This is a genomic window from Bradyrhizobium monzae (assembly GCF_021458635.1).
GTDB lineage: Bacteria > Pseudomonadota > Alphaproteobacteria > Rhizobiales > Xanthobacteraceae > Bradyrhizobium.
This window is the reverse complement of sequence record NZ_JAIRDQ010000003.1, coordinates 113,771-171,441: the sequence shown is the minus strand read 5'-3', so window position 1 is coordinate 171,441 and position 57,671 is coordinate 113,771. Positions and strand designations below refer to the sequence as shown.

Here is a 57,671-nt window from a genome sequence, read left to right as displayed (position 1 = left end):
TCATCATCATCGGCGGGCTGGTGAGCCTGCGCGGCGCGGTGTTCGGCGCGATCTTCATGATCATGGCCGATCCGCTGCTGATCATCCTCAAGGACAAGGTGCCGTTGTGGAGCGATGCGCTGACGCACGCGCTCTATCTGCCCGACTCCGTGACCGCGGCGATCCAGGCCGGCGTGCTGCGTGTGGTCAACGCGCCCGGTCTGAAATCGCTGATCTTCGGTATCATCATCATCGTCTTCATCATCCATGAGCCGATGGGCCTCGACGGCCGCTGGCTGCGGGTGAAGGCCTATTTCAAGCAATTTCCGCTGGCGCGCCAACGAGCCGCGCGTCCTCCTCGCATGTTCCTGAAGTCCGAGCGACGATGACCTTCTTCGACGTCAAGAACCTGACGGTGAAGTTTGGCGGCCTCACGGCCGTCGACAATGTCTCGTTCGGGATCAACGAGGGCGAGGTCTTCACCATCATCGGGCCGAACGGCGCCGGCAAGACCACGCTGTTCAACCTCATCAGCCGGCTCTACACACCGAGCGCAGGCCAGATCATTTTTCGCGGCGAGGACGTCACGCGGCTCTCGGCGCAACAGATCGCCGGGCGCGGCATCGCCCGCACGTTCCAGAATATCGAGCTGTTCGAAAGCGCCTCCACCTTGCAGAACCTCCTGGTCGGCCGTCACCGGCATTCGACCACGCGCGCCTGGCAGGACATCCTGCGCACAAGGAAGGTCCGCGACGAGGAGGTCGCGCACCGGCGCGCCGCGGAGGAGGTGATGGACGTGTTGCGGCTGCAAAGATACCGCGACACCACGATCGGCGCGCTGCCCTATGGCGTTCGCAAGGTGATCGAGGTTGCCCGCGCGCTCTGCGTCGGGCCGACGCTGCTGCTGCTCGACGAGCCTTCGTCGGGCCTCAACGTCGAGGAAACCAACGCGATGGCGGAATGGATTCTGGAGATCAACCGACGTCTCCGAATCACCGTCCTGATGGTCGAGCACGACATGTCGCTGGTCAGCCGCGTCTCCAACCGCGTGCTGGCGCTGAACTACGGGAAGATGATGGCGCTCGGCACGGCGGCGGAAGTGCAGGGCCACCCCGACGTCATCGCGGCCTATCTCGGGGCATGACGATGAACACGCAGCCCATCCTCCGTCTCGCCAATGTCGAGAGCACTTACGGGCCGATCACGGCGATCCGCGGCATCAGCCTCGATCTGATGCAGGGGCAGATCGTCACCGTGCTCGGCGCCAACGGCGCCGGCAAGACCAGCATTTTGAAGACCATCTCCGGCGTGCTCGATCCCGTGAAGGGCACTGTCGAATTCGAGGGCCGAAAGATCCGGGCGATGGAGCCGGACAAGGTGGTCCGGCTCGGCATCAGCCACGTGCCCGAGGGGCGCGAGGTGTTTCCGTTCCTCTCCGTGCGCGACAATCTGCGGATGGGCGCCTACATCCGCAACGACAGCAAGAATGTCGCGAGCGACCTGGAAAAGGTGTTCGACTATTTTCCGGTGCTGCGCGAGCGGCAGAATCAGATCGCAGGCCAGCTCTCCGGCGGACAGCAGCAGATGCTGGCGATCAGCCGTGCCCTGATGAGCCGCCCGAAAGTGCTGCTGCTGGACGAGCCGTCGCTCGGGCTCTCGCCGCTGCTGGTGAAGGAGATTTTTGCGATCATCCGCCGCCTCAACGCGGAGGAGGGCGTCTCGATCCTGCTGGTCGAGCAGAACGCCAAGATGGCGCTGGAGACCGCGCATTACGGCTATGTGCTCGAAGTCGGCCGCGTCGTGATGCACGACACCTGCGCCAATCTGCTTCAGTCCGACCAGGTGCGCGAATTCTATCTGGGCATGCACGGTGAAGGTGGTCATGGCGGGCGCTGAAACCGAAGCCCTTTCGGCACGTCTCGCGGCTGCGCTTACAGCGCATGGTGGCGCGACGGTGATGCGATCGAAGCGTTACGGCCTCTGGCAGCCGCTCACCGGGACGGAGACTGCGACGCGTATCAAGGCAATCGCAAATGGCCTGCGCGCGGTCGGTTTGCACGACAAGGACGTCGCAGCCATCTGCGGCGACACCTGCGCCGATTGGGTGCTCGCCGATCTCGGCATCATGGCCGCGGGCGGCATCTCGGCCGGTCTGGACGCCGATGCCGACGGCAATGAGCTGGCGCGGCTTGTCAATCTCTTCGGCGTCACCATTCTGTTCGTCGCTGGAGATGCGCATCTGCACCGGGCGCTCGGCATCAGGGATCGTTGTCCGAAGCTGCGGCTGATCGTCGTCATGCACGAGCAGTGGGACGACGGCGCGCGGGTGGATCACGTGATGACGCTGGCGGAACTGCAGGCGCGCGGCGGGGGCGCCGATCCGCTTCCAGCACCAGCCGACGCCGCCATCGCCGCGATCATGATGACATCCGGTGTCACGGCGCCGGCGCGCGGCGCCTTGCTCACGCAGGCCGCGCTTGGCCGGCAGGCCACGCGCGCTGCAAGCGGGCTGCAATTGAGCCCGCGCGACGAGCGCCTGTCCCTGACGCCGCTGCATCATGTGATGGAGCGCGTGGTCGGCGTCTACGCCTCGCTGCTGGCAGGCTGCATCATCAACTTCCCGGAAAGCCGCGAGACCGCGCTCAGCGATCTCCGCGAATTGCAGCCGACGATCGTGCAGGCGCCGCCGCGCCTGTGGGCGAAGCTGAAGTCCGGCGTTGCGCTCGCCGCGGCCGAGGCGACGAACTTTCAGCGTCGGATGATCGCGATGGCCGTGAAGCCCGGCAGCAATGGGCCGCCCCCGATTCTCGATGCTCTGGTCGTCGCTCCCGTGCGCCGGCGTCTCGGCCTGTCGCGGGCGCGGCTTTGTCTCACGACCGGTGCACCGGCGCGTGCCGATGTCGGGGCCTGGTTCGCGGCGCTCCGGCGGCCGCTCACCGATGCCTATGGTCACGCCGAGTCCGGCGGGGCCGTGACGCTCGCCGCGCATCGCAGCGTGGCCAGGACGCTCGACGGCGTGATGCTGGAGACGCTTGGCTCAGGCGAAATCCGGCTGCGGTCCGATACGCTGTTCGTCGGCTATGCAGGCGAGGGCCCAAGCGCGATCCGTGATGGCTGGTGGCACAGCGGCGATGTCGCCCATGCCGGCCAAGCGCATCCTGCCGGCCGCGTCGCGGATCTGCTGGATCATGACAATGGCGCCGCGTGCCTTGCGAGCGAAGCCGATCTCTCGACATCGCCCTATGTCGCCGACGCCTTCCTGCATCGCGACGATCAGGGGAAGGTGATTGCCTTGGTGCTGATGGATCCTGATCCCGTGATCAAGTTCGCGCAGGACAACAGCATTCCGTTCACGCACTTCCTCAGCCTGTGCCGCTCGCAGGACATTCGGACGCTGATCGCCGGGGTGATCGCTGACACGAATACGCGCGCACCGGTGAAGATCGACGATTTCACCCTGATTGAGCGCGCGCTTGGTCCCGGCGACCCCGAGATCAGCGCCATGCTCGTGCTGCGCCGCCGGTTGCTGCGCCCGCAAACCCGTTCCGAAAGAGAAAGCGCCGTTTCACAAAGCGCATAACCAGAGCACAGGGAGGAATAGCATGACCTCACGTTTTCTTTTGTCAGCCGCGATCGTCGTACTCACGGGAGTGGCGGCGCAGCCCGCGCTCGCACAGTTCAAGACCCAGGGCGTCAGCGACACGGAGATCGTGATCGGTACGCATATGGATCTCTCCGGGCCGATCAAGTCATGGGGTGTGCCGGCCTCGTCGGGCATGAAACTCGCGGTCGAGCAGATCAATGCGGCAGGCGGCATCAACGGCCGCAAGATCAAGCTCATTCTGGAGGATGACAGCTACGATCCGAAGAAGGCCGTGCTGCAGACGCAGAAGCTCATCGAGCTCGACAAGGCGTTCTCGATCGTCTCCGCGATGGGTTCGGCGACGACGCTGGCGCCGATGCCGCTCGTTCAGGGCGCCGGGCTGACGCATCTGTTCCCGATCACGGCCGCGGAATTCACCTTCAAGATGGATCCGGCCAAGCCCGAGGATCGGCTGAAGTTCAACATGTTCAGCCCCTATTACGACACGATGCGCCTCGGCATCAAATACGTGATGGAGCACAACAAGCTGAGCAAGCCCTGCATCGTCTACCAGGACGACGAGATGGGGAAGAATTTTACCGATGCCTACTCCGATCAGCTCAAGGATATGAAGCTGCCGGAGGCCACGCGCGTGTCGTTCAAGCGCGGCGCGACCGACTTCAACTCGCAGGTCGCGCGCATGAAGGCGGACGGCTGCGATCTGGTCGCGCTCGGCTCGGTGGTGCGCGAATCCGTCGGTATTGTTACCGCCGCCAAGAAGCTGGGCTGGACGCCGACCTATGTGGTGTCGTCACCGAGCTACGTGCCGGACCTGCACGAGCTCGGCAAAGACGCCACTGAAGGTATCTTTGGTGTCGGCCAGACCGAGATCTTCTATCCGGACACGGCGACGGGCAAGGTGAAGGAATTCATCGAGGCCTATCACAAGATGTTCGGCGTCGATCCTAATCTGCAGTCGACTTCGGGCTATGACGGCGCCATGGCGTTCGCGTTCTACGCCGGTCTCGCCGGCAAGAACCTGACTACGGATTCGCTGATTGCGGCGATGGAATCCGGCAAGGTGTTCGAAGACATCTTCGGCGGCGCGCCGGTGTCCTTCTCCAAGGACAACCATCTCGGCGTGTCCGCCGCGACCATCGGCCAGATCAAGAACGGCCGCTGGACGACGATTGCGAAGAATCAGTCGTACAAGGCTGAGAAGTAAGGCGGTCGATGACGGCGGCGATGCCTGATGAGAGCATCAGGCATCGCCGGTCGGATCCTGCCGTAGGATGGGTAGAGCGCTTGCGAAACCCATCATTTTGCACGGCACGCTATTGATGGGCTTCGCTGCGCTCTTCCCATCCTGCGGGCTGTCTCTATTTAAAACTGATACCGTCTCAAGCCCCCATCCACCGGGATCACCGTTCCCGTGATGTAGCGCGCTACCGGTGACGCCAGAAACACCGCGAGGGCGGCCAGATCCTCCGGCTCACCCCAATAGCCGACCGGAATTTCTTCCTCGGCAAAGCGCTCGCGATAATCCGGCGCATAGTTGCGGCGGATCTGCTCGCTCATGATGCGGCCGGGCGGGATGCAGTTGATGGTGATGCCGTGCTCGCCGATCTCGCGCGACAGGCCCTTGGCCCAGGCGTGCACCGCGGCTTTCGCGGCGAAGGCGGCATTCAACCCTTCCGGCTCGGACTTGCCGGTGATGTTGACGATGCGACCCCATTTGCGTTCGATCATCTGCGGCAGCAGCGCATGCGCGATGCGGCGGTAGCTGGTGAAATTCAGCGCGATCGCCTCGTCCCATTTGCTGTCGGGCGCATCGACAGGCAGGGGGCGGCTGCCACCGGCATTGTTGATGAGGATGTCGACATGGCCGAGCGCCTTCACCGCGAAGGCTGAGATCTTCTCCGCGGCATCCGTGGCCATCACGTCCTGCTCGAACGGCGTGATCAGCCCGCCGCCGACCTCCTTCACCAACTCTGCCAGCAGGTCGGTGCGTCGCGCCACGCCGACGACGCGCACGCCTTCGGCCGCCAGGCCCTTGGCGATGGCACGGCCGATGCCGATGCTTGCTCCGGTCACGACAGCGGTTTTCGATTTCAGCCCGAGGTCCATGGTCACACGCTCTCTTGATTGCGTCTTTGGTTTTTGGTGTTCGTTTGCCGTTCGTTTCCAGCCCTGTCCCGGGTGCGGCGATTTGCCCGACCGGGACGAGCAGTGGTAACCAAGGGCGACCACGAAGGAAATACGAAAAAGAAAAGGCTTGAACGATGGTATGGGATCCGCAGCAATATCTGAAATTCTCCGGCCACCGGCTCCGGCCCGCGGTGGACCTGCTGATGCGGATTCCCGATGTCGGCCCGCGCTCGGTCGCCGACCTCGGCGCCGGCGCCGGTAATGTCACGAAGCTGATCAAGGAACGCTGGCCGTCCGCTGCGGTGACGGGCGTCGAGGGCTCGGCCGAGATGGTTGCTGCGGGACGCAAAGCCGCGCCCGACGTGCAATGGTCGCATGAGGACCTCGGCCATTGGCGCCCTGCCAGGCAATATGACGTCGTCTATTCCAATGCCGCACTGCACTGGTTGCCCAATCATGCGGCACTCTTCCCCTCGGTGATGGAGAAGGTCGCGCCCGGCGGCATGCTTGCCGTGCAGATGCCGCGCAACTTCCTGGCGCCATCCCATGTGCTGATCGGCGAGACCGCCCTGAACGGGCCCTGGCGGTCCAAGGTCGAGCATCTCGTGACGCCGCCGCCGGTCGAGGCGCCGGCCTTCTATCATGATGCGCTCGCGCCGCTGTCGCAAAACATCGACATCTGGGAGACCGAATATCTCCAGGTCCTCGAAGGCGAAAATCCCGTGAAGGAATGGACCAAGGGCACTTGGCTGACGCGCTATCTCGACGTGCTCGAGGGCGACGAGAAGGCCGCGTTCGAGGCAGCCTATGGCCAGCGCGTGGCGAAGGCTTATCCGAAGAACGAGGCGGGGCAGACGCTATTCCCGTTCCGGCGGCTGTTCATGGTTGCCCAGCGCAAGGGTTAATGCCCTTCGGCGATGCGACATAAGCGCTCGCTCCGAGGGGACGGAGCGGGCGCCGGGTTGCGCATGCGACCGCCATCAAGATAGCTTCCCTGCGGCATAGCTTCGCTGCGGCAAATTGGGCTTAGGTCTAGTTGTTCGGGATACCGATTGCTGCCACTACTGAAACCGTAAAATAAAAAAGAACCCGGTTTCCGAGGTTGTTGGGGAGGTCTTTCATGCGCAAACTGCTTCTCGCGGTCGCCGCGGCCGCGCTCGCGTTGGCTCCTGCTGTGGCCCAGGCCCAGAGCCCGATCGTTATCAAGTTCAGCCACGTCGTCGCCAACGACACTCCGAAGGGCAAGGGCGCGCTGAAGTTCAAGGAACTTGCCGAGAAGTACACCGACGGCAAGGTCAAGATCGAAGTCTATCCGAACTCCTCGCTCTACAAGGACAAGGAGGAGATCGAGGCGCTCCAGCTCGGCTCGGTGCAGATGCTCGCGCCCTCGACGGCAAAATTCGCGCCGCTCGGCGTTAAGGAATTCGAGGCGCTCGATTTGCCCTGGCTGTTCAAGGACGACGCAACCTATTCCAATGCGATGAAGGGCACGGTCGGCAAATGGCTGTTCCAGAAGCTGGAGGCCAAGGGCATCACCGGTCTCGCCTATTGGGACAACGGCTTCCACATGGTGTCGTCGAACCGCCCGCTGACGAAGCCGGAAGATTTCAAGGGCCTGAAATTCCGCATCTCCGGATCGAAGATCGCGGACCAGTATTTCCGCATCCTCGGCGCGATCCCGCAGATCATGGCGTTCTCGGAAGTCTACCAGGCGCTGCAGACCGGCGTGGTCGACGGCTGCGAGAACACGGCGTCCAACTATCTGACGCAGAAGTTCTACGAGGTGCAGAAGGACATCACCGTATCCTATCATGCGCATCTGCAATACGCCGTCATCGTCAACTCGAAATTCTGGTCCGGCCTGCCGCCTGACATTCGCGCCCAGCTCGAGAAGGCGATGGCGGATGCGACCGACTACACCAACCAGATCGCGCACCAGGAGAACGAGGACGCGCTGGCCGAGATCAAGAAGACGGGCAAGACCCAGCTGCATTATCTGACCGACGCCGATCGCAAGGCCTGGCAGGAGGCGATGCAGCCGACTTATAAATGGGCCAAGGGCCGGGTCGGGCAGGAAGTGCTCGATCTCGTCGCCAAGGAACTCGACGTCAAGATGAACTGACGCGCTTCCGGGAGAATAATACCAACGGTCGGGAGTGCGTGCACTCCCGACCGTTTCGTATCGATAGGGGGACTTTGATTTGCTTCGCGTGCTCAACCAGCTGCTCAATCATCTCGAAGAATGGTTGATCGCGACGCTCATTGCGGCTGCAACCGGGCTGATCTTCATTGCCGTCTTGCACCGTTACGGTGCGGGCGAATCGATCGTGTTCTCGCGCTGGGCGGCCGCGCATGGCATGACCTGGCTGGCGTCGCTGTCGATGGCGGTGTTCACCTTCCTGTCCGAGCTGGATCTGTCCTGGGCGCAGGAACTCTGCATCTACATGTTCATCTGGATGGCGAAGTTCGGCGCGGCCTATGGCGTGCGCACCGGCATCCATGTCGGCGTCGATCTCCTCGTCAACCGTCTGCCCGAACATTCGCGCAAGCATGTCATCCTGTTCTCGCTGCTGTGCGGCGCGCTGTTCACCGGCATGATCGCCGCGTTCGGCGCCTCCTTTGTCTCCGAGATGTTCAAGACCGGGCAGCAGTCCAACGACCTGGAAGCGCCGATGTGGTTCGTCTATCTGGCGATCCCGCTCGGTTCCGGGTTGATGTGCTTCCGCTTCCTCCAGGTCTCCTGGTTCTATTACTGGACCGGCGATCTGCCGCATCATGACGAGACCCATGTCGAGGGCGTCGAGGCCGACGTCTCGCCGGCGCTGCATCCGCAGCCCGCCGGTGCGGCAACGAAGGCTGCCTCGCGAAAAGTCTCGCCGCTCGGCGTGATCCTGATCATGGCGCCGATCCTGATCTTCGCGATGTGTCTCGCCGAGAAGTTCGGCGTGATCGTGCTGCCGCATTGGCTGCGCGCCTTCACCGTGTTCGCGCTGCTGATCGCGCTCATGTTGACTGGCATTCCGGTCTCGATCGCGCTCGGCCTCACCGTGATGACGTTCCTGTTCACGCTGACGACGGTGCCGATCGAAGCGGTCTCGATGAAGCTCTTCACGGGCATCGAGGGCTTCGAGATCATGGCGATCCCGTTCTTCATCCTCGCCGGCAATTTCCTCACCCATGGCGGCGTCGCACGGCGCATGATCAATTTCGCGACCTCGCTGATCGGGCACTGGCACGGCGGTCTCGGGCTCGCCGGTATCGTCGCCTGCGCGATGTTCGCGCTGGTGTGCGGCTCGAGCGTGGCCACGGTTGCCGCGATCGGCGCCATCGTGCTGCCGGAGATGGTCCGCCACGGCTATCCCATGCGCTTCGGCGCCGGCATCATCACGGTCGCGGGCTCGCTCGGCATCCTGATGCTGCCGTCGATCCCGAAGATCGTCTACGCGGTCTCGACCAACACCTCGATCGGCGCGCTGTTCGTCGCGGGCCTGTTGCCCGGCATTCTCTTGACGACGATGCTCTGCATCGTCACCTGGTGGCTGGCACGCAACCGCGACTATCCGCGGCTGCCGAAGGCGACCTGGGGCGAGACATTTCACGCCTTCCGCGAGAGCATCTGGGGCCTGATGCTCGTCGTCATCATCATCGGCGGCATCTATAGCGGCCTGTTCACCGCCACCGAAGCGGCGGCGATGGCTGCGGTGTACTCGTTCTTCATCTCGGTCTTCGTCTACAAGGCCATCGGCATGAGGGACGTGCCGAGGGTGCTGCTGCGCGCCGCCAACACCAGCGCGATGCTGCTCTACATCGTCACCAACGCGGTGCTGTTCTCGTTCGTGCTGGCCAACGAGAACCTGCCGACGGTCCTGGCCGACTGGATCGCGGCGCAAAACCTCGGCTGGGTCGGCTTCCTGCTGGTCGTCAACGTGCTGCTGCTGCTCGCCGGCAACTTCATGGAGCCGAACTCGATCATCCTGATCATGGCGCCGATCCTGGCGCCGGCCGCGAAGAAGCTCGGCATCGACCTCGTCCATTTCGGCATCGTCATGGACGTCAACATGGAGGTCGGCCTCTGCCATCCGCCTGTCGGCTTGAACCTCTACGTCGCATCGATGATAGCCCGAATGCGCATCACCGATCTCGCGGGCGCGGTGATGCCGTGGCTCCTGACCATGCTCGGCTTCCTCGTCATCGTGACCTACTGGCCCGATCTGACGCTGTGGCTGCCGCGTGTGCTGGGGATGCACTGAGCCTATGCGCGGCAGGGCCATGGCTAACGCGCGGTAAACCCGCGCGCTCAAATGCCATTGCTGCACTGGGAACCCATTTTTACGGGTCTACGCTAAGACCATGCCAGTGGATGGGTGCTGGCATGTTTTTCGACCGAATGGAATCCGGACGGGCGTCGATTTCGGATGCCGTCTATGTGGAAGTCATAACGGGCCTTCACGGCACGACGATGCCCACCATTCTTGCGGCCGCCTGCCAGGCGATGGTTGGCGCCATCACCACCTACGAGACCGGCGACATGGTGACGGCGGCGCTGACGGTCGCTGGCATCGTGGTGGCTATTGTCCGCTTGTTCGAGATTTTCGCATTCCGTCGCCGCCTCGCGCGCCCGCCGCAGCTCGGTCGGGCCGAGGGCGCGCGCTGGGAGCGGCGCTATGTGGCCGGCACCATCGTGACGGCCCTCATCCTCGGCCTGTTTGCCGCGCGCAGCATCGTGCTGGGTGATGCGATCTGCTGCGTGATGGCGATCGGCATCGGCTTCGGCTTTGGCGCCGGCGTGGTGGCGCGGCTGGCGCTGCGCCCCGTCGCGGCGCTGCTTGATCTGACCGCGATCGCCGCACCCGCAGCGATGGTGACCTTCATGCAGCCCGATCTGCGCCATGTCGGGCTCGGGCTCCTGATCCTGATGTATGTGGCCGCAAGTTTCGAGATGGTGCGGCTGAGCTTCAACGCCTCGATCAACCAGATCACGCTGAAGCGGCAGTTCGAGCAGCTGTCGCGCATCGATCCGATGACCGGGGTGGCCAATCGTTCGGTGCTGGCGACGGATTTGCCCGCCATGCTCGAGGCCGGGACGATTGCCGTCCATACGCTCGATCTCGACCGCTTCAAGGAAGCGAATGACCGCTTCGGTCATCCCGTCGGCGACGCGCTGTTGAAGCAGGTCGCCGGGCGGCTTAAGGCGATCGCCGCCACCGACGACCTCGTAGTGCGCATGGGCGGCGACGAATTCGTCCTGGTGCAGCGCGTAGCGCGTGATGCGGAAGCGATGGCCCGGCGCATCGTGCAGTCGATCAGTTCGCCCTACGACGTTGATGGACAGGCCATCGAGCTCGGCGTGAGCGTCGGCGTCGCCGTCGCGCCGAATGACGGCCGAACCGCGGAGGCGCTGTTGTCGCGCTCCGACAGGGCGCTCTACCGGGCCAAGGAAAGCCGCGGCGGTTATGTGCTGGCGCCGGAATTGCGGATGGCCGATGCGATCCCTGCTTGCCAGTCGGCCGCCGAAGGGCTGGCTGCGTAAGCGGCGGTTGGAACCGCAATCAAGATGCGGTTAGATGCTCCTCCAGACAAGACGAGCCGGGAGGACGCCAATGACCGAGATTTCCAGCAGCGAGCCGAAGGACGCAACGCCGTCCGTCATTGCGCAGCAAACGGCGATGCTGAATGCGCTGCCATTTTCCGACACGCGGGATTTCGACGACGCCGCGCGCGGCTTCCTCGGCACGATCGAGCACGCGAAGGTCACGAATCCGCAAGGCAGGACGGTCTGGAGCCTCGAGCCCTACGGCTTTCTATCCACCGAGCAGGCGCCGCCGACGGTCAACCCGAGCCTGTGGCGGCAGTCGCGGCTCAACATGGAGCACGGCCTGTTCGAGGTCGTGCCCGGCGTCTACCAGGTGCGCGGGCTCGACATCGCCAACATGACGCTGATCGAGGGCGACAGCGGCGTCATCGTCGTGGACACGCTGACCTCGATCGAGGGCGCCCGCGCCGCCCTCGATCTCTATTACAAGCACCGCGGCCAGAAGCCGGTCGCGGCCGTGATCTTCACTCACACCCATACCGACCACTGGGGTGGCGCGCGCGGCGTGCTGGAGGAGGATGCGCTGGCTACCGGGCGGGTGCCGATCATCGCGCCGAACCTGTTCATGGAGCACGCCGTCTCCGAGAACATCATCGCAGGCCCGGCGATGCTGCGCCGGGCGCAGTACCAGTTCGGACCGTTCCTGGCCAAGGGCGCACGAGGGCAGGTCGATTGCGGCCTCGGCAAGACCATGGCGGCGGGCGCGGTCGCGCTGTTGCGTCCGACCGACCTGATCATGGCGACCGGAGACAAGCGCGTCATCGACGGCGTCGCGTTCGAATTCCAGATGGCGCCGAACAGCGAAGCGCCGGCGGAGATGCACTTCTTCCTGCCGCGCTACAAGCTCCTGAACCTCGCCGAGAACTGCACGCATAATTTCCACAATCTGCTGCCGTTCCGCGGCGCCGACGTGCGCGATGCGCTGGCGTGGTCGAAATACCTCAACGAGGCGCTGCAGCTGTGGGGCGGCAAGGCCGAGGCGATGTGCGGCCAGCATCACTGGCCGGTGTGGGGCCGCGAGCGCATCGACACCATGATCCGCGAGCAGCGCGACCTCTATAAATTCGCGCATGACCAGACCATCCGCCTGATGAACCACGGGCTGAATGCGGCGGAGATCGCCGAGACGATCCAACTGCCGAAGAGCCTGGAGGGCGCCTGGCACGGCCGGGGTTACTACGGCCATATCCGCCATAACGTGAAGGCGATCTATCAAAAATATCTCGGCTGGTACGACGCCAACCCGGTCAATCTCGATCCGCTGCCGCCGGTCGAATCCGGGAAAAAGTACGTCGAGTATATGGGCGGTGCCGAGGCGATCCTCGCGCGTGCTGCCGCGGATTTTGACAAGGGTGAATTCCGCTTCGTGGCGCAGGCGCTCGGCCATCTCGTCTTCGCTGAGCCGGACAACCAAGCCGCTCGCGCGTTGCTGGCGGATACACTGGAGCAGCTCGGCTATGCCGCCGAGAGCTCGACCTGGCGCAACGCCTATCTGTTCGGTGCCCAGGAATTGCGCCAGGGCATGCCGAAGATGCCGCCGCGCCCGCTGATGCCGCGCGAGACGCTGGCAGCGCTGCGCACCGAGCAGCTCTGGGACGTGCTCGGCATCCGCCTCAACGGCCCGAAAGCGGAGGGAAAGCACATCGTGCTGAACTGGAATTTTTCGGATACCGGCGAGAGCTTCGTGCTCAATCTTGAAAACTGCGCGCTGACTTATGCGGAAGGCGTGCAGGCCGACAATGCGGATGCCAGCTTCACGCTGGCGCGCGCGACGCTGGATGAGGTGATCGCGAAGCTGACGAGCTTTCCGGAAGCCGTCGCTGCCGGCAAGGTCAAGCTGTCAGGCAACCCGATGCGGCTTGCCGAGCTGATGGGCCTGATGGACGAATTCCCGCGGATGTTCGAGATCGTGGAGCCGAAGCGGACGGTGGTGGTGTAGGCACGGCAGCTGCCGCACATTCCGTCATTGCGAGCGCAGCGAAGCAATCCAGAATCCCTCCGCGGGCAGACTCTGGATTGCTTCGCTGCGCTCGCAATGACGCGTTGATGGAGCGGGGCGTTATACATTCAACCGTCGTCCCGGCGAACGTCGGGACGACGGTTGTGCGTGTGGCTACTACTCCGCGCTGCTCACCAGTTTGATCCGCGGCGCCTGCGCTTCCGTCATGCTGCGATACGCCGCGAGATAGTCCAGTGCCATTCGCCGCGCCGTAAAGCGCTTCTCGAACTGCTTGCGGATGGCGGTGCGGTCGAGTTGCGCGAGGCGGTTGACGACGCCGGCGGCGCTGAGGATATCCTCGACCACGAAGCCGGTGAGGCCCTCGTCGATGATCTCGGGCACCGAGCCGCGGTTGAAGGCAACCACCGGCGTGCCGCAGGCCATGGCTTCGATCATCACGAGACCAAACGGCTCCGGCCAGTCGATCGGCAACAGCAGGCCGAGCGCGCCGCTCAAAAAGTCCGACTTCTCGTGATCGCTGATCTCGCCGATGAAATCCACCAGCGGATTGTTCACAATCATCGGCTTGATCAACTCGTCGTAATAGTCCTGGTCGGCACGGTCGACCTTGGCTGCGATCTTCAGCGGAATGCCGCAATGCATCGCGATCTTGATGGCGCGGTCGACGCCCTTCTCCGGCGCGATGCGGCCGAGCACGGCGAGATATTCCTGCTTGGCCGGCTTCGGCGTCAGCAGATTCTCCGGCAGGCCGTGATGGATCGTCGTCACCCAGTTCGCCTGCGGTACCGGCCGTCGCTGTGCGTTCGAGATCGAGATGACCGGCATCCTGGAGAAGGTATTGAAGACAGGCTGATGCTCCGGCAGATCGAGCCGGCCATGCAGCGTGGTCAGCATCGGTGTCGGCTGCCGGTAGAACAGCGACCACGGATAATAATCGAGATGGAAGTGGAGGAAGTCGAACTCCTCGTCGTCACATTTTTGCCGCACGCGCTCCAGGAGCACCATGTGGAGCGCGTTGGGATCGCGCACGGAACCGTCGAGGCGAAGCGCCCGGGGCCATAAAGCATCCAGTTTCGCCGACGTCTGCGAGTCGCCACTGGCGAAAAGTGTGACGTCGTGACCAAGGGCAACCAACTCTTCCGTCAGCCAGTGCACCACCCGCTCGGTGCCGCCATACAGCTTGGGTGGAACAGCCTCCGTCAACGGAGCTACCTGCGCGATGCGCATCTCAGCTTCTCCTCTGTGTGATCATGGAAATTAAAGCCCCTACCGAGTTCGGCACCGGCATGCCGCGGAGGGAACGTTCTCGCATTTGCGAAGTTCCTTTCCCCGAACGTTACTTCTTCGACACACTGCAGCGTGGCCGCGATGATGCCATCTCCTCTTCTCACATCGTCCGCATCCGCATGTCGTGATGGGCTCGCCCGGGAACTGAGGCGAAGCAGTCGATGTTCAATCGGCTAAGAGAAAAATTGAAATCATCACGACGGGGTCGCAACGAATGGATCATCTTTCTGGATATGCGCGCAGGCCATTTGCCTTTGTCTTGCGCTATCTACGGCGGCGTTTGGCGTCGCATCTGGTGATCCTGGGCACCGTCGTTGCAGCGGTTGCCTGCTCGGTAGGCACGCAATACGGCGTCAAATCCCTTGTCGACGCCTTGTCCGCGGGAACCTCCCATGGTGGTAGCGTATGGCTGGCATTCATTCTGCTCATGTCACTGATTGCCGCCGACAATTTTCTGTGGCGGATCGCGAGCTGGACGGCCAGCTTCACCTTTGTGCGCGTCACGGGCGATTTACGCCGCGACATATTTCGTCATCTGACCGGACACGCGCCGAGCTACTTCTCGGACCGAATGCCAGGCATGCTGACCAGCCGCATCACCGCCACATCCAATGCAGTGTTCACGGTCGAGAACATGTTTGTCTGGAATGTGTTGCCGCCATGCATCGCCACAATTGCGGCGATCCTGCTGATTGGAACCGTGAGCCCGTATATGGCTGCGGGTCTGATCGTGATTGCCGGCGGCATGGTGGTCGCGATGTTCCGTCTGGCCGCAGCCGGAAAGCCGCTGCATGACGATTTTGCCGACAAGGCGGCCGCCGTCGACGGCGAGATGATCGACGTCATCAGCAACATGCCGCTGGTGCGTGCCTTCTGCGGCATTGGCCACGAGCATGAGCGGTTCGACGCCACGGTGAATCGGGAAGTCAACGCGCGCGGGCGCAGCCTGCGTTATCTGGAGAAGCTGCGGTTGCTGCATGCGGCGGTGACCGTGCTCCTGACCGTCGCGCTGATGGCCTGGGCGGTCACGCTCTGGCAAAAGGGCGAGGCGACCACCGGCGACGTCGTGCTGGTCTGTACTCTCGGCATTTCCATCCTGAGCGCGACCCGCGATCTCGCGGTGGCGCTGGTCGATGTCACCCAGCATGTCGCACGCCTGACCGAGGCCATCGCCACGCTGCTGGTGCCGCACGAACTGCGCGATCACCCCGAGGCCGAGCCGCTGGTCAAGACCGGCGCCGCGATCGCGTATAACAACGTCACCTTCGGCTATCCCGGGGCCGAGAAGATCTTTGAGCGATTCAGCCTGCGGCTGCAGCCCGGCCAGCGCGTCGGCCTGGTAGGCCAGTCCGGCGGCGGCAAGTCGACCCTGTTCACGCTGCTGCAGCGCTTCTACGATGTCGACGAGGGCAGTGTGACCGTCGACGGGCAGGATATTGCCATGGTGACTCAGCAGAGCTTGCGCGAGGCAATCTCGGTCGTGCCGCAGGACATTTCGCTGTTCCATCGCTCGATCCGCGAGAACATCCGCTATGGCCGGCCGAATGCGACCGACGACGAGGTGCTGCGTGCGGCAATCGCGGCGCGCTGCGATTTCATCGACAGCCTGCCGGACGGCCTCGACACCATGGTGGGCGACCGCGGCGTGAAGATGTCAGGTGGCCAGCGCCAGCGCATTGCCATTGCGCGCGCCTTCGTCAAGGACGCGCCGATCCTGTTGCTGGACGAGGCGACCGCGGCGCTCGACAGCGAATCCGAGGAGGCGATCCGCGAGGCGCTGGCGCGGCTGATGCGCGGCCGCACAGTGATCGCGATCGCGCATCGTCTCGCGACATTGCGCAATTTCGACCGCGTGATCGTGCTCAAGCACGGCAAGATCATCGAGGACGGCGCGCCCGACCGGTTGATGCAGGGCCACGGTCCGTACCGTGAGCTGGTGACGCAGGAAATGAGCCGGCTCGCGAAGTTCGCCGCGTAAACCCAACAGTTGCGTTTGCGTTGGTCGCGTTCGAAAAACAAGCCGCAGGGGAGCAGCTCATGGCAATCGAAGCCGCAACCAGGGTCATCCTGGCATCGCAGACGGTAGAGGCCGTCGTGGAGCAAGCGTTCTACATTCCGATGACGGGGCCCGCCGCCCGACCGCGGCGGTCGCTCAAGCACGACGATACTTTCATCGTGCTGGACAGCCACGGCGACATCGGCGCGTCGGCGGGCGGGCCGGATGGCCTGTTCAACCATGACACGCGCTATCTGGCCCGGCTGGAACTCGTGCTCGACGATCTCCAGCCGCTCTTGCTTGGCTCGAACCTGCGCGACGACAATTCGGGATTGACGGTCGATCTGACCAATCCCGACATCTATCGCCAGGGCCGCATTGTCCTGCAAAAGGACCTGCTGCACATCGTGCGCACGATCTTCCTGTGGCGCGGCACGGCGTATCAGCGCATCGGACTGCAGAATCACGGCGAACAACCAGCCAGTTTTGAGCTGACACTGCTGTTCGACAGCGATTTTGCCGATCTGTTCGAAGTACGCGGCGAACGGCGGCCGCGCCGGGGCACCGGCACCAGCAAGCTGCTCGGGCCGACCGACGTGTTGTTTGGATATCACGGCCTCGACGATGCCGAACGCACCACCGGGCTTCACTTCGATCCGCGTCCGACGCGGCTCTCGGTCAATGCCGCGACCTGGCAGCTCGAGCTGGATCCGCATGAGTCCAAATCGCTGTTCGTGGCCGTGTCCTGCAACCGGCCGGTCACGGAGAAGCCGGCGCGCTTCTTCAGGGGCCTGCTCGCGCATCGCCGCGAGTTGCGGCAATCGACGATCGGCGCGGCCAGCATCGAGACCTCCAACAACATTTTCAACGAGGTGCTGTGCCAGGCCATGGCCGACCTCAATATGCTGATGACGGAGACGCCGCAGGGACGCTATCCCTATGCCGGCATTCCCTGGTACTCGACGACGTTCGGCCGCGACGGGTTAATCACGGCGCTGCAGATGCTGTGGGTCGATCCGCGGGTGGCCAAGGGCGTGCTGCGGCGGCTCGCGCATTTCCAGGCGAGGGCGGTTGACCCGCTCGCTGACGCCGCGCCTGGAAAAATCCTGCACGAGATGCGCGGCGGCGAGATGGCGGCGCTAGGCGAGGTGCCGTTCTCGCAATATTACGGCAGCGTGGATTCGACCGCATTGTTCGTCCTGCTTGCGGGGCGCTATGTCGAGCGCACCGGCGACGAGAAAACGCTGGTCGAGCTGTGGCCGGCGATCGAGGCCGGGCTCGCCTGGATCGACGGTCCCGGCGACCCCGATCAGGACGGCTTCGTCGAATACCAGCGTGCCACCGAAAAAGGGCTCGCCAACCAGGGCTGGAAGGATTCGTTCGACGCGATCTTCCATGCCGACGGCAAGCTCGCGGAGGGCAACATCGCGCTGGCCGAGGTCCAGGGCTATGTCTACGCCGCAAAACAGCTCGCCGCACGATGCGCGCTGCGGCTCGGCAAGCCGGATGTCGCGAGGAGGCTCGAGGCGGAGGCCAAGACACTCGCCGAGCGTTTTGAGGAAGCGTTCTGGTGCGAGGAGCTCGGAACCTACGCGCTTGCGCTCGACGGCAAGAAGCGGCGGTGCGAGGTGCGCACCTCGAATGCCGGGCAGGTGTTGTTCAGCGGCATGATCCGCGAGGACCGCGCCCGTCTCGTGGCTGCCGATCTGATGCGGCCGCATTTCTTCTCGGGCTGGGGCATCCGCACCGTCGCGCGCGGCGAGGCGCGCTACAATCCGATGTCGTATCACGACGGATCGATCTGGCCGCACGACAATGCGCTGATCGCGCTCGGGCTCGCCCATTACGGGCTCAAGCACTCGGTGGCCCATGTGTTCAGGGGCCTGTTCGATGCCGCGACCTACATGGATCTGAGGCGGTTGCCGGAATTGTTCTGCGGCTTCCGCCGCGAGAAGCGGCGCGGCCCGACGCTCTATCCGGTGGCCTGCGCACCGCAGGCCTGGGCCAGCGCGACGCCGTTCACGCTGCTGGAGGCCGCGCTTGGCATCGAGTTCGACGTCGCGCGCTGCGAGATCCGCTTGCGCAATCCGCATCTGCCGGCGTTTTTGAACGAAATCGTCCTGCGCGATCTGCGGCTGGGCGAGTCCAGCGTCGATCTGCGCGTCAGTCGCCACGGCCACGACGTGGCGCTGGAGGTGCTGCGCACGCGCGGGCAGGTCCAGGTGTCGATCGTGCTGGCGCGCTAGCGAGCTGCGGCAAGGAGGGTTCATGCGTACCGCCGGATGGTTGGTCCTGAGCGTGGCGATCGTCGCGGGGGTGACGGTTGCCGTATCGCGTGCCGCGGAAGAGCCACCCGCGGCCGCAACCGAGGCGAACGCACCGCCGACGGTGCAGCCGCCGGCTTCGGTTGTGCCTGTCACGCCTAAAGATGCGGCGCCGCCGCCGTCGGTGACGATCATTGGCGCCAGCGACGCCCATGGCGTGCTTGGACGCGACGTGCGCAGTGCGGCGGACGAGGACATGGGCCATATCGTCGACGTCATCGTCGATCTTACCGGGCGCGTGCGCGCCGCCGTGATCGATTTCGGCGGATTCCTCGGCGTCGGCAGCCGCAAGATCGTCGTCGACTGGAACGCGCTGCGTTTCGGCAAGATCACGAACAAGAAGGACAGCATCACGCTGGAATTGACCAAGGCGCAGGTCGCAGCCGCGCCGGAATACAAGGAAGACGCGCCGATGGTCGTGCTCGGCGCGTCCGGCAGTCTTCAACCGCTGCAAGCCATCCAATGAGGAGGGGGGAGGGCTGACCGCCTGTGCTGTTGTCGAGGAAGCTGAATCATGCAGATCGTGAAGGTCGCGTTGAACCCGACAACGTCGCCGTACCTCTGCCTGCGGCCATTCCGGCGCCGTCGCGCCGGAGCCTGCGCGGCCTCGACTGGTTCATCTTCTTTCTCGCCGACGTGCAGACCGGCTTCGGGCCCTTCATCGCCGTCTATCTGACGACGCAGAAATGGACCCAGGTCGAGATCGGCTTGGTGCTGTCGATCGCCGGCATCGTCGCGCTGATCGGCCAGATGCCGGGCGGCGCCATCATCGACGCGGCGAAGTCCGAGCGGCTGGTCGCGGCACTTGCGATCGCAACCATCGGCTGCTGCGCGCTCGCCTATGCGGCGATGCCGATTTTCCCCGTCGTGGTGGCTGCCGCCACTTTGCATGCAGCGGCGAGCTGTGTGCTGGGGCCTGCGATCGCGGCGATCAGCCTCGGTCTCGTCGGTCCGCTCAAGATCGGCGAACGGCTTGGCCGCAACGCCCGCTTTGCCTCGCTCGGCAACGGTGTCGCCGCGGCAGTGATGGGTACCGCCGGATATCTTCTCTCGAGCCGCTCGGTGTTCCTGGTCAGCTTCCTGCTGGCAATCCCGACCCTGATCGCATTGTCGCGGATTCGCGAAGAGGAGGTCGACATCGCGCGCTGCCACGGCGAGATGCCGCGTGAGGCGCCGGTTCCCGGCGACTCCAATATCTGGCATCTGATCCGGCAGAAACCGCTGATCGTCTTTGCGCTGAGCGTGCTGCTGTTGCAGCTCGCGAACGCCTCGATGATGCCGCTGATGGCCAGCGCCGTGACGGCGCGATCGAGCCAATGGGCGACGGTGCTGGTCGCCTTCTGCATTGTCGTGCCGCAGGCGATCGTCGCGCTGCTGTCGCCGACCGTCGGACGCAAGGCGCAGCTCTGGGGTCGGCGGCCGCTGCTGCTGATCGGGTTCGGTGCGCTGACGATCCGGGGCCTGCTGTTCGCGACCGTGCGCGATCCCTATCTGCTGGTAGCGGTGCAGGTGTTCGACGGTTTCACGGCGGCGGTGTTCGCGGTGATGATCCCCTTGATCGTGGCCGACGTCGCCTTCGGCAGCGGGCATTTCAACCTGGCGCAGGGCATTGTCGGCACCGCGACCGGCATTGGTGCCTCCTTGAGCACCGCGCTCGGCGGCTATATCAGCGACAAGTTCGGCAATGCCACCGCCTTCTTCGGGCTAGCGAGCATCGCTGCGACCGGGCTTTTGCTGATCCTGTTCGTCATGCCGGAGACCCGGCGCACGGGCATGACCGCGACAAAAGAACTGGCCGGTTGAACGAGATCAGCCGGCTCCAAGTGGGGGAAGACAAAACGATCAGGCGTCGAGATTGTGCAGGCGTTGACGGTTGCGCAGCACGATCTGGCGGGCGCCGGAGAAACCAAGAATGCCCTGGGCGTGAAGCTGCGACAGCGCCCGCGACACGGTCTCGAGCGTCAGGCCGAGATAGTCGCCGATGTCGCGACGGCACATCGGCAGCGCCATCATGCCGGCTACCGCGAGGCGGCGATCCATTTCCAGCAGGAAGGTCGCAACCCGCTCCATCGCGGTCTTGCGGCCGAGCAGCAGCATGTGGTCCTCGGCGTGGCGCAACTCGCCGGCGGTCATGGCCCAGAGCTTGCGAGCGACCTGCACGTCGGTGCCGGCGGCCTTCTCGAGGCTCGCCCGCTTCACCAGGCGTACGTTGGTGTCGATGATGGCTTCGGCGGCGAGGCGGTGGGTGGCGCCGGATTCGAGGCCGAACACGTCGCCGGGAAGGTGGAAAGCGCCGATCTGGCGGCGGCCGTCGGAGAGAAGCTTGTAGGTGCGGACTGCGCCGGAGACGACCTGGTAGACATATTCCGCCGGCTCGTCCTCGCCATAGATCTCCTCGTCCTTGCGATAAGAGAACTCGGTCGCGACCAGCCCGACCTGACCGGTGATCGCGCCGAACTGGTCGGAGACGGGATGGGCCGGGGCAATCTTGCCGCGAACTTGCGTATTGATCGCCTGGGTGTTGAGCGTCTGGGTCAGCATCTGCGCCATCTCCGTTGTGATGGCGCTTTGGTACGCGGGTTCGGGCGCTTCGAAAATTTCGCGCGATATCTTAAGGGGGGCCCCTTACGTAGAATCCCGTAGGTCAATTCCCGTGGCTGCCCTGAATGGCGTGGCGGATGCGCTTGATCAGGTTTTCGTCGAGCAGCGGCTTCAAGATCACGTCTTTCACGCCTGCGGCCGCGGCCCGGGCCGAGATGTTGCGGTCGGGATAGCCGGTGATCAGGATCACCGGGGTGCCGACGTCGGACTGGCGCAAGCGCTCGGCGAGCTCAATGCCGTTGATATCAGGCATCTTGTAGTCGATCACGTAGCAGTCGGCGCCGGGAGGGCTTGTCGCGTTGAGCAGCGCGGTGGCGTTCCGGAAGGTACGCACCGCGAAGCCGTCGGTTTCCAGCAGGAAGCGCAGCGAACCCAGCACGGCATCGTCGTCGTCGACCACGTAGACGACGGGCTGTGCGGGTGACGCCATTGGCAGCCGCTGATGGTGCGAGCCGATCTCGATCATTCCGATCGCGTAGCACAGCCGGAGGGGACCGGTTTGACCTGCCTCAAATGTGCTTGCCTCAAATTTGCTTGCCTCAATCCTTCAGCATGCCGGCCCGCATCGCCAGCCGCACCAGTTCCGACAGGCTACCCGCCTGCATCTTGGTCATGACATTGGCGCGGTACACCTCGATGGTACGCGGGCTGATGTCGTAGTCGCGGGCGATCAGCTTGTTGGAGAGGCCCGCGATCAGCCCTTCCATGACCTGGCGTTCCCTGGGGCTCAGGGAGGCGACGCGGGCGACGATGTCCTGGGCCACGGCCTCGCTCCTGGCCGCCGGCTCCGCCTGGCGGAGGGCGGTCTCGATCATGGCGGTGAGGCGGTCGTCCTCGAACGGCTTTTCGAGGAAGTCGACGGCGCCGAGCTTCATCGCCTCCACCGCGAGCGGCACGTCGCCGTGGCCGGTCATGATCAGGATTGGAAACGGCGAGTGCCGGGCCTTCAGCTGTTTCAACAGCTCGATGCCGTCGAGGCCCGGCATCCTGATGTCGGAGACGACACAGCCGAAGGCGAGCCGGGGCAGGGTGTCGAGAAAGCTTTGCGCGTCGTCGAACAGAGTGACGCCGAAGCCGGTAGAATCCAGCAGGAAGTTGAGCGAGTCCCGCATCGCTTCGTCGTCGTCGATGACGTAAACATGTCCCTTGGTCGTCATTGATCAGCTTTCGTCCGCTGCTGGCAAGGTGAAGCGGAATGTCGCGCCGCCCGAAGCGTTGCTCTCGGCCACCATGCGGCCGCCGTGAGCTTCGATGATCGAGCGGCTGATCGACAATCCCACGCCCATGCCGGTCTCCTTGGTGGTGAAGAAGGTCTGAAACAGGTTTGGAATGATGTCGTCCTGGAAGCCGGATCCGGTGTCCGACACCGCGACCTCTATCATGTCGTCGGTGATGCGCCTGTTCGTGACGACGAGTTCGCGTCGCGGCGATTGCGCCATCGCCTCCAGCGCATTGCGGAACAGATTGACCAGCACCTGCTGGATCTGCACCCGGTCGGCGAGGACGAGGTCGGCGTTGGGATCGAGACTGAAGCGGAGCTGCACGTTCTGTTCGCGCGCGCCGGCAAGACCGAGCGCGCCGGCCTCCTCGATCAGCTTCGACAGGCTCTCGACCCGCTTCTCGGATTCGCCGCGGGAGACGAAGTCGCGCAGCCGCCGGATGATCTGGCCGGCGCGCAGCGCCTGTTCCGAGGCACGATCGAGCGCGCTCTCGATTTTCGTCGTGTTGGGATCGGTGCTGCCGGCGAGCAGCCGCCGCGAGCCCTTCATGTAATTGCTGATCGCCGCCAGCGGCTGGTTGATCTCGTGGGCGAGCGCGGAGGCCATCTCGCCCATCGCGGTCAGCCGCGAGACATGGACGAGTTCGGACTGCAATTCCTGGAGCCTCGCCTGGGTCTTCTGATGCTCGGTGAGGTCGCGGACGAAGCCGGTGAAATAGGGTTCGCCGCCGGACTGCATCTCGCCGATCGACAGATGCATCGGGAAGGTGGTGCCGTCGCGGCGCTTGCCGGTGACGATGCGGCCGATGCCGATGATGTGCGGATCGTTGGTCGAGCGATAGCGCGCGATGTAGCCGTCGTGGCGGGTGCGGTCCGGCTCCGGCATCAGGATGCTGACGTTCTGGCCGATCGCCTCCTGCTCGGACCAGCCGAACAGGCGTTCCGCGGCCGTGCTGAACAGTTGCATGATGCCGCGACCGTCGATGACGATCATGGCGTCGGGGATCGTGTGCAGGATGGAGCGGAGGTGGATCTCGCGTGTGCGCAGGGCTTCCTCGACCTGCTTCTCCTCGTTGATGTCGAGGAAAATTCCACTGAGATGACGCGCGGCGCCGGCATCATCCCTGATCAGGCCTGCGCGGGCCCTGATCCATTTGCCCAGGTCGGAGGTCCCGGCAATCCTGAAAGAGACGTCGAAGCCGCCGCCGCGCTCGGAGACCTCGCGGATCGCGTCCTCGACGCGTGCGCGGTCGTCGGGCTCGAGACGCGACAGGAGAAGGTCGTAGCTCGCAGGCTGGCCGCGCTCGACGCCGAGCAGTATCCGCGCGGTTTCCGACCATTCCAGTTCGCGCGTCGTGAGGTCGAGATCCCAGGTGCCGACGCCGAACCCTTCGATCCGGACCCGGAAATGCTCGCCGCGATGATCGTCTGGCGGATGCGTCACGCGGGTCGGCGACAAGTAAGGGCTCCCATTCTGTTGCGGCGGGCCGAGTGCTGCGAATGTGTCGACAATCTCGCCCAAGGGCGGGCCGGAGGCAAGTTCGGATCTCTGATTCCATTGGTGGATTTCCCGGCCCACGGCCCCGGCGGTTTGATCTACCTCATCCTGCCTTGCCACGGCGAGGCTAGATTTCTCCCAATTCATTGCCGTTCGGAGAATCGCCATGACATATGCGACCGTGATGGTCAGCCTCGCGCTCGATCAACCCAACAATGCGCGCCTTCGGGTCGCCGGCGAACTCGCCGAACGCTTCGAGGCTGCACTCGTCGGAGTCGCCGCGGCAAAGTTCGCGCCGCCGCTTTTTTTCACCGATGGTGCCGAGGCCCAGCGCCTGATCGATCAGGAGGAGGATTCCGTCAAACGGTGCCTGGCCGATCTGGAGGCGGAATTCCGCGGCGCGGGCAGGAACCGCGGTGGGCGCCTTGAATGGCGCAGCGCCACGGATTTTCCCGCACGATATGTCCTGGAGCAGGCGCGTTGCGCCGACATCATCGTCAGCGGGGGGCAGAGTCCGGTCTTCTCCGATGCCTTTTCACTGGTAAGTCCCAGGGATCTGGTGATGCAGGCCGGCCGGCCGCTGCTGTTCGTGCCTGACGGGATCAACTGGCTCGACCTGCGTAGCGTGCTGGTGGCCTGGAAGGACACGCCCGAGGCGCGGCGGGCGGTGGCGGACGCGCTGCCGTTGCTGCGCAAGGCGAAGGACGTCGCCGTCGTCGAGATTCCGGAGGAGGGCGATGACCGCGCGGCGGTGATGGCACATGTCAGCGACATCGCGGCCTGGCTCGCCCGGCACGGCGTTACCGCTACAGCGCGTGTTCCGGAGGCCGCAGGCAGTGAGTCTGCCGCCGTGCAGTTGGAAAGGATCGCTGATGATGTCGGTGCCGGCCTGATCGTCGCCGGTGCCTACGGTCATTCCCGCTTCCGCGAGCTGATTCTCGGCGGCGTCACTCAATCTCTGGTCACGCAAGCCGCCCGCTGCGTGCTGCTGTCGCACTGACGGCCTCGAGCATAGAAACAAGCGATGAGGACGCGCCGTGTACAAATTCCTTGAGCAGACCGTCGACGGCTACATGACCCGGAACGTCAGGACGGTGCAGCGCGACCATGATGTGCTCGCGCTCAGCGAGATGTTCGAGCAGGACGACTTCAACTCCTATCCGGTCGAGGATGACGGGCAAATCGTCGGCATCGTCACGAAATTCGACATCCTGAAATGCTTTGCGTTCTCGCCGAGCCAGATGCTGCCGCGCTATCGCGACCTGATGAGCCGCAAGGTCGGCGACGTCATGACGCCGGAGTTCATCTATGTCAGCCCCGACACGCGGCTGACGCGCGTGCTCCAGATCATGGTCGAGCATCGGATCCGGAGCATCATCGTGCTCGATAGTGCGGAGAAGCTGGTCGGAATCGTCGCGCGCGAGGACGTCATCGCGGCGCTGAAGGCGACCGCGAGCGAGTGAGGCGGTGCCGTAGGGTGGGCAAATCAAAGCGAAGCGTGCCTACCATCTTTGGGATACGTAGAGAGATCGTGGGCACGGCGCGTTGCGCCTTTGCCCACCCTACGAATCTGAGCGGTAGAGTTGCAGCCTCCGTCATTGCGAGCGAATCGAAGCAATCCAGACTGTCGCTATGGAGAGATCCTGGATTGCTTCGTCGCGAGAGCGCCTCGCAATGACGTGCGGAAAGTCTCCCGGCTTGATTTCAATCAATTCCTCGCGAGGGTGAATGTGGTTTCTGGCGGCGTGTTCTTTCAGAGAGAATCCGCGATGCCCCAGCCCTCCATCTCCAAAACCATGACGACAGGCGAAAGCGGTCTGGCGCTCGTCTTCGCGGTCGCGGCCTTCCTGTGCCTGATTGCCTCGGCCAAGGCGCTCGACGCGCCCTTCGCCTTCCACACCGGGCTGAGCGCAGCCGCGAGCCTGGCCGCGGTGTTCTTCATCATCAACCGCTACTACGATCGCCCGGCGAGGCTGCCGCCCGCGGAGATCAACGGTCGTCCCAACTACAATATGGGCCCGATCAAGTTCACGGCCGCCATCGCGATGTTCTGGGGCATCGCAGGCTTCCTGGTCGGGCTCATCATCGCGTCGCAGCTGGCCTGGCCCGCGCTGAACTTCGATCTGCCCTGGATTCAATTCGGGCGCTTGCGGCCCCTGCACACCTCCGCGGTGATCTTCGCCTTCGGCGGCAACGTGCTGATCGGCACCTCCTTCTACGTCGTGCAGAAGTCCTGCCGCGCGCGGCTCGCCGGCGACCTCGCTCCCTGGTTCGTCGTGCTCGGCTACAATTATTTCATCCTCATCGCCGGCACCGGCTATCTGCTCGGCGTCACCCAGTCCAAGGAATATGCCGAGCCGGAATGGTATGCCGATCTCTGGCTGACCATCGTCTGGGTCACTTATCTGCTGGTCTTCCTCGGCACCATCATCAAGCGCAAGGAACCGCACATCTTCGTCGCGAACTGGTTCTATCTCGCCTTCATCGTGACGATCGCGGTTCTGCATCTCGGCAACAATCCCGCGCTGCCAGTGTCGTTCTTCGGCTCGAAATCCTACATCGCCTGGGGCGGCATCCAGGATGCCATGTTCCAATGGTGGTACGGCCACAACGCGGTCGGCTTCTTCCTCACCGCCGGCTTCCTCGCCATCATGTACTACTTCATTCCGAAGCGGGCGGAGCGGCCGATCTATTCCTACCGGCTCTCGATCATCCATTTCTGGGCACTGATCTTCCTCTACATCTGGGCCGGCCCGCACCATCTGCATTACACGGCGCTGCCGGACTGGACGCAGACGCTCGGCATGACCTTCTCGATCATGCTGTGGATGCCGTCCTGGGGCGGCATGATCAACGGCCTGATGACGCTGTCGGGCGCCTGGGACAAGCTGCGCACCGATCCTGTGCTGCGCATGCTCGTCGTCTCGGTCGCCTTCTACGGCATGTCGACCTTCGAAGGTCCGATGATGTCGATCAAGGTGGTCAATTCGCTTAGCCACTACACCGACTGGACCATCGGCCACGTGCATTCCGGCGCGCTCGGCTGGGTCGGCTTCGTCTCCTTCGGCGCGCTGTATTGCCTGGTGCCGTGGATCTGGAATCGCAAGGGCCTCTACAGCCTGAAGCTCGTCAACTGGCACTTCTGGATCGCGACCCTCGGCATCGTCCTCTACATCTCCGCGATGTGGGTGTCCGGAATCCTTCAGGGCTTGATGTGGCGTGCCTACACCTCGCTCGGCTTCCTCGAATATTCCTTCATCGAGTCCGTCGAGGCGATGCATCCCTTCTACGTCATCCGTGCTGCCGGCGGCGCGCTGTTCCTGATCGGCGCGCTGATCATGGCCTATAATCTCTGGATGACCGTTCGCGTCGGCGAGCAGGAAGTCCAGATGCCCGTCGCTCTTCAGCCGGCGGAGTGAGGAGCTTCCCATGTCGTTCTGGACACGCCACCAAATCTTCGAAAAGAACTCGATCATCCTGATCGTCGGCATTCTGCTGGTGATTGCGATCGGCGGCCTCGTCGAGATCACGCCGCTGTTCTACCTCAAGAGCACGATCGAGGTGGTCGACGGCGTGCGGCCCTACACGCCGCTGGAGCTGGCCGGGCGCAACATCTATGTCCGCGAGGGCTGCTATCTCTGCCATTCGCAGATGATCCGTCCCTTGCGCGACGAGGTCGAGCGCTACGGCCACTTCTCGCTCGCCGCCGAGAGCATGTTCGACCACCCATTCCAGTGGGGCTCGAAGCGCACCGGTCCCGATCTCGCCCGCGTCGGCGCAAAGTATTCCGACGACTGGCACGTCACCCATCTGACCAATCCGCGCGCGATCGTGCCGCAATCGGTGATGCCGGGTTATCCCTTCCTTAGCTCAATCGAAGTCGATCCGGACACGATCGCCGACCACATGCGCACGTTGCGGACGGTCGGCGTTCCCTACACCGACGACCAGATCGCCAACGCGGCTGCCGACATGAAGGCCCAGGCCGATCCGGACAATGCCGGTACCGACGCCTTCACCAAGCGCTACGCCAAGGCCGCCGTGCGTAACTTCGACGGCAAGAGCGGCACACCGACCGAGATGGACGCACTGATCGCGTACCTGCAGATGCTCGGAACGCTGGTCGACTTCAAGCTCTACAGCGAGAAAGCCAATCTTCGCTGAGAAGGCATCACCGATGAAAGCCATCCTGACACTCGACAATCTCGCGTCCGGCCTCGTGACCACGATCTGGACGCCAGTCTTCGTCGCGATCTTTCTCGCGATCATCGCCTACGCGTTCTGGCCCCGTAACAAGGCCGCGTTCGACGAGGCGGCCAGTCTGCCTTTGCGGGAGGAGTAAGACATCATGACCGATCATCATGGCGAATTCGATTCCGTCTCGGGCAGGTCCACGACCGGGCACGAGTGGGACGGTATCAAGGAGCTCAACACGCCACTGCCGCGCTGGTGGGTGATCTCCTTCTACCTCACCATCGTCTGGTCGATAGGCTACTGGATCGTCTATCCGGCCTGGCCGCTGATATCGAGCAATACGACCGGGCTGTTCGGCTATTCGACGCGCGCCAGCGTCGCGGTGGAGCTCGCCAATCTCGAGGCTGTCCGCGGTGAGAAGATGGCGGCGTTGGCGGCGGCGCCGCTCGCGGACATCGAGAGGGACCCGGCCTTGCTGGCGCTCGCCCGCGCCAAGGGCAAGACCGTGTTCGGCGACAATTGCGCGCCGTGCCACGGCTCCGGCGGCGCCGGCGCCAAGGGCTTTCCGAACCTGAACGACGACGACTGGCTGTGGGGCGGCACGCTCGACCAGATCATGCAGACCATCCAGTTCGGCGCACGCTCCGGCCACGCCAAGGCTCATGAAGGCCAGATGCTCGCGTTCGGCAAGGACGGCGTGCTGAAGGGCGACGAGATCGTCACGGTCGCCAACTACGTGCGCTCGCTGTCGGGCCTCCCGGCGCGGAAGGGTTTTGATGCTGCCAAGGGCGAGAAGATCTTTGCGGACAATTGCGTCGCCTGCCATGGCGACGGCGGCAAGGGCAACCAGGAACTCGGCGCGCCCAATTTGACCGACAAGATCTGGCTCTACGGTTCGGATGAGGCAACCCTGATCGAGACCATCGGCCAGGGCCGCGCCGGCGTCATGCCGGCCTGGGAAGGACGGCTTGATCCTTCCACCATCAAGGCGATGGCGGTCTACGTCCACTCACTGGGCGGTGGAAAATAATCGAGAAACGGGGGCGAACAAAAGCGCCTCCGTTTGAGCTGGATCAATCGACGCCGCGGCGTCGGGTCTAGGTTTAATCGCGCCACTTCGAGAAGTTCTAACGCGATGAACAAGACCGTGAACCCGAACGAGCTCACATCGGACGACGATGACGGACCGCTCTATGTGGCCCAGAAGAAGGTGTATCCCCAGAGCATCTCCGGCACATTCCGACGGATCAAATGGGGCCTGATGGCGTTCTGCCTCGGCGTCTATTACCTCCTGCCCTTCGTGCGCTGGAACCGCGGCCTCGGCGCCCCCAGCCAGGCGGTGCTGATCGATCTTCCCAACAGCCGCTTCTATTTCTTTTTCATCGAGCTGTGGCCGCAGGAGATCTATTACTTCACGGGTCTGCTGATCGTCGCCGCGGTGGCGCTGTTCCTGATGAACTCGGTCGGCGGCCGCATCTGGTGCGGCTATCTCTGCCCGCAGACGGTCTGGACCGATTTGTTCTACGCCGTCGAACGCTTCGTCGAAGGCGATCGCCGCGAGCGGATGCGCAGGGACAAGTCGGGCAGCGGGCTGACGCTCAAGCGCGTCTCCGAGATCGCCCTCAAGCATGCGATCTGGCTGATGATCGCCTGGTGGACCGGCGGCGCCTGGGTGCTCTATTTCAACGATGCGCCGACGCTAGTGAAGGAGCTTCTGACCTTCGAGGCGCCGATGATCGCCTATATCTGGATCGGCATCCTGACGGCGACGACCTATGTGCTTGCCGGCTTCATGCGCGAGCAGGTCTGCACCTATATGTGCCCGTGGCCACGCATCCAGGCCGCGCTCACCGACGAATGGGCGCTCAATGTCACCTACCGCTACGATCGCGGCGAGAAGCGCACTTCGGTGAAGAAGGCCGCGGAGCTGCGCGCGCTTGGGCAGCCAGTCGGCGACTGCGTCGACTGCTATCAATGCGTCGCGGTCTGCCCGACCGGCATCGACATCCGCAACGGGCCGCAGCTCGAGTGCATCCAGTGCGGGCTCTGCATCGACGCCTGCGACAACGTCATGACCAAGATCGGCCGGCCGAAGCGGTTGATCGGCTATGACAACGACATCAACATCCAGCGCCGCCGGGAAGGCAAGGCGCCGATCTATCGTATCGTCCGCGCCCGTACCGTCGCTTATGGCGCGATCATCGCGGCCGTCGGCGGCATCATGCTCTACGTGCTCGCGACCCGCAGCCTGCTCGACGTCAACGTGCTGCACGATCGCAATCCGGTCGCGGTCAAGCTGAGCGACGGCTCGATCCGCAACGCCTATACGGTGCGACTGCTCAACAAGAGCGGTTATGACCGCGTCGTCGCGATCGACGCGGAGGGTCCGGTCAATCTGACCACGCATGTCGTCGGCGTCGATTCCGTGACGCCTGATAGGCCGATGATCGTGATCCCGCGCGATTCGACCAGCGAGCTTCGCCTGCTCGTCACCGCGCCGGCCGAGAGCAACCCGGAGAAATCGATCCCCGTGCACTTCCACGTCACCGATATCGGGCTCGGCGAGGTCGCCAACACCACCGACAATTTCGTCGCGCCGTAACACCAGGAGATCGCCATGGCCACCAGGCCGCTGACCGGAACCAAAGTGTTCCTGATTCTGGTCGCTTTCTTTGGCGTCGTGATCGGTGTCAACGTCACCATGATGAAGCTCGCGATCGCGACTTTGCCCGGCACTGACGTCGACAGCCCCTATGCCGCGGGCCTCACTTACGACCGCGAGATCTCGGCGGCTCAGGACCAGGCCGCTCGCAAATGGAAGGTGAGTGCGCATATCGAGCGGCGCGCCGATGGCAATGCCGTGCTTCAGGTCGAGGCGCGCGATGCGGCGGGCCAGCCGGTGTCCGGATTGAAATTCGCAGGCCGCCTGGAGCGGCCGACCGACAAGCGCGCTGACCTCGCCGTCGAGCTCGCGGAGGCCGGCCTCGGCATCTATCGCGGCAATGCCGCGTCCGTCGCGCCGGGCCAGTGGGATCTCGTCATCGAAGGCGGTGCCAAGGGCGAGCGAGTGTTCCTGTCGCGCAACCGCGTGATCCTGAACTGAGGTTTCGTCATGCTGGTCACGCGCGATTTCTCGCACTATGTCCGCGCCGCGGGCGCAGGCTTCCAGCACATCGATCTCGCGGTCGAGGGCGTCCACTGCGCCGGCTGCATGGCCAAGATCGAACGCGGCCTGTCCGCTATTCCGGACGTCACGCTGGCGCGGGTGAACCTCACCGACCGCCGCGTCGCGCTGGAATGGAAAGAGGGCACGCTCGATCCTGCCAGCTTCATCGACCGGCTCGGGGAGCTCGGCTACAAGGCCTATCCTTACGAGACCGAGAGCGCGGAGGCGACCGAGGTCGCGGAATCGCGCTTCCTGCTGCGCTGCCTCGGCGTCGCCGCGTTCGCCACCATGAACGTGATGATGCTGTCGATCCCGGTGTGGTCGGGTAACGTCTCGGACATGCTGCCTGAGCAGCGCGATTTCTTCCACTGGCTGTCGGCGCTGATCGCGCTGCCGGCGGCGGCCTATGCCGGCCGGCCGTTCTTCCGCTCGGCCTGGCGCGCGTTGTCGAACAAGACCACCAACATGGACGTGCCGATCTCGATCGGCGTGTGCCTCGCGCTCGGCATGTCCGTGGTCGAGACCGTCAATCACGCCGAACACGCCTATTTCGACGCGGCGATCATGCTGCTGACTTTTTTGCTGGTCGGCCGCTTCCTCGACCAGAACATGCGGCGGCGGACCCGCGCGGTCGCGGGTAATCTCGCGGCGCTGAAAGCGGAGACCGCCGCCAAATTCGTCGGGCCCGATGAGATCTCGCAGGTACCGGTCGCCGCGATCCATCCCGGCGACATCGTGCTGCTGCGGCCCGGCGAGCGCTGCGCGGTCGACGGCACCGTGATCGAGGGGCGTTCCGAGATCGACCAGAGCCTGATCACCGGCGAGACGCTTTATGTCACAGCCGAGCAGGGCGCGCCGGTCTATGCGGGCTCGATGAATATCTCCGGCACGTTGCGGGTGCGGGTCTCGGCGGCGTCGGAGGCGACGCTGCTCGCCGAGATCACGCGGCTCCTGGACAACGCGCTGCAGGCCCGCTCACGCTACATGCGGCTCGCCGACCGCGCTGCGCGGCTCTATGCGCCGGTGGTGCATGCAACCGCGCTGATCACCATTCTGGGCTGGGTCATCGCGGGCGCGGGCTGGCATGATGCTGTTGTCACCGGCGTTGCCGTGCTGATCATCACTTGTCCCTGTGCGCTCGGGCTTGCGATTCCGACCGTGCAGACGGTGGCTTCGGGCGCGATGTTCAGGTCCGGCGTGCTGCTCAATTCCGGCCATGCCATCGAGCGTCTGGCCGAGGCCGACCACGTCATCTTCGACAAGACCGGCACGCTGACGCTGCCCGATCTCGACGTGACCAATGCGGCCGATATCCCCGCCGATATTTTCGAACTCGCCGGCCGCCTCGCGCTGTCGAGCCATCATCCCGTCGCCGCCGCGGTTGCGCAGGCCGCGGGCACGAGGTCGCCGATTGTCGGTGCGGTCGAAGAAGCCGGGCAGGGCGTGCGTGCCGTGGTCGACGGCGTCCAGATCCGGCTCGGCCGGCCGTCCTTCTGCGGCGCCGAGGCATTGGCGGTCGCCGGTCTCGATCCCGAGGCCTCCGTCGTGGCGTTCAGCAAGGGAGCCGAAAAGTTCATCCTCTCGGTGCGGCAGGGCCTGCGTCCGGATGCGCAGGCGGTGATTGCGGCGCTGAAGGATCGCCACATCGGCATCGAGATCCTGTCCGGCGACCGCGAGCCTGCGGTGATCGCTGCAGCCCATGCGCTCGGCATTGCCGAGTGGCGCGCCGGCGTGACCCCGGCCGACAAGATCGCGCGGATCGAGGAGCTGAAGGGGCGCGGTGCAAAGGTGCTGATGGTCGGCGACGGCATGAACGATGCGCCGTCGCTGGCGGCGGCCCACGTCTCGATGTCGCCGATCTCGGCCGCGCATCTCAGCCAGGCCACTGCCGATCTCGTCTTCCTCGGCCGGCCGCTGGCCCCGGTCGTGGCGGCGATCGATTCCGCGCGCAAGGCGCTGCACCTGATGCGGCAAAATCTCTGGCTCGCGATCGGTTACAACGTGCTGGCCGTACCGGTCGCAATCAGCGGCGTGGTGACGCCTCTGATTGCGGCGGCCGCCATGAGCGGATCCTCGATCCTGGTGATGCTGAACTCGCTGCGGGCCCGCAGCCGCGCGCGGGAGGTCGTGTGATGGAGATCCTGGTCTTCCTGGTGCCGCTGGCGCTGATGCTCGGGCTCGCCGGCCTCGCCGCCTTCCTGTGGTCGCTCCGCAGCGGCCAGTACGACGATCTCGACGGCGCGGCATGGCGCGCCATCGCCGACGACGAGCCGCCGCCGCAGGACGCGCCAGCAAAGCGTTAACGCTCCGCCGGTTCCGCCGTCATCCGTACCCCCATCCGGACGATGGTCGCTGGACGGCCGACGGTCGCCGGGCGTAACAATGCCGCAGGATTTTGCGAAGAAGAGTCAGGCTGGCTCTCTGGAGCAGGAGTGCGACGAGCATGCAGGGTAGTACCGGGGCGTGCAGGCCCAACGACCTGCCGGGACAAATCGTGCTGGTGCTGCAAGGCGGCGGTGCGCTCGGCTCCTATCAGGCGGGCGTCTACCAGGCGCTGCACGAGGCTGGCATCGAGCCGGACTGGGTCATCGGCACCTCGATCGGCGCGATCAATGCAAGCCTGATCGCAGGCAACGCGCCGGAGAGCCGGCTCGCGCGCCTGAAGGAATTCTGGAAGCGGATGGAGCAGAAGCCGGTCTGGCCCCTGCCGACCGGCATTCCCGGCTTTGACGACAAGCTTGCCTATTGGTCGACCGTCACGGGCGGCATTCCCGGCTTCTTCCAGCCCAATTCACTGGCGCATGCCGGCGAGTCCTATCCGCTCGGCGCCGATCGCGCCGGCTATTATTCGACCGCGCCGCTGGAGACCACGCTGCGCGACCTCGTCGATTTCGACCTCGCCAACAGCGGCGCACCGCGTCTCACGGTTGGTGCGGCCCATGTCGGCACCAGCCAGATGCGCTATTTCGACAGCCGCGATGGTGAGCTGACGGTGAAGCACGTCATGGCCTCGGGTGCGCTGCCGCCGGCCTTCCCGGCGGTGCGTATCGACGGCGAGCTCTATTGGGACGGGGGCATTCTCTCGAACTCGCCGACGGAGGCCGTGTTCGACGACAATCCGCGCCGGAACTCGCTGATCTTCTCCGTGCATCTGTGGAATCCCGTCGGCGCCGAGCCGACGACGATGGGCGAGGTGCTGACCCGGCACAAGGATGTGCAATATTCCAGCAGGATCGCGAGCCAGATCGAGCGCCAGCAGCAGGCCCATCGGTTGCGCCACGTCATCAACGAGCTTGCGGCACGGTTGCCCGAAAGCGCGCGCGATGATCCCGCGGTGAGGGATCTGATCGGCTATGGCTGCTCGACGCGCATGCACGTGGTGCGGTTGCTGGCACCGCAGCTCGATCGCGAGACCCATACCAAGGACATCGATTTCAGCCCGTCCGGCATCGTGCAGCGCTGGGACGCCGGTTACGCGCATACAAGGTCGGTGCTGGCGCGCGCGCCGTGGATCGGCGAATTCGATCCGCTGTCGGGCGTGGTGCTGCACGAGCATATCGACGAGATGCCGCTGGCTGCGGAATAGCCCCACAGGGCGCCGCTCGCTTCATGGAATTGCCACAGGCCTTGTGGATCGTCGGCTGTCGTCCGCAAGCGAAAGGCGCTGCAAGTGGTGACCGGGAACCATCTGGAGTTGGCTCTCGATCAGGTCCGTGCCCATGCGGCGGGACCGGTGCCCGGCGTGTTCGGCCCTGACACGGTGACCTGGCGGATCGACCGGGAGGCCGTCATCTTTCTTGGTGCCGGCCGTGCGCTGCTGCTTCAACTCGCGCATCCCTGGGTCGCGGCAGCCATCGCCGAGCATTCCAAAACCCTGGCCGATCCGATCGGGCGTTTTCATCGCACCTTCGACATCGTCTTCGCCATGGTGTTCGGCTCGCTCGACCGGGCCTTGCTGTCGTCGCGGCAACTGCACCGGCGCCATTCCATGATCGTCGGCGAGATGCCGGAGACCGTCGGTCCCTTCGCGGCCGGCTCGCGCTACTGCGCCAACGACATCCCGTCGCTGCGCTGGGTTCACGCCACGCTGGCCGAGACCGCGTTGATGGCGCACGATCTGGTCCTGCCACCGCTCGCGGCGGACGAGCGCGAGCGTTACTGGACCGAGAGCCGGACGTTTGGCGCGCTGTTCGGACTGACGGGCGATGATCTGCCGGCGGACTGGGCGGGCTTTGTAGCCTACACCGATGCGATGGCGCAGTCGGACACGCTGACCGTCAGCCCGGCCGCCCGCGAGATCGCCGCGCAGATCTTTGGCGGCGCGCGTCCGTGGCTGCGGCCGCCGCGATGGTATCGCGCGCTGACGGCGAGCCTGCTGCCGGAACGCCTGCGCGCGGGCTTTGGGTTTGAGCTTGATGAGCGCGACAAGAGAGCCGCCGACAATGCGCTGAGATGGATCAGGCGCGTCTATCCGAGATTGCCGGATCGCCTGCGCTACGTCGGCCCCTATCAGGAAGCGCAGGCGCGGCTCCGTGGCGAGCTGCAGCCCGACTGGATGACCCGCTGCCTCAACCGCGCCTGGATCGGCCGGCCGCAGATGGATGCGCGTGGGAAGGGGTGAGAGTCAGGTGGTTGCCACAAACGCCGTCATTGCGAGGAGCACTTGCGACGAAGCAATCCAGACTGCCACCGCGGAGATAGTCTGGATTGCTTTGCTCCGCTCGCAATGACGGAGTACGCGGGAGCGCCTCGGCCCTCACACCGCCGCCAGCTTCCGATACAGCGCGCTGTAGATTCCAGCCGAGATGCTCCAGGAGAACGACCGCCCCATCGCGCTGCGGCGCATGGTGTCGAGCTGGTCCTGGGCCATGAACGCGGAGAAGGCACGGCGGACGCCGCCCAATAAAGACTCGTGCGAGGGCCTCGAGAACAGGAAGCCGGTCTCGCCGTCGGTGATGGTTTCGGCAAGGCCGCCGGTCTGGTGGCCGATCGGCAGTGAGCCGAAGCGCTGGGCGTACATCTGGCTCAAGCCGCACGGCTCGAACCGCGACGGCATCAATGTGAAATCGCTGCCGGCAAAAATGCGCCTGGCCTGGGCTTCGTTGAAGCCGATGGTGACGCCGATGGCGTCGGGCCGGCGGCGATGCGCGTCGATCAGCGCCTGCTCGAGCGCGGGCTCGCCGGAGCCGGTGACAACGATCTGCCCGCCGGCGTCGACGATCTCGTCGGCGGCCGACAGCACGAGGTCGATGCCCTTTTGGTGCACGAGGCGGGCGACGATCGCGAACATCGGCCCGCGCGAGACTGCGAGGCCAAACTGCTTGCGCACGTAATCCGCATTGGCCTTCTTGCCGACCCAGTCGCCGGCGCCGAATTGTTGCGCGAGCTGGGCGCAGGAGCGCGGGTCCCAGCTCTCGTCGATGCCGTTGAGGATGCCGGTGAGCTCGGACGCTTCGGAGCGGACGCGCAGCAGGCCCTCCATGCCGCAGCCGAATTCCTCCGTCGTGATCTCGCGCGCATAGGTGCCGCTGACGGTGGTGAGGTGCGAGGCATAGACGAGGCCGGCCTTGAGGAAGGAGAGCTGGTCGTAGAACTCGACGCCGTCGATGTGGAAGGAGCTTTCGGGGACGCCGATCCGCCGTAGCGAGTCCTTCGGGAAGAGACCCTGATAGGCGAGGTTGTGGATGGTCAGGATCGACGGCAGCTTGGCGCCGCGCCAGGCGAGGTAGGCCGGCACGAGCGAAGCCTGCCAGTCATTGGCATGGACCAGGTCTGCTGCCCAATTCTTGTCCAGCTTGCCCATGGCAAGCTCAGCCGCAGCCGAGGCAAAACGTGCGAAGCGGATATCGTTGTCCGGCCAGTCGCGCCCGGACTCGTCGCCATAGGGATTGCCGGGCCGGTCGTAGAGTTGGGAGCACAACAGCACATAGACGGGCAGGCCGTCTTTGGTGGCGGCCCGGCCGAGCGAGCAGGCCGGCATCTCCGCGAACGCCGGGCAGCGGCCAACAATCTGAATATGCGTGAGTTGCTCGATGATGTCGCGATAGCCGGGCAGCATGATCCGGATATCGGCGAAGGGGCGGAGCGCTCGGGGGAGGGCAGCGGAAACGGCACCAAGTCCGCCGACGCGGACGAAGTCGTCCATCTCCGTGGTGACGAATAAGACCCTCAAGAACGATTGCCCTCTTCCGATCCCGATTGCTGCTATGCAAGATCGGGTCCAGTTGCCCCTGGAAAACTCAAGCCACCCACGAGACGCGTTCGTTCGGTAAAGACTTTCCTACTCGGCTGCCGCCCACTACGGTCGACGCACCAACAAGAGGGAACAATGATAGTTCCTAAGGGGCGGCCGGGAATGCAGCTATCAGATAAGCACGAAGACACGACGACAAAGGCCTTCGCGGGCCTCAGGGTCCTGGATTTTTCGACCACGATTGCCGGCCCCCATTGCGCGCGGATGCTGGCAGATATGGGCGCCGAGGTCATCAAGATCGAGACCGACGGCGGCGAGACGATGCGGACGCGGCCGCCGTTGCGCAAAGGCTGCAGCACCGTGTTCGGCCAGCTCAATGTCGGCAAGAAGAGCGTCGTGCTCGACCTCAAGTCGGAGGACGGCAGGGAGGCGGTCCGCCGGCTGGTCGCCACATCGGACATCCTGGTCGAGAATTTTCGTCCCGGCGTGATGCGCCGGCTGCGGCTCGACTATGGCAGCCTCCGCCCGGTCAATCCCAGGCTGATCTATTGCTCGATCTCGGGCTATGGCCAGACCGGTCCCTCCGCCGAGCTGCCGGCCTACGCGCCGGTGATCCATGCCGCCTCCGGCTACGACATGGCGCATCTCGCCTACCAGCCCGGCCGCAACCGTCCGGACTATTGTGGCATCTACCATGCCGATGTCGTCACCGGCACATATGGTTTCGGCGCGATCGCGTCCGCGCTCTATCAGCGCACCGTGACCGGGCTCGGCCAGCACATCGACGTCTCCATGCTGGAATCGATGCTGACCTTGACGGTGATCGAGCTGCAGAGCTCGCAATTCGCGGTGAAGCCGCCGCCGCGCCCGATGTTCGGACCGACCGAGACTGCTGACGGCTATGTCATGATCACGGTCGCCAGCGAGAAGACGTTTCAGGCCTTGATGGGCGTGATTGGCCGGCCCGAATGGATCCCCGACTCGCGCTTCGCCTCCTACGCTCCGCGGCGCGAAAACTGGGCCGACATGATGGACGGCGTCGAGGCTTGGTCTAAGCGTCTCACGACCGCCGCATGCCTTGTGGATTTAAGCGCTGCCGGCGTGCCGGCCTCGGCCTATCGCACCATCAAGGAAGCTCTGGCCGACCCGCAGCTGGCGCACCGGCAGGCGCTCTCGTCAGTGGAGGATGGAGGCGGCTCGTTTAGGGTGATCAATCTGCCGTTCCGGATGACGGGCGCCGACACCACGCCGGGCGAGACCGTGGCCGTGCTCGGCGAGCATACGCGCGAGCTGCGTGAGGAAATCGGCCTCGGCGATGCGGCGCCAATTCCGTCAGGCAAAACAGAATCGATGAACTGAGTGCGTCACGCCGCGCGCATGCGGCATAGAACCCCGTGTGTTCCTCTTGCCGTGGCGAGCATTTGTCGCCAAGCTCGCCTCCAAGTCATTCAGCGATCCGAAACATCGGACGAGGATCCCGGGAGGAACCATGACGAACATTGCTGCCGCGGCGCGCAAGCGCGCGCCGATTTTCCTTGTTGCGGCATTTGCGCTCCTTCCGTTGGCGAATCCGGCGCAGGCGCAGAAGCCGGGCGGCAGCATCACCGTCGGCTTGGAGCTCGATGTTCCCGGTTTCGATCCGCTGAAGGTTGGCGTCTACGACGCGGCCGTGCTCACCCCGGCGGCCGCCATCTTCGACACGCTGACCTATCTCGACGACAAGGGCGAGGCGCAGCCCAAGCTTGCGCTGTCGTGGACGCATTCGGACGACTTCAAGACCTGGACGTTCAAACTGCGCCCCGGCGTCAAGTTCCACGATGGGACGCCGTTCAACGCCGAGGCCTACAAGGCCAATTTCGACCGGCAGAAGGATCCCGCCAACAAGTGCCGGTGCGCATTCTACATCGCTGCCGTCAATAACGTTCAGGCGCCCGACGAGCTGACCGTCGTCTACAATCTCAACGATCCCTCGGTGAATTATCCGACGCTAGTGTCCTATCCCAACCAGAACGCCGCAGTGCACTCGCCGACCGCCTGGAAGACTAGAGGTGACGACTACAACCGCAATCCTGTCGGTACCGGACCCTATGTTCTGAAGTCATGGACCGCCGGCGACCGCATGGTCCTGGAGAAGAACCCTGATTATTGGGACAAGGACAAGGTCTATCTCGATCGCATCATTCTGAAGCCGCTGCCCGACGCGCAGTCGCGCTTCGCCAGCCTGCAGTCGGGCGAAGCCGACATCGTCTGGGACGACGAGTATGATGCCGACAACATTCAGAAGGCGCAAAAGGATCCGAAGCTGACCGTGCACAGCTACACGGGCTCGGGCACTCAGCCCTACGCTTTCAACACCAAGACCCCGCCGTTCGACGACGTCCGCGTACGGCAGGCGCTGGTCATGGCGATCGACCGCAAGAAGATGTCGCAAGCGATCACCAACGGGCTCGCCAAGCCCGCGAGCAACCCGTACGGTGACGGCTCATGGGTCAAGTGCAAGGACGACGGCGCGCTGCCGTTCGATGTGGCGAAGGCCAAGGCGCTGATTCAGGCGTATGGCAAGCCGGTCGAGTTCAAGACGGTGGTCACGGCGACGCCGCGTGGCCGCATCGTTGGCCAGGTGTTGCAGCAATTCTGGAAGAATGTCGGCGCTAGCATGGAGCTCGATCAGGTCGATCAGGCGACGATTCCGCCGCGCGCCTTCATGCGGCAATTCCAGCTCATCCCATGGCGGATCGTCGACCTCGCCGATCCTGACCCGCAGATGTTCGCCAACTTCCACACCGGCAGCCCGGTCGCGCTGGCCAATTACTCGAACCCGGAGCTGGACAAGCTTCTGGAGCACGCGCGTGTGACCGCCGAGGTCGACAAGCGCATCGAGGATTATTGTGCGGCCACGCGCCTGATCAACAAGGAAGCGATCTGGTTCTGGACTTTTCAGAACACGTATTACGCAATCTCCAGCGCGAACCTCAAAGGGCTGCCGAAGATGTATAGTGGGATGATCGACGTGTCCCGCGTCTGGAAGGAATAGCCTGCGCATGGTCGCCTTCGTTGCGCGCCGCTTCCTGTACGTTGTGCCGGTCCTGCTCGCCGTCTCGTTGCTGACCTTCCTGATCGCTTCGCTGCTGCCGGGCGATCTTGCCTATGTCATTCTCGGCGATCAGGCGACGCCAGAGAAAGTTGCCGCGCTTCGCCACGACATGGGGCTGGATCAGCCAATCTGGTGGCGATATCTGAGCTGGCTCGGCCACGTCCTGCAGGGCGATCTCGGCCGCTCGTTCCGCACCGGGCAGACCGTGCTGCAGGCGGTCTCCGAGCGCATCCCGGTCTCGCTCGAGCTGATGCTGATGGCCGAGTTCATCGGGCTCCTGATCGGCATTCCCCTCGCGATCGCCTGCGCCGCGCGCGCCGGCGGTGCGTTCGATCGCTTCATGACCGGCGGCGCTTTTGCGATGCTGTCGATGCCGTCCTTTCTGCTGGCGATCCTGCTGATCTATCTGTTCGCGGTCGAACTGCGCTGGCTGCCGGCGACCGGCTATGTGCCGTTTACCGAGGAGCCGTTGGCCAATTTGCGCTTCTTCGTGCTGCCGGCGCTGACGCTGGCACTGGCGGAATGGCCGGGCATCATGCGGGTGCTGCGCTCCGACATGATCGCGACCTTGCAGGAAGACTACATCGCACTCGCCAAGGCCAAAGGCCTGAAGCCTTCGCGTATCCTGTTCGTGCATGCGCTGAAACCGTCGTCGCTGACGCTGGTGACGGTGACCGGCATCAATATCGGCCGCCTGCTCGGCGGCACGTTGATCGTGGAATCGATCTTCGCTCTGCCCGGCATCGGCCGGCTGCTGGTCGGCGCGATCTACACCCGCGACCTCGTCATCCTCCAGGGCGTGGTGCTGCTGGTCGCCTGCGGCTTCGTCATCGTCAACTTCATCGTCGACATGCTCTACGCTGTGCTCGATCCGAGGATCCGCCATGGCCACGCTTGAGCTTTCGATCCAGCACGAGGTAGCTGCACCGGTCCGGCGCAAGCGCAAGCTCGGACTGCTGTTCTGGATCGCGAGCCTCTGGCTCGCAATCATTCTTGCGCTAGCGATCCTCGCGCCGGTTCTGCCGCTGCAGAATCCGACCGACATGGATATGCTGGAGCGCCGTGCCGCCTTTTCGAGCGAGCACTGGCTCGGCACCGACGGCCTCGGCCGCGACGAGTTTGCCCGGTTGATTTTTGGCGCGCGCGTGTCGCTGACCGTGGGGCTGATCGCCCCAATGATCGGGCTTGGTATCGGCGGCGCGCTGGGCCTGCTCGCCGGCTATTTCCGCGGCCGGTTCGAGACGCTGGTGGTCGGCAGCATGGATGTGCTGCTGGCCTTTCCGCCGCTGGTTTTCGCGCTTGCCGTGACCGCCTATCTCGGCCAGTCCATTCCCAATCTGACCATCATCCTCGGCGTGCTCGGCATTCCCGCCTTCATGCGCGTGGCGCGCGCGGCGACGCTGACATTGGCCCGACGTGAATTCGTGATCGCGGCGGAGGCGCTGGGCGCGAGCCACGCTCGCATCCTGTTGCGCGAGCTGCTACCGAACGTGATCCTGCCGCTGCTCGCCTTCTTCCTGCTCGGCGTCGCCGTCACCATCGTGGTCGAGGGCGCGCTGTCTTTCCTCGGGCTCGGCGTGCCGCCGCCGATGGCGAGCTGGGGCAGCATGATCGGCGAGGGCCGCGACAGCCTCGACGTCGCGCCGCGGTTGGCCTTCCTGCCGGCGGCTGGATTGTTCCTGACCGTGCTGGCGTTCAACCTCGTCGGCGACACCATGCGGGCGCTGACCGACCCGCGTCAGGGGGCGTTGTGAGCGCGCCGCTTTTGACCATCGCGGACGTTGCGGTCGAGCTGCCGACCCCGCGCGGAAACTTGCGTGCCGTCGATCATGTCGATCTGTCGCTGGAGGCGGGGCGTACGCTCGGCATCGTCGGTGAATCCGGCTGCGGCAAGACCATGCTGTCGCGGGCGATCCTCCAGCTGCTGCCGAAGAAGGCGAAGCTCTCCGGGCGCGTCATGTTCGACGGCCAGGATCTGGTGCGGCTCGCGCCTGAAAGCCTGCGACGCCTGCGCGCGCGCGACCTTGCGGTGGTGTTCCAGGACCCGATGACCTCGCTCAATCCGGTGCTGACCATCGGCACCCAGTTGATGGAAACGATCCAGGAGCACCTCGAGCTCGATGCGCCGGCCGCGCGAAAACGCAGCATCGAGTTGCTCGCGGCCGTCGGCATTCCCGCGCCGGAGCAGCGGCTCGCGCAATATCCGCATCAATGTTCCGGCGGCATGCGCCAGCGCATCGCGATTGCGATCGCGCTATCCTGCGAGCCGAAACTCCTGATCGCGGACGAGCCGACCACGGCGCTCGACGTCACCATCCAGGCGCAGATCCTCGACCTGCTGGCGCGCGAGCAACGCCGCCGCCACATGGCGATGATCATCATCACCCACGATCTCGGCGTGGTTGCCGGCCGCGCCGACGAGGTCGCGGTGATGTATGCGGGCAGGGTGGTGGAACGCGCGCCGACGCAGGCGCTCTTCAAACGCATGCACATGCCCTACACCGAGGCGCTGCTGGCGGCGATCCCGAAGCTGGAGACTGCGCCGCACACGCCGCTGCCCGCCATCTCCGGCCGTCCGCCCGATCCGACGCGACCGCTCAAGGGCTGCTCCTTTGCGCAGCGCTGCCGCTACGCTGCCGGGCGCTGTCACGAAGCCAAGCCCGAATTGAAGAGCGCCGAGATGCCCGGCCATCTCTATGCCTGCTTCCACCCGATCCAGATGGCGGAAGGGATTGGCGCATGATGCAGCTTGCCGTACAGAATGAGCCGCTGCTGAATGTCGACAATCTCGTCGTCGAGTACGGTCTCGGCAACAAGACGGTGCACGCGGTCTCCGGCGTCAGCCTTCACGTCGCGCGCGGCGAGACGCTGGGGCTGGTCGGCGAATCCGGCTGCGGCAAGTCGACGCTGGGCCGTGCAGTGCTGCAATTGCGCCGGGCCAAATCCGGCCGCGTGCTGTTCGACGGCGAGGACCTCTCCGCGATGGAAGGCGAGGCGCTGCGAAAAATGCGCCGCCGCGTGCAGCTGATCTTCCAGGACCCGATTGCCTCGCTCAATCCGCGGCGGCGCATTGGCGACATCGTCGCCGAGCCGTTGATCATCGCCGGCGTCAAGGATGCTGCCGAGCGCAAGCGGCGTGTTCACGACGTGCTCTCTGCGGTCGGGCTCGATCCCGATCTCGTGGCGGGCCGGCTGCCGCACGAATTCTCCGGCGGCCAGTGCCAGCGCATCTGCATCGCGCGATCGCTCGTGCTCAACCCCGAGTTCATCGTCTGCGACGAGCCGGTGTCGGCGCTCGACGTCTCCATCCGCGCGCAGATCCTCAATCTGCTGGAGGAGATGAAGGCGCGGTTCGGCCTGACGCTGCTGTTCATCGCGCACGACCTCGCCGTGGTCAAAGCGGTCAGCGACCGCGTCGCGGTGATGTATCTCGGCCGGCTCTGCGAGGTCGGCCGGTCCGAGCAGTTGTTCGCAAAGCCTGCGCACCCCTATACCGGGCTGCTGCTGGAGGCGATCCCGGTGCCTGATCCGGACGTGCGTCCCGCCGAGAGCGTGGCGATCGGCGAGCCGCCATCGCCGATTGCGCCGCCGTCCGGTTGCCGCTTCCGCACCCGCTGCCCACGGGCGGACCAGCGATGCAGCGCGGAGATACCGGAGTTGCGCGAGGTCGCGCCAGGCCAGTTCGCGGCTTGCCACCATCCGCTCGCCTGAACTAAGACGGCTGTGCGGGTTTGTCTCGCCCCGCCGCTCGTGGCATGGTGGCGCGACGAGAAGACGTACGCCGGGAGGACGCCATGAAGAGTTTCAAGGTCGCTGATTTCAAGGCGCCGCTGCAGGAGTTCGACGAGGCAACGCCGCAACCATCGGGCACGCAGGTGCTGATCAGGGTCAAGGCCGCCGGCGTCTGCCACAGCGACCTCCACATCTGGGAAGGCGGCTACGACCTCGGCCATGGCCGCAAGCCCCTGTCGTTGAAAGACCGCGGCATCAATCTGCCGCTGACGATGGGCCATGAGACTGTCGGCGAAGTCCTGGCGTTCGGGCCCGACGTGAAACCGACCGACCAGGGCGGTCTCAAGCTTGGCGATGTCGGCCTGGTCTATCCCTGGATCGGCTGCGGCAAATGCGCCACCTGCCTCGCCGGTGACGAGAACATGTGCCTGACGCCGCGCTCGCTCGGCGTCTATTGCGACGGCGGCTATTCCGATCACATGCTGGTGCCGCATCCGCGCTATCTGCTCAACCTGAAAGGGCTCGATCCCGCGTCGGCCGCACCCTATGCCTGCTCGGGCGTTACCACCTACAGCGCACTGAAGAAGGTCGAGCAGCATTTTGACACGCCGATCGTGATGTTCGGCGCCGGTGGCCTCGGCCTGATGGCGCTGTCGCTGCTCAAGGCGATGGGCGGCAAGGGCGCGATCATGGTCGACATCGACGCCAGGAAGCGCGAGGCCGCGGAAAAGGCCGGCGCGCTCGCCACCGTCGATCCCAAGGCGCCGGATGCGCTGGAGCAGCTGGCAAAGAAAGCGGGTGGGCCGATCCGCGCCGTGATCGACCTCGTCGGCAACGCTGCGACGACACAGCTTGGCTTCGACTGCCTGACGAAGGGCGGCAAGCTCGTCATCGTCGGCCTGTTCGGCGGCGGCGCGACCTGGGCCTTGCCGCTGATCCCGATCAAGGCAGTGACGATCCAGGGCAGCTATGTCGGCAATTTGCGCGAGACGCAGGAATTGCTCGATCTCGTGCGTGCCAAGAACGTGGCGCCGATCCCGGTGACGAAGGCACCGCTCAACAAGGCCAACGACGCGCTGGTGCAGTTGCAACAGGGCGCGGTGGTCGGGCGCACGGTGCTGATGCCGTAGTTCTCTTCCGTCATTGCGAGCGGAGCGAAGCAATCCAGAGTCTTTCAGCAGAGACAGTCTGGATTGCTTCGTCGCTTCGCTCCTCGCAATGACGGGCCTCTTCTTCCTTCGCGTGAGAAAATCCGCATGCCCGCAAACAACGCCTTCCACATTGCCGTGCTCGCCGGTGACGGCATCGGTCCCGAAGTCATGGCGCCCGCGCTCGAGGTGCTGCGCAAGATCGAGACAAAGTCGGGCCTGCGCTTCCGCTTCACCGAGGCTCCCGCCGGTGCCAACAATTATCTCGCCACCGGCAAGTCGATGCCGGACAGCACGATCAAGCTCTGCGAGGAGGCCGACGCGATCCTGCTCGGGGCCTGCGGCCTGCCGTCGGTGCGTTACCCCGACAATACCGAGATCGCGCCGCAGATCGAGCTGCGCTTCATCTTCGATCTCTATGCCGGTGTGCGCCCGGCGCGGCTGATTCCGGGCGTGCCGAGCCCGATCGTCGGCGCTGACAAGCGCGGCATCGATCTCGTCGTGATCCGCGAGTCCACCGAAGGCCTGTTCGCCTCGATGGGCAAGGGCGTCGTCACCCATGACGACGCGCGCGAGACCATGGTGATCACGCGCAAGACCTCCGAGCGGCTGTTCGAGTTCTCGTTTCGCCTCGCCGAGCGTCGCAAGGCACGTGGCAAGCGGGGCAGCCTCGCCTGTGTCGACAAGGCGAACGTGTTCAAGGCATTTGCGTTCTTCCGCGGCATCTTTGACGAGATCGCGAAGAAACATCCCGAGGTGAAGACCGATCGCCTCTATGTCGATGCCTGCTCGGCGATGCTGGTCAAGCGCCCCTGGGATTTCGACGTGATGGTGATGGAGAACATGTTCGGTGACATCGTCTCCGACATCACCGCGAGCCTGATCGGCGGCCTCGGCATGGCGCCGTCGGCCGACATCGGCGACAAATATGCGGTGTTCCAGCCGTGCCACGGCACCGCGCCCGATATCATGGGGCAAGGCAAGGCCAATCCCACCGGCATGATCCTGTCGACGGCGATGATGCTGGACTGGCTCGCCGACAAGCACGGGGTCGAGAGCGCGGCGGAAGCCGGCGAGCGGATCGAGCGCGCGGTCGATCAGGTCTATGCCGGCGGCCTCAAGCCGATGGAATTTGGCGGCAGCAACGGCACGGCGGACATCACGAAGGCGGTGCTCGCGGCGCTGTAGACGCGGGCGGGCGATCGGGGAGCTGGAAGACCATGAGCAAGCCGGTCGCCGAACACTATCGAGCGCTCCGGACCTTTGCCTTCGGCGACAGTCCGGCGCTCGCGGATGAATTGTTCGAGCTCGTCGTCAAGGGCGTCAAGACCGCGACCTGCAGCACGGAGGACGAGCCGAACACATCGACGCCTGGTGAGCGCTGGGTCGTGCTCGATGGACGGGGACAACCACGTTGCGTCATCGAAACCGTCGAGATCACCTACCGGCGCTTCCATGACGTCGACGCCGCCTTTGCCTACGATGAGGGCGAGGGCGATCGAAGCCTTGCCTATTGGCGCAATGCCCATCGCACCTATTTCGGCCGGCTCGGACGCTTCAGCGAAGACATGATGCTGATGTGCGAGCGCTTTCGCCTGATCGAGGTTTTCGCCGATTGACGCCGCGGGCCTCGCAAGAAAAAGGGGCCTCGCGGCCCCTTCGTCATCTACCAGCGGTGCCAGTGGCGATAGCCCCCGCCCCACCGGCGCGGGCCGTAACCGTAGAAGCGTCGCGGGCCGCCGTAATAGCCGTAGGCGCCGTAATAGTTCGGGCGCCACCAGCAGCGGCCCCAGGCGTTGCAGACCATGCGCACCTGATCGACGTGCGCGGCCGGACCGCTGGTGACCTGGTCAGCCAGCGGAATGCCGTTCGGCATCGCCGCGAGCGCTTGTCCCGACACCAGCGCGGCGCTGCCAAGAGCAGCCAGACCAAGAACAACAGCAAGTTTGAGTTTCATCGCAATCTCCCTCGTTGGTGGCGGGAGAACTTGCAGGGGATCAACTGGTTGCTATCGCAGCGCAGGGAGGCGAGGAATTTAATCTTGGTGAACAGGCGTTCACGGGAGCGGCCTCGTCGCGATGCTCATCCGCGAAGTTTCGTTCAAGCACGCATCCCGATTGCAGGCCGAAATGGTGGGTCATGCTCGGGCGAGGATGCCGGAGCGTAGTGATCGAATTTCATTGTGAAGGTTGCGCGCCCCTGGCTTATCGAGCGCAGGTCATTCACGTAACTGAACATGCGGCTGAGAGGCACCATCGCGTTGATGACAGTGGCGCCGCCGCGCGTGTCTTGCCTCTGGATCTGCCCGCGCCGCAAATTCAGGTCTCCGATGATGGGACCCAAACAGTCCTCAGGGCTCACCACCTCCACCGCCATGATCGGCTCGAGCAGCAACGGCCCAGCGTTTTCAAGCGCCTGTCGGAAGGCCGCGCGTGCGGCGATCTCGAAGGCAAGCGCAGAAGAGTCCGTGTCATGGTATTTGCCGTCAACCAGTTCGACCTTGATGTCGATCACCGGGAAGCCCGCGACCACGCCCGAGGGAAGCACGCTCTCGATCCCCTTTTCGACGCCGGGGATGAATTCTTTCGGTACCGCGTTGCCGGCGATCCTGCACTCGAACCGGTAGCCCTGGCCGGGCGCGTTCGGCTCGACACGCAGTTTGACGGCCGCGAACCGGCCTGAACCGCCCAACTGCTTCCTGTAGGTATATTCCATCTCGGCCGGCCAAGTGATGCGCTCACGGAACGCCACCTGCGGCGCCCCAACTCCGAGATCGATGCCGTAGGTGCGCCTGAGGGTTTCGAGCTTGGCGTCGAGATGGAGTTCGCTCACGCCCTTCAAGACGACCTGTCCGGTCTCGTGATCGATCGACATTTCGAAAGCAGGGTCCTCGGTCGCGAGCTTCGCCAGCGCAATGCCGAGCTTCTCCGCATCGGCCTTCGACTTCGGCTCGATCGCGATCTCGACCAGCCGCGGCTGTGAGAACATTTCGTTCGCCGTGATAAACGGATTGATTCTGGGAGTGCCGGACTTCCAGTTCACCCATTCCTGGGCCTCGTGGAACGAAACAAAGTCGGCGATCGGGATATCAGTCAGGTCGGCCCGTCGGACGACGCGCCAGCCGCCTTCTTGGAGGCGTTCGATAATGAAAGATTCCTTGGGCAGGTCGGCCATTTGACGAATATCAAACCTCAAGCACGCCGATTTCAGGCCACTAAGCCGTGGACCTCGCGTGATCGGCGAAGAACGTTGTCTGACGCGTAATTGCAAGCTCGTGTCCGGTAATCCCGCGCAAGATCGCGCCCAGCGCAAACCACCGGTCAGACGGAGCGCATTCCTTGTTCTCGGCTGTCAGTGTCGCGAAACTGAAGCCAGAAGCTTCTCGCGCCAGCTCACCGATGGTGTGGATACGCTGCGGAGCGCTCCGGGCGACAAGCCACCACGCGTAATCAAAGCCAACAAACAGTGCGCTTCCCAGAAAGAGCACAAGCCGGTAGTCCAGCGAGGTCCCAAAGGCGACCCACAAGCAGCCGAGCACGCCCAATATGAGCGGGGCCCGCCAACGGAAGATTGCCGGCTCCTTCTTTATCCGGAAAGGTGATTCCAGACTTGGAAGATCAAGGCCAGAACTTTGCGCAAGGCGACGCCATTTCGAAGCCATCGAACGAGGTTCAATTCGCTCGAGTGCTGACATGGGCGTCTGAGGTGTGATCTCGCCCTCGAGTCCCATCGTTTTGAGTGCTCGACGCAGGCGATAGAACGCCAGTTGAGACAGGCATGTCTGTGTCCCGCTTCCGGCGTTCGGACGTTTCAGTTCGATCAGATCGTGAAGCTGGCCGACGGTCCGCGTCTGCTCGGCTTCCGCTGCGGTCAGCTTGATCCCAAAGGTTCGCTCAACGTCGTGGATGACGTCCACATCATCGCCGTCGCCGACGAAGTTCAACGTGTCTTTCATGTTTTGACCATCTGACGGGTTGCCGTGATCGGAGCATGCGTTGCACTTGGTCCAATCAGCGCGGCGGCGTCGTGCCCATCCTTATCGGCCGCGGTGCGCCATGGTGTTATTCTGCCGGTGTTTTGCCCGACGTGTCAAATCTCATTGCCGCACGGCTCGCGCCATATCGAGCTTGTTGAGCAATTTCTACTTTGCATGGGGTTGTTTTCGAGATTTTTGTGGCGCGTCCAGCGCAGAGGCTACTTCCCCGAAAACTGCGGCTTGCGCTTCTCCATGAAGGCCTGCCGGCCCTCGCGGAAATCCGCGCTGTCCATGCAGGCCGTGCCGGCCGCCTTGATAGCATCCATGTCGCGGGCGCTTTGGTCCTTCAGCACCGCGGCGATGGTGATCTTGGCGGCCTTGATTGCAAGCGGCGCGTTGTGCGAGATCGTCTCGGCAATCGTCATGGTCTCGCCCCAGAGCTGATCGTCCGGGATCACGCGCTCGACGAGGCCGATGCGCAGCGCTTCGGTGGAATCGATGCGCATGCCGGTGTACATCAGCAACCGCGCCCAGGACGGGCCGACCAGCGACACCAGGTGCCGCAAGCCATCATAACCATAGGCGATGCCGAGCTTCGCCGCGGGGATGCCGAACTGGCTGTCATGCGCAGCGATGCGGATATCGGCGAGCATTGCGACCTGCATGCCGCCGCCGAGGCAAAAGCCCTGGATGCAGGCAATCGTCGGCTTCGGGTAATCGGCGAGCAGCGCGCGCTGGGCGGCGCTGCGCTTACCGTATTCCTCGGAGGCCGCCGCATTGTGGCGGGTTTTCTCGAACTGGCTGATGTCGGCGCCTGAGACGAACGCCTTGCCGCCGGCACCGCGCATGATCACGACGCGCACCGTATCGTCGTCGCGCAAGGCTGTCAGCGCCTCGCCAAATCCCTCCCACATCTCCAGCGACATCGCGTTGCGCTTGTCGGGATTGTTGAAGGTGATCACACCAATGCCGTCGGTGACCTGCTTGGTGATCTTGCCGTCGGCGTAGGGAGTTTCCTGGGAGAGATCGGGCATTGCGCGCTCGCTTGTCATTGGCGAGGCGCAATGTGCGACTTTGGCGAGGGCCGGGTCAACCGCGGCAGGGCAAGGGATCTGCATCCGGCCGTGCCGCGATTGCATGCCTACTGCGCCATATGCGCGGTCAGCGGATGGCTGCCGGCATTGCTGAAGAACGCGGCTTCTTCGGCGGTCGCCTCCAGCAACTGCTCGTCCTGATTATAGATGTCGTTGCGGAACTGGATGGTCTGGTCCTTGGTCATCCACGCCGTGAGATAGATCCAGGCCACCGGCACCTTCCTGGCCATGGCGACCTCCTGATGCTGACCCGTGGCGATTTCCGCGTCGATCGCGGCGCGGCTCCACTTCGGCTGGTCCTTGAGCAGCCAGGCGGCGAGATCGCGCACATTGTCGACGCGGGAGCAGCCGTGGGAGTCGAAGCGGTAATCGTCGCTGAAGAGATTGCGCTGGTTGGTGTCGTGCATGTAGACCGAATAGGAGTTCGGCATGTCGATCTTGACCGCGCCGAGCGCGTTGAAAGTGCCGTTCTGCTGGCGCACGGTGAAGTTTGGCGTGTGCGCGCCCGACCAGTCGACCGAATGCGGGTCGATCGGATTGTCGTGGCCGTCGAGCACGTCCATGTGCATGCGCGACAGATAGGTCGGGTCCTTGCGCATATGCGCGGAGATCTCGGTCTTTGCGATCGAGGAGGGCACGGTCCAGGTCGGGTTCAGCACCACGCCGGTGATCTGGGCCGTCAGCGTCGGCGAGGGCTTTTCGGTCTTGCCGACGATGACGCGATAGCGCCGCACCACGATGTCGTTCTCGATCGCCTCGGCAAAGGCGGCGGGAATGTTGACCACGACATAGCGCTGGCCGAAGCTGAAACTGCTGTTCTCGAGCCGCTCGAGCGATGCCTCCAGCTGGCGGATGCGCTTTTGCACCGTGACGTTCATCGCCGCGAGCGTGCGTGGCGTGATCAGGCCCGTCGGCGCAAGACCGTGGCGGGCCTGGAAGCGCTTCACACCGTCCGCGAGATCCTGGTCGAAAGCGCCGCTCGCTTTCTCGGCCGCGAGGTCGCCCGAGAGGATCAGCCGCTTGCGGAGGAGGTCGTCGTTGGCGCCCTGGACGCCGGGCGCGAACTTGGCGTCCGCAGGGATCGCCGGCCAGCCGCCGCGCACCGCGAGATCTGAATAGCTCAGCGCCGCGTCCTTGATGCGCTGGGCGGTGCCTTCGTCATAGGTCGGCTCATGCGTCAGCGCGAGAGCTGCGGCCGAGCGGCTCTCGGCTGTCGAAGCCGGTGCCGCAGGGGCGGCCTTGGGGGCGGCGGCGTGAGCCGGGTTGGCGGCTGTCGGGACTATGCCGGACGGGGTGGCGGCCTTGGGCGTGGCCTGGCCCGTGGTCTCGGTCTGCGCGAGCGCGGAAGCGCTGGCGAGGAGGCCGATGGCAATGATCACGGCATGGCGTTTCGACATCTGTCTGGTTTTCCCCATGAGGCAATTCCCGGCCGCTGTGCTGCGTGCGCCGATTCCCGAAATCGGCGAGAAGCTAGGGCATCGGAGTTGCGGTCCCATTAAGCACGGCGCATCGAGGCCCCGTGTGTCCAACGCGGAGGCTCTCGATTAGGTCGCAACAAGGCTGGGGCGGGTTCGCGAAAACCGCGACGAATACCAAAAAAAAGGGGCGGCCAAGCCGCCCCGAAGATCGAAGGCCACGCGCGTGGGCGCGCAAGCGCTTATCCTGCCAATCAGGCCTCGCCCAATCCAGCCGCGCCCCCGCGGCGCGGCGGATTGAACATTGGCCGTGAAGGCCAGACCGTCAATCGATCAGGCTTCGTTCGCCGCGATCGATTCCATCAGCGAGACGAGCTGACGCTGCACCGTCTGATCCTTGATCTTGCTGTAGGCGCGCAGCAGGCGAAGGCTGAAAGCCGAGTCCAGGAACAGGAGGCTTTCGACTTCGCGGGCCTTGTTGTCGCCGTCATAGAAGAAGGTCACCGGCACATCGAGGGCGGAGGCGATCTGCTGAAGCCGAGCCGCGCCGACGCGATTGACGCCCTTCTCGTATTTCTGGACCTGCTGGAAGCTCACGCCGAGCTTTTCGCCGAGCTCGGCCTGCGAGATCTTCATCTCGACGCGCCGCAGACGGATCCGCTTGCCAAGCTCGATGTCCGGCTTGCCAGCACTGCGCTGCTTCATTCTCTTCGCCGCTGCTTTCATTTTATTTTTCACCTTTGTTCTTCGGTTGAAAATCCCCCGAAGAGCTGGGTCAGGGGTTCGCCCATATACGAGTCCTTGAATTCATGCGGATGCACGAATTCTTCCTTAAACCACGGGAAGCGAGCTGGATTGAAAGCTTCGATCAGCCAATCAATCATGTGCCGCACGCGGGGAATCCGGCCACTACCAGGGTGGTAGGACAACCAGATATCCAGCGGTCGGTTCAACTCGACTTCCAGTGGAATTAACTTCCCGCCCAGCGCAATGGCATAGCTCGGGAATACGCCGATGCCGGCTCCATTCGCGACCGCCCAGTAGTTGGCGCTCGAGACGTTGGTCTTCATGACCAGAAGGTCACGTTCCGGAACGCCCGGGAAGAAGCTCTCAAAGGTTTCCTTGGCGGCGATCTGGTCGGCGAATTGCAGCACCAGGCGGTGCTTGATCAATTCCACCGCCGAACGTGGCGCGCCATATTTCTCGACGTAACTTCTCGAGGCCCAGAACATCAAATGCATGCGGCCGAGCCGCACCAGCTTGACGTCGAGCGCCGACGGCCGCGACAGATGGATGGCGACGTCGGCCTCGTGGCGGGACACGTCGGCCGAGCGCATCGCGCAATGCAGGTCGACGATGATCTTCGGATAGGCCTGCTGGAATTCGACCAGCCGCGGGGCGAGCCAGAATGTCCCGAGTCCCTCGGTCACGGCGACGCGGACTTCGCCGGACAAAGCGCTGGCCGTCGAATCGCTCGTGCGCAGCACATCGAAGGCCGCCGCCTCCATGCGCTCGACGGCGGAGACCACCAGCGCGCCTTCGTCAGTGAGATGGGTGCCGTGGACGTCGCGGGTGAACAGGGTGGTGCCGGTCTGGCGCTCGAAATCATCGATTCGGCGGCGGACCACATTGATGGACAGGGACAGGCGTTCTGCCGCCGAGCGGAAACTGCCGCATCGAACGACTTCCAAGAAAATGCGGGCCGCATCCCAATCGGAGAGGCCGCTGATGTTTGTCTTTAGGCGTTCCTCCAGTGGAACGCCCCTTTCCGCCAAGGAGTGCATACAAGTCCCTTCGGGTCGCTAAACTGGCAGAATCTAGCGCAAACCACAACCACGACGGGTTGGGGAACGGTGAGTTTTGAACGCCATACTTACCGCGCCCGAAGTGGTATTTTAGTGTGCTTGGGATTGGGATCGGGCAAGTTATTGCCCGGAAGAGGGGTTAGTCGTGCGTTCCGTTGCAAGCCTCGAAGTGGCTGCAGGATTGCCGGGTTTACGTGCACCGGAGGGTGACGTGCGAAATGTCGTGCGCCCTCGTGGGATTGATCGATCGCGCGAGACCAAGCGTTTCAACTTTGACCGTTCCGACTTGCGTCGCGTGGCGATGCCGACTGGAACCGCGGTTTCGACGCAGAAACACATAGAAATCAACTTCGAGGGCGCTGATTCCCCATGCTATCCTTGGCTCTCTCTGGGGGCCGAGGGGATCGTTTCAAGCGCGTCTCGCAGCCCGAATTAACGGAAAGAACGCCGTGTCGCATTCAGACGAACAGTTGCAGTCGGTGCTCGAGACGCTCGAGGGGTGCCGCAAGGTTCTCAATGAGAGCAGCAGCCGCGAGTCGGCTGAGCTGCTCTCGATCGTCATCCTCGATGTCAGGATGAAGCTCAAAGGAATTGACAGCGCCGACCTCAAGGCGCTGTGCGACGAAATGCTGCGGAGCGCTGCCAGCGAACCGCTGCCCCCCTCCAAGCAGACGCAGGACCAGCCCCGGCGTCCGCTGCTCCGCGTGGTGAAGTAGCCGCGCCGCCGAATCTCGCTTTTTGGCGAGATTTGTGCGCGTCCCGATGCCGCATCTGTGATCGCAGACGGCATCGGGAGGAGCCTTGGTTTGATCGCGCCTCTGTTGCGCATTCCCCGGCATCGGCTACACCAGAGCCGGTTCGGCCCCGGCCATGCGCGCGTTCCCGGCGCGCTGCCTGAGGGCCCGGGATGGCTCCGACTGCATCATGCAAAATGTTTCGATTACGGCGGCGCTGATTGCCGGCCTCGTCAGCTTCCTCTCGCCGTGCGTTCTGCCCCTGGTTCCGCCCTACCTGATCTATCTCACCGGCGCCACGATCGAGCATGTCGAGAGCGACGAGCCCGCCTCCGCCTCCAAGCGCGCGATCATGATGGCGGCGCTGCTGTTCGTGCTCGGATTCTCGACGGTGTTCGTGGCGCTCGGCGCCAGCGCCTCGCTGATCGGCGGGCTGATCCGCGCCTGGTCGGCGGAGCTGTCGATCCTTGCCGGCATCGTCATCATCATCATGGGCCTGCACTTCCTCGGGCTGACGCGGATCGGCCTGTTGATGCGCGAGGGGCGCCTGACCGCGCCAAGGCCCGTCGGCCTCTGGGGGGCCTATGTGATGGGCCTCGCCTTCGCCTTCGGCTGGACGCCCTGCATCGGCCCGATCCTCGCTGCGATCCTGTCGATCGCCGCGGCGGAGGCGACGGTGACGAAGGGGGCGGGGTTGCTCGCGGTCTATTCCGCGGGCCTCGGCATTCCCTTCCTGATCGCAGCCCTGATGATCGAGCAGTTCTCAAAACTGTTCGCGCGCATGAAGGGCCAGCTCGTCAATGTCGAGCGGGCCATGGGCGTGTTGATGGTGATCACCGGCATCGGCTTCCTCACCGGTGCGGTCTCCAATGTGAGCATCTGGCTGCTGGAGACGTTTCCGGCGCTGCAGACGATCGGTTAGGCGTTCATCGCGAATCGCGCCAGCGCCTCGCGGTCGATCTCGACGCCGAGCCCGGGACCGTTGGGCACGCGAACAACGCCGTTGGTGTGCTCGATCGGCTCTTTCAAGATCGCCTGCCGGATCGGATGTTCGGTGCGGTCGAATTCCAGCAGCGGTTCGAGCGGCGCCAGCGAAGTCGGCGTGTGCGACGGCAGCACGGCGAGAAGCTGGAGCGAGGCCGCGATCGCAATCCCGGTGCCCCAGACGTGCGGATTGTAGCGGATGCCGAACGCCTCGCTCATGTCGGCGATCTTCTTGCATTCGGTGAGGCCACCGGCCGCGCAGGGGTCGGGCTGGGCGATATCGAGCGCGTGCGTGGCGAACAGGTCGCGGAAGCCGAAGCGCGTGAACTCGCACTCGCCACCGGCGATCGGTATCGTCAGCGCCGATTTCACCGCGCGATAGCCGGCAACGTCCTCCGGCGGCACCGGCTCCTCGAACCATCCGATGTCGTGGGGCTCGATCAGCCGGCCGAGCCGGATTGCGGCGACCGCATCATAGGCGTGGTTGGCGTCGACCATCAGCGCGACATCGCCGCCGATCGCCTCACGCACGCCGCGCGTGACCGCGGCGTCCTCCGCGATGCCGAATCCGATCTTCAGCTTCACGGCGCGGAATCCTTCCGCGGCATAACCGGCCGCTTCCTCCGGCAAGTATTTCAGCGGATCGCCCGATTTGCGCCGGTAGAGCCCGGTCGCATAGGCCTGTACTTCTTTTCGCGCGGCGCCGCCGAGCAGCTGGTGTGCGGGCACGCCAAAATGCTTGCCCTTGATGTCCCACAGCGCGATGTCGATGCCGCTCAAGCCCTGGATCACGATGCCCTTCTGGCCGTGATCGCGCAGGCGCGCGTAGATCGTCTGCCACAGCACGTCGGTGCGCAGTGGATCCTCGCCGACCAGCCAGGGTGCGACGCCATCGACGACAGCCGACGTCATGCGAGCCGGCCCGTAGCATTCACCCCAGCCGGTCAGGCCCGCGTCGGTCTCGATCTCGACCAGCATCGCAGTGCGGGTGTCGTACCAGGCGCGCGAATAAGCGAAGGGCTGCGAGAGCTTCGCTTCGAGGATGTGCTCGCGGATCCGAGTGATCTTCATTGCCGATATCCTTCGTTCACCGGGTTTCATCCAGGGCGCAAATCACCGTGCAGACGACGCCGCGCGGCAAAAAGTCCACGGTCGCCTCGCCACCTAGCTGGTCGCGTGCGCTGCGCTCGATCAGACGCGAGCCGAAGCCGCGCTGCACCGGCGCCGTCACCAATGGCCCGCCTGTCTCGGTCCAGATCAGCCGGAGCCGTGGCTTCGGCGTGTCCTCCATGATCTGCCAGTCCAGCGTCACCCGGCCGGTCTCGTTGGACAATGCGCCGTATTTCGCGGCGTTGGTCGCGATCTCATGCACGATCATGGAGAGCACCACGGCCAGGCGCGGCGACAGCGGTACCGCGGGGCCATTCATCCGGATGCGGCCCGGATTTACCAGCAGGAACGGCTGCAGCGCGCGCGCGATCACGTCCCTGAGTTCCGAGCCTGCCCATTTCTCCTGGCTGAGGAGATTATGTGCCTCGGCCAGCGCGCCGAGACGCCCCTCGAACTTGGTGCGCTCGTCGCGGCTTGCGCCGCGGAAGGTCTGCACCGCGATGGCCTGCATCAAGGCCAGCGTGTTCTTGACGCGGTGGTTGAGCTCCTCGACCAGCAGATTGTGCAGCATGTCGCCGCGCGCGATCGTGGTCGCCATCCTGACCGCAAAGGTGAGGCCGACCAGCAGCAGCACGCCGCCGATCAGGCCGGTGATCGCGATGTTGCGCCAGAGCGGTTCGATCAGCGAGCTCTCGGTGACGCCGGCGGCGACGGTCCAGCCGGTCAGCCGCGACCGTGTGTAGGCCGAGGCAAGCGCAACGCCGTCGAGCGACACGCTCGACAGAACCGCCTCGGGTGAGCGGAACATCGCCTCGTACAGCGAGGGCGAAGCCTGCTT

At 64.3% G+C, this 57,671-nt stretch carries 52 protein-coding genes and 2 pseudogenes (2 of these 54 running past the window's edge); 38 read left to right on the top strand and 16 right to left on the bottom strand.

Features of this window, described 5'->3' with window-relative positions:
• The 5 genes in view from K3F49_RS14305 to K3F49_RS14285 are tightly spaced (at most 22 nt apart) and all read left to right on the top strand, a layout consistent with a single transcriptional unit that may run on beyond the window.
• Positions 1–368: the 3' portion of a branched-chain amino acid ABC transporter permease gene (locus tag K3F49_RS14305; protein ID WP_234681586.1), read on the top strand. Its footprint begins 775 nt before the window's first position; the window shows 368 of its 1,143 coding nt (coding positions 776–1,143); its start codon lies beyond the left edge, outside the window; its stop codon occupies positions 366–368.
• On the top strand, positions 365–1,123 hold the full coding sequence (locus K3F49_RS14300) for an ABC transporter ATP-binding protein (RefSeq protein ID WP_234681585.1): 759 nt from the start codon (positions 365–367) through the stop codon (positions 1,121–1,123). The genes K3F49_RS14305 and K3F49_RS14300 overlap by 4 nt, the downstream gene beginning before the upstream one ends.
• Positions 1,124–1,125: 2 nt before the next feature.
• A complete protein-coding gene (locus K3F49_RS14295) occupies positions 1,126–1,875 on the top strand; it encodes an ABC transporter ATP-binding protein (RefSeq protein WP_234681584.1) in 750 nt (249 codons plus the stop codon).
• A complete protein-coding gene (locus tag K3F49_RS14290; RefSeq protein WP_234681583.1) occupies positions 1,862–3,559 on the top strand; it encodes an AMP-binding protein in 1,698 nt (565 codons plus the stop codon). The genes K3F49_RS14295 and K3F49_RS14290 overlap by 14 nt, the downstream gene beginning before the upstream one ends.
• Before the next feature lie 22 nt (positions 3,560–3,581).
• On the top strand, positions 3,582–4,787 hold the full coding sequence (locus K3F49_RS14285; RefSeq protein WP_234681582.1) for an ABC transporter substrate-binding protein: 1,206 nt from the start codon (positions 3,582–3,584) through the stop codon (positions 4,785–4,787).
• 158 nt (positions 4,788–4,945) lie between these two features.
• Here the strand turns inward: K3F49_RS14285 and K3F49_RS14280 are convergent, their stop codons facing one another.
• Positions 4,946–5,689 carry an SDR family NAD(P)-dependent oxidoreductase gene (locus tag K3F49_RS14280; protein WP_234681986.1) on the bottom strand — a complete coding sequence of 248 codons (744 nt, stop codon included), beginning with the start codon at positions 5,687–5,689 and terminating at the stop codon, positions 4,946–4,948.
• Between the two features lie 155 nt (positions 5,690–5,844).
• Here K3F49_RS14280 and K3F49_RS14275 point away from each other — a divergent pair, with 155 nt between their 5' ends.
• The 6 genes and pseudogenes from K3F49_RS14275 to K3F49_RS14255 all read left to right on the top strand — a co-directional run bounded on the left by K3F49_RS14275 (position 5,845) and on the right by K3F49_RS14255 (position 13,242).
• On the top strand, positions 5,845–6,615 hold the full coding sequence (locus K3F49_RS14275) for a methyltransferase domain-containing protein (RefSeq protein WP_234681581.1): 771 nt from the start codon (positions 5,845–5,847) through the stop codon (positions 6,613–6,615).
• Between the two features lie 215 nt (positions 6,616–6,830).
• The gene (locus K3F49_RS14270; protein WP_234681580.1) at positions 6,831–7,832 is read left to right on the top strand and encodes a DctP family TRAP transporter solute-binding subunit; all 1,002 of its coding nucleotides are present in this window, start codon (positions 6,831–6,833) and stop codon (positions 7,830–7,832) included.
• A gap of 235 nt (positions 7,833–8,067) precedes the next feature.
• Positions 8,068–8,433, top strand: a pseudogene (locus tag K3F49_RS39415) (TRAP transporter small permease); the annotation flags it as partial.
• Between the two features lie 243 nt (positions 8,434–8,676).
• The gene (locus K3F49_RS39410; protein ID WP_346657325.1) at positions 8,677–9,960 is read left to right on the top strand and encodes a TRAP transporter large permease; all 1,284 of its coding nucleotides are present in this window, start codon (positions 8,677–8,679) and stop codon (positions 9,958–9,960) included.
• A 122-nt stretch (positions 9,961–10,082) separates the two neighbouring features.
• Complete coding sequence (locus tag K3F49_RS14260; protein ID WP_234681579.1) at positions 10,083–11,240, top strand: GGDEF domain-containing protein; 1,158 nt, start codon at positions 10,083–10,085, stop codon at positions 11,238–11,240.
• A gap of 70 nt (positions 11,241–11,310) precedes the next feature.
• On the top strand, positions 11,311–13,242 hold the full coding sequence (locus K3F49_RS14255) for an alkyl/aryl-sulfatase (RefSeq protein WP_234681578.1): 1,932 nt from the start codon (positions 11,311–11,313) through the stop codon (positions 13,240–13,242).
• A 177-nt stretch (positions 13,243–13,419) separates the two neighbouring features.
• Here K3F49_RS14255 and K3F49_RS14250 read toward each other — a convergent pair whose 3' ends face one another.
• Positions 13,420–14,490 (bottom strand): glycosyltransferase family 4 protein, encoded by a 1,071-nt coding sequence (locus K3F49_RS14250; RefSeq protein ID WP_234681577.1) that lies wholly within the window; start codon positions 14,488–14,490, stop codon positions 13,420–13,422.
• A gap of 274 nt (positions 14,491–14,764) precedes the next feature.
• Here K3F49_RS14250 and K3F49_RS14245 point away from each other — a divergent pair, with 274 nt between their 5' ends.
• The 4 genes from K3F49_RS14245 to K3F49_RS14230 are packed head-to-tail and all read left to right on the top strand — an operon-like array spanning position 14,765 to position 20,673.
• Positions 14,765–16,528, top strand: coding sequence for an ABC transporter ATP-binding protein (locus K3F49_RS14245; RefSeq protein WP_234681576.1), 1,764 nt, complete (start codon positions 14,765–14,767; stop codon positions 16,526–16,528).
• Positions 16,529–16,587: 59 nt separating this feature from the next.
• On the top strand, positions 16,588–18,792 hold the full coding sequence (locus K3F49_RS14240; protein ID WP_234681575.1) for an amylo-alpha-1,6-glucosidase: 2,205 nt from the start codon (positions 16,588–16,590) through the stop codon (positions 18,790–18,792).
• A gap of 22 nt (positions 18,793–18,814) precedes the next feature.
• Complete coding sequence (locus tag K3F49_RS14235) at positions 18,815–19,336, top strand: PRC-barrel domain-containing protein (RefSeq protein ID WP_234681574.1); 522 nt, start codon at positions 18,815–18,817, stop codon at positions 19,334–19,336.
• A 23-nt stretch (positions 19,337–19,359) separates the two neighbouring features.
• Entirely contained in the window at positions 19,360–20,673 is a 1,314-nt protein-coding gene (locus K3F49_RS14230; protein WP_234681573.1) for an MFS transporter, read from the top strand.
• Positions 20,674–20,712: 39 nt separating this feature from the next.
• Here K3F49_RS14230 and K3F49_RS14225 read toward each other — a convergent pair whose 3' ends face one another.
• From K3F49_RS14225 to fixL, 4 genes are all read right to left on the bottom strand, one after another.
• Positions 20,713–21,411, bottom strand: a complete 699-nt coding sequence (locus K3F49_RS14225; protein WP_234681572.1) for a helix-turn-helix domain-containing protein — start codon at positions 21,409–21,411, stop codon at positions 20,713–20,715.
• Between the two features lie 103 nt (positions 21,412–21,514).
• Entirely contained in the window at positions 21,515–21,937 is a 423-nt protein-coding gene (locus K3F49_RS14220) for a response regulator (RefSeq protein ID WP_234681571.1), read from the bottom strand.
• 73 nt (positions 21,938–22,010) lie between these two features.
• Positions 22,011–22,628, bottom strand: a complete 618-nt coding sequence (fixJ, locus tag K3F49_RS14215; protein ID WP_234681570.1) for a response regulator FixJ — start codon at positions 22,626–22,628, stop codon at positions 22,011–22,013.
• A 3-nt stretch (positions 22,629–22,631) separates the two neighbouring features.
• Positions 22,632–24,149 (bottom strand): sensor protein FixL, encoded by a 1,518-nt coding sequence (gene fixL / locus K3F49_RS14210; protein WP_234681569.1) that lies wholly within the window; start codon positions 24,147–24,149, stop codon positions 22,632–22,634.
• A 205-nt stretch (positions 24,150–24,354) separates the two neighbouring features.
• Between fixL and K3F49_RS14205 the strand changes: the two genes are divergently transcribed.
• The 12 genes from K3F49_RS14205 (at position 24,355) to K3F49_RS14150 (ending at position 36,169) form a co-directional block, all read left to right on the top strand.
• Entirely contained in the window at positions 24,355–25,188 is an 834-nt protein-coding gene (locus K3F49_RS14205) for a universal stress protein (RefSeq protein ID WP_234681568.1), read from the top strand.
• A gap of 37 nt (positions 25,189–25,225) precedes the next feature.
• Positions 25,226–25,651: a CBS domain-containing protein gene (locus K3F49_RS14200; protein WP_234681567.1), complete on the top strand. Its 426-nt coding sequence runs from the start codon at positions 25,226–25,228 to the stop codon at positions 25,649–25,651.
• 306 nt (positions 25,652–25,957) lie between these two features.
• The gene (gene ccoN / locus K3F49_RS14195) at positions 25,958–27,607 is read left to right on the top strand and encodes a cytochrome-c oxidase, cbb3-type subunit I (RefSeq protein WP_234681566.1); all 1,650 of its coding nucleotides are present in this window, start codon (positions 25,958–25,960) and stop codon (positions 27,605–27,607) included.
• A gap of 10 nt (positions 27,608–27,617) precedes the next feature.
• Complete coding sequence (gene ccoO / locus K3F49_RS14190) at positions 27,618–28,352, top strand: cytochrome-c oxidase, cbb3-type subunit II (RefSeq protein WP_234681565.1); 735 nt, start codon at positions 27,618–27,620, stop codon at positions 28,350–28,352.
• A gap of 13 nt (positions 28,353–28,365) precedes the next feature.
• A complete protein-coding gene (locus K3F49_RS14185; RefSeq protein WP_027528922.1) occupies positions 28,366–28,530 on the top strand; it encodes a CcoQ/FixQ family Cbb3-type cytochrome c oxidase assembly chaperone in 165 nt (54 codons plus the stop codon).
• 6 nt (positions 28,531–28,536) lie between these two features.
• Entirely contained in the window at positions 28,537–29,412 is an 876-nt protein-coding gene (gene ccoP, locus K3F49_RS14180; RefSeq protein WP_234681564.1) for a cytochrome-c oxidase, cbb3-type subunit III, read from the top strand.
• 105 nt (positions 29,413–29,517) lie between these two features.
• Positions 29,518–30,984, top strand: a complete 1,467-nt coding sequence (gene ccoG, locus K3F49_RS14175; protein WP_234681563.1) for a cytochrome c oxidase accessory protein CcoG — start codon at positions 29,518–29,520, stop codon at positions 30,982–30,984.
• Positions 30,985–30,999: 15 nt separating this feature from the next.
• Positions 31,000–31,485, top strand: coding sequence for a FixH family protein (locus K3F49_RS14170; RefSeq protein ID WP_234681562.1), 486 nt, complete (start codon positions 31,000–31,002; stop codon positions 31,483–31,485).
• 9 nt (positions 31,486–31,494) lie between these two features.
• Positions 31,495–33,681 carry a cation-translocating P-type ATPase gene (locus K3F49_RS14165; protein ID WP_234681561.1) on the top strand — a complete coding sequence of 729 codons (2,187 nt, stop codon included), beginning with the start codon at positions 31,495–31,497 and terminating at the stop codon, positions 33,679–33,681.
• Positions 33,681–33,851: a cbb3-type cytochrome oxidase assembly protein CcoS gene (ccoS, locus tag K3F49_RS14160; RefSeq protein WP_234681560.1), complete on the top strand. Its 171-nt coding sequence runs from the start codon at positions 33,681–33,683 to the stop codon at positions 33,849–33,851. The genes K3F49_RS14165 and ccoS overlap by 1 nt, the downstream gene beginning before the upstream one ends.
• 140 nt (positions 33,852–33,991) lie before the next feature.
• Positions 33,992–35,134 (top strand): patatin-like phospholipase family protein, encoded by a 1,143-nt coding sequence (locus K3F49_RS14155; RefSeq protein ID WP_234681559.1) that lies wholly within the window; start codon positions 33,992–33,994, stop codon positions 35,132–35,134.
• 84 nt (positions 35,135–35,218) lie between these two features.
• Complete coding sequence (locus K3F49_RS14150; RefSeq protein ID WP_234681558.1) at positions 35,219–36,169, top strand: oxygenase MpaB family protein; 951 nt, start codon at positions 35,219–35,221, stop codon at positions 36,167–36,169.
• 135 nt (positions 36,170–36,304) lie between these two features.
• On the opposite strand, the gene glgA is transcribed toward K3F49_RS14150, so the two are convergent.
• Positions 36,305–37,720, bottom strand: a complete 1,416-nt coding sequence (glgA, locus tag K3F49_RS14145; RefSeq protein ID WP_234681557.1) for a glycogen synthase GlgA — start codon at positions 37,718–37,720, stop codon at positions 36,305–36,307.
• A gap of 183 nt (positions 37,721–37,903) precedes the next feature.
• Here glgA and K3F49_RS14140 point away from each other — a divergent pair, with 183 nt between their 5' ends.
• From K3F49_RS14140 to K3F49_RS14100, 9 genes are all read left to right on the top strand, one after another.
• A complete protein-coding gene (locus K3F49_RS14140; protein ID WP_234681556.1) occupies positions 37,904–39,100 on the top strand; it encodes a CaiB/BaiF CoA transferase family protein in 1,197 nt (398 codons plus the stop codon).
• 130 nt (positions 39,101–39,230) lie between these two features.
• Complete coding sequence (locus K3F49_RS14135; protein WP_234681555.1) at positions 39,231–40,775, top strand: ABC transporter substrate-binding protein; 1,545 nt, start codon at positions 39,231–39,233, stop codon at positions 40,773–40,775.
• 7 nt (positions 40,776–40,782) lie between these two features.
• Positions 40,783–41,733, top strand: coding sequence for an ABC transporter permease (locus K3F49_RS14130; protein ID WP_234681554.1), 951 nt, complete (start codon positions 40,783–40,785; stop codon positions 41,731–41,733).
• Positions 41,720–42,589 (top strand): ABC transporter permease, encoded by an 870-nt coding sequence (locus K3F49_RS14125; RefSeq protein ID WP_234681553.1) that lies wholly within the window; start codon positions 41,720–41,722, stop codon positions 42,587–42,589. Before K3F49_RS14130 ends, K3F49_RS14125 begins: the two co-directional genes overlap by 14 nt.
• A complete protein-coding gene (locus tag K3F49_RS14120; protein ID WP_234681552.1) occupies positions 42,586–43,578 on the top strand; it encodes an ABC transporter ATP-binding protein in 993 nt (330 codons plus the stop codon). Before K3F49_RS14125 ends, K3F49_RS14120 begins: the two co-directional genes overlap by 4 nt.
• Positions 43,575–44,546 (top strand): ABC transporter ATP-binding protein, encoded by a 972-nt coding sequence (locus K3F49_RS14115; RefSeq protein WP_234681551.1) that lies wholly within the window; start codon positions 43,575–43,577, stop codon positions 44,544–44,546. Before K3F49_RS14120 ends, K3F49_RS14115 begins: the two co-directional genes overlap by 4 nt.
• An 83-nt stretch (positions 44,547–44,629) precedes the next feature.
• Positions 44,630–45,697 carry an alcohol dehydrogenase gene (locus K3F49_RS14110; RefSeq protein ID WP_234681550.1) on the top strand — a complete coding sequence of 356 codons (1,068 nt, stop codon included), beginning with the start codon at positions 44,630–44,632 and terminating at the stop codon, positions 45,695–45,697.
• Positions 45,698–45,823: 126 nt separating this feature from the next.
• Positions 45,824–46,903 (top strand): isocitrate/isopropylmalate dehydrogenase family protein, encoded by a 1,080-nt coding sequence (locus tag K3F49_RS14105; RefSeq protein WP_234681549.1) that lies wholly within the window; start codon positions 45,824–45,826, stop codon positions 46,901–46,903.
• Between the two features lie 32 nt (positions 46,904–46,935).
• Positions 46,936–47,334, top strand: coding sequence for an ASCH domain-containing protein (locus K3F49_RS14100; protein ID WP_234681548.1), 399 nt, complete (start codon positions 46,936–46,938; stop codon positions 47,332–47,334).
• A gap of 47 nt (positions 47,335–47,381) precedes the next feature.
• On the opposite strand, the gene K3F49_RS14095 is transcribed toward K3F49_RS14100, so the two are convergent.
• The 7 genes and pseudogenes from K3F49_RS14095 to K3F49_RS14065 form a co-directional block, all read right to left on the bottom strand.
• A complete protein-coding gene (locus K3F49_RS14095; RefSeq protein ID WP_234681547.1) occupies positions 47,382–47,672 on the bottom strand; it encodes a hypothetical protein in 291 nt (96 codons plus the stop codon).
• Positions 47,673–47,815: 143 nt separating this feature from the next.
• Positions 47,816–48,700 (bottom strand): annotated as a pseudogene (fusA, locus tag K3F49_RS14090) (elongation factor G); the annotation flags it as partial.
• Between the two features lie 229 nt (positions 48,701–48,929).
• Positions 48,930–49,670, bottom strand: coding sequence for an acyl carrier protein (locus K3F49_RS14085; protein WP_234681546.1), 741 nt, complete (start codon positions 49,668–49,670; stop codon positions 48,930–48,932).
• 239 nt (positions 49,671–49,909) lie between these two features.
• Positions 49,910–50,725, bottom strand: a complete 816-nt coding sequence (locus K3F49_RS14080) for an enoyl-CoA hydratase (RefSeq protein ID WP_234681545.1) — start codon at positions 50,723–50,725, stop codon at positions 49,910–49,912.
• A gap of 107 nt (positions 50,726–50,832) precedes the next feature.
• Positions 50,833–52,182, bottom strand: a complete 1,350-nt coding sequence (locus tag K3F49_RS14075) for a L,D-transpeptidase family protein (protein ID WP_234681544.1) — start codon at positions 52,180–52,182, stop codon at positions 50,833–50,835.
• 351 nt (positions 52,183–52,533) lie between these two features.
• Positions 52,534–52,905 (bottom strand): helix-turn-helix domain-containing protein, encoded by a 372-nt coding sequence (locus tag K3F49_RS14070; protein WP_027546544.1) that lies wholly within the window; start codon positions 52,903–52,905, stop codon positions 52,534–52,536.
• A 29-nt stretch (positions 52,906–52,934) separates the two neighbouring features.
• Complete coding sequence (locus tag K3F49_RS14065) at positions 52,935–53,984, bottom strand: LysR family transcriptional regulator (protein WP_234681543.1); 1,050 nt, start codon at positions 53,982–53,984, stop codon at positions 52,935–52,937.
• Between the two features lie 470 nt (positions 53,985–54,454).
• On the opposite strand from K3F49_RS14065, the gene K3F49_RS14060 reads away from it, so the two are divergent.
• Entirely contained in the window at positions 54,455–54,721 is a 267-nt protein-coding gene (locus K3F49_RS14060) for a hypothetical protein (protein WP_234681542.1), read from the top strand.
• 208 nt (positions 54,722–54,929) lie between these two features.
• A complete protein-coding gene (locus K3F49_RS14055) occupies positions 54,930–55,661 on the top strand; it encodes a cytochrome c biogenesis CcdA family protein (RefSeq protein ID WP_234681541.1) in 732 nt (243 codons plus the stop codon).
• On the opposite strand, the gene K3F49_RS14050 is transcribed toward K3F49_RS14055, so the two are convergent.
• Both K3F49_RS14050 and K3F49_RS14045 read right to left on the bottom strand, forming a co-directional pair.
• On the bottom strand, positions 55,658–56,794 hold the full coding sequence (locus tag K3F49_RS14050) for a mandelate racemase/muconate lactonizing enzyme family protein (RefSeq protein ID WP_234681540.1): 1,137 nt from the start codon (positions 56,792–56,794) through the stop codon (positions 55,658–55,660). The two genes, K3F49_RS14055 and K3F49_RS14050, sit on opposite strands and share 4 nt — an antisense overlap.
• A 16-nt stretch (positions 56,795–56,810) precedes the next feature.
• Positions 56,811–57,671 carry the 3' portion of a sensor histidine kinase gene (locus K3F49_RS14045; RefSeq protein ID WP_234681984.1) on the bottom strand. Its footprint extends 597 nt past the window's final position, so only the last 861 of its 1,458 coding nucleotides appear in the window; its start codon lies off the right edge, out of view; its stop codon occupies positions 56,811–56,813.

Coding starts and splice junctions, on each gene's coding strand:
- K3F49_RS14300 (WP_234681585.1), top strand. CDS start 365: ATGACCTTCTTCGACGTCAAGAACCTGACGGTGAAGTTTGGCGGCCTC.
- K3F49_RS14295 (WP_234681584.1), top strand. CDS start 1,126: ATGAACACGCAGCCCATCCTCCGTCTCGCCAATGTCGAGAGCACTTAC.
- K3F49_RS14290 (WP_234681583.1), top strand. CDS start 1,862: ATGGCGGGCGCTGAAACCGAAGCCCTTTCGGCACGTCTCGCGGCTGCG.
- K3F49_RS14285 (WP_234681582.1), top strand. CDS start 3,582: ATGACCTCACGTTTTCTTTTGTCAGCCGCGATCGTCGTACTCACGGGA.
- K3F49_RS14280 (WP_234681986.1), bottom strand. CDS start 5,689: ATGGACCTCGGGCTGAAATCGAAAACCGCTGTCGTGACCGGAGCAAGC.
- K3F49_RS14275 (WP_234681581.1), top strand. CDS start 5,845: ATGGTATGGGATCCGCAGCAATATCTGAAATTCTCCGGCCACCGGCTC.
- K3F49_RS14270 (WP_234681580.1), top strand. CDS start 6,831: ATGCGCAAACTGCTTCTCGCGGTCGCCGCGGCCGCGCTCGCGTTGGCT.
- K3F49_RS14260 (WP_234681579.1), top strand. CDS start 10,083: ATGTTTTTCGACCGAATGGAATCCGGACGGGCGTCGATTTCGGATGCC.
- K3F49_RS14255 (WP_234681578.1), top strand. CDS start 11,311: ATGACCGAGATTTCCAGCAGCGAGCCGAAGGACGCAACGCCGTCCGTC.
- K3F49_RS14250 (WP_234681577.1), bottom strand. CDS start 14,490: ATGCGCATCGCGCAGGTAGCTCCGTTGACGGAGGCTGTTCCACCCAAG.
- K3F49_RS14245 (WP_234681576.1), top strand. CDS start 14,765: ATGGATCATCTTTCTGGATATGCGCGCAGGCCATTTGCCTTTGTCTTG.
- K3F49_RS14240 (WP_234681575.1), top strand. CDS start 16,588: ATGGCAATCGAAGCCGCAACCAGGGTCATCCTGGCATCGCAGACGGTA.
- K3F49_RS14235 (WP_234681574.1), top strand. CDS start 18,815: ATGCGTACCGCCGGATGGTTGGTCCTGAGCGTGGCGATCGTCGCGGGG.
- K3F49_RS14225 (WP_234681572.1), bottom strand. CDS start 21,411: ATGCTGACCCAGACGCTCAACACCCAGGCGATCAATACGCAAGTTCGC.
- K3F49_RS14220 (WP_234681571.1), bottom strand. CDS start 21,937: ATGATCGAGATCGGCTCGCACCATCAGCGGCTGCCAATGGCGTCACCC.
- fixJ (WP_234681570.1), bottom strand. CDS start 22,628: ATGACGACCAAGGGACATGTTTACGTCATCGACGACGACGAAGCGATG.
- K3F49_RS14205 (WP_234681568.1), top strand. CDS start 24,355: ATGACATATGCGACCGTGATGGTCAGCCTCGCGCTCGATCAACCCAAC.
- ccoN (WP_234681566.1), top strand. CDS start 25,958: ATGCCCCAGCCCTCCATCTCCAAAACCATGACGACAGGCGAAAGCGGT.
- ccoO (WP_234681565.1), top strand. CDS start 27,618: ATGTCGTTCTGGACACGCCACCAAATCTTCGAAAAGAACTCGATCATC.
- K3F49_RS14185 (WP_027528922.1), top strand. CDS start 28,366: ATGAAAGCCATCCTGACACTCGACAATCTCGCGTCCGGCCTCGTGACC.
- ccoP (WP_234681564.1), top strand. CDS start 28,537: ATGACCGATCATCATGGCGAATTCGATTCCGTCTCGGGCAGGTCCACG.
- ccoG (WP_234681563.1), top strand. CDS start 29,518: ATGAACAAGACCGTGAACCCGAACGAGCTCACATCGGACGACGATGAC.
- K3F49_RS14170 (WP_234681562.1), top strand. CDS start 31,000: ATGGCCACCAGGCCGCTGACCGGAACCAAAGTGTTCCTGATTCTGGTC.
- K3F49_RS14165 (WP_234681561.1), top strand. CDS start 31,495: ATGCTGGTCACGCGCGATTTCTCGCACTATGTCCGCGCCGCGGGCGCA.
- ccoS (WP_234681560.1), top strand. CDS start 33,681: ATGGAGATCCTGGTCTTCCTGGTGCCGCTGGCGCTGATGCTCGGGCTC.
- K3F49_RS14155 (WP_234681559.1), top strand. CDS start 33,992: ATGCAGGGTAGTACCGGGGCGTGCAGGCCCAACGACCTGCCGGGACAA.
- K3F49_RS14140 (WP_234681556.1), top strand. CDS start 37,904: ATGCAGCTATCAGATAAGCACGAAGACACGACGACAAAGGCCTTCGCG.
- K3F49_RS14135 (WP_234681555.1), top strand. CDS start 39,231: ATGACGAACATTGCTGCCGCGGCGCGCAAGCGCGCGCCGATTTTCCTT.
- K3F49_RS14130 (WP_234681554.1), top strand. CDS start 40,783: ATGGTCGCCTTCGTTGCGCGCCGCTTCCTGTACGTTGTGCCGGTCCTG.
- K3F49_RS14125 (WP_234681553.1), top strand. CDS start 41,720: ATGGCCACGCTTGAGCTTTCGATCCAGCACGAGGTAGCTGCACCGGTC.
- K3F49_RS14115 (WP_234681551.1), top strand. CDS start 43,575: ATGATGCAGCTTGCCGTACAGAATGAGCCGCTGCTGAATGTCGACAAT.
- K3F49_RS14110 (WP_234681550.1), top strand. CDS start 44,630: ATGAAGAGTTTCAAGGTCGCTGATTTCAAGGCGCCGCTGCAGGAGTTC.
- K3F49_RS14105 (WP_234681549.1), top strand. CDS start 45,824: ATGCCCGCAAACAACGCCTTCCACATTGCCGTGCTCGCCGGTGACGGC.
- K3F49_RS14100 (WP_234681548.1), top strand. CDS start 46,936: ATGAGCAAGCCGGTCGCCGAACACTATCGAGCGCTCCGGACCTTTGCC.
- K3F49_RS14095 (WP_234681547.1), bottom strand. CDS start 47,672: ATGAAACTCAAACTTGCTGTTGTTCTTGGTCTGGCTGCTCTTGGCAGC.
- K3F49_RS14085 (WP_234681546.1), bottom strand. CDS start 49,670: ATGAAAGACACGTTGAACTTCGTCGGCGACGGCGATGATGTGGACGTC.
- K3F49_RS14080 (WP_234681545.1), bottom strand. CDS start 50,725: ATGCCCGATCTCTCCCAGGAAACTCCCTACGCCGACGGCAAGATCACC.
- K3F49_RS14075 (WP_234681544.1), bottom strand. CDS start 52,182: ATGTCGAAACGCCATGCCGTGATCATTGCCATCGGCCTCCTCGCCAGC.
- K3F49_RS14070 (WP_027546544.1), bottom strand. CDS start 52,905: ATGAAGCAGCGCAGTGCTGGCAAGCCGGACATCGAGCTTGGCAAGCGG.
- K3F49_RS14065 (WP_234681543.1), bottom strand. CDS start 53,984: ATGCACTCCTTGGCGGAAAGGGGCGTTCCACTGGAGGAACGCCTAAAG.
- K3F49_RS14055 (WP_234681541.1), top strand. CDS start 54,930: ATGCAAAATGTTTCGATTACGGCGGCGCTGATTGCCGGCCTCGTCAGC.
- K3F49_RS14050 (WP_234681540.1), bottom strand. CDS start 56,794: ATGAAGATCACTCGGATCCGCGAGCACATCCTCGAAGCGAAGCTCTCG.